Here is a 55211-nt window from a genome sequence, read left to right as displayed (position 1 = left end):
CTGGCCAGCACCGTCGGTGAACGCTGGAGCGGATTGCTGGCAGTCTTCCCGGTGCTCGGCAGTGTCATGGCGGTGTTTTCCCAGCAGACCCGCGGCCCCGAGTTTACTGCGGCGTTGTTGCGCGCGACGGCGACGGGGATGTACTCGTTTTCGGCTTTTTGTCTGGTGTCAGCGCTGACCTTGCCAAGCCTGGGCTTCAGCGGATTTGCTATTGGCGTGGCCGTGTCAGTGGCCATGCTTGGCGTCACGCGCAAACTGCTGGCCAAACCGGCACCGCAGCCGCAAGCCTGACGAGACGTGCTGGAGTGCCGAGGCGCTGCGTGGGATGATCGCCCGCCTGGCATGACCACTTCCCGGAGATTCGAATGACATTGTTGAGCAAGAAAGCCGTCGTCCTGTTGCTGGCGGCGGTTGCCGGCCTCGGCGCCATCAACGCTCAGGCCGCCAAGGCCAAGGAAAAAACCGCCACCGAGAAGGTTTCGATGCTGGGCGGCAAATTCGCCTTCACCCTGCCCAAAGGCTTCGTTGCCGAACCGCTGCCGGCCAGCCCGACCGGTGCCACGGGCACGATGTACACCAATCAGACCAGCAAAACCGTGGTCATCGCCGCAGAAAACCAGATCCCCGAAGGCAACAACGTCAAGGACAACGACAGCGAGTTCCTGGACGGCAGCGTGTCAGATTTCATCGAAGCCCAGCGCAAAGCGCTACCGGACTTCAACAAACTCAGCGAAAAAAGCCTGACCCAGAAAGGCACTGGCCTGGGCTTGCGTCAGGTCGACAGCACCGCCAGCCAGGGCGGCGGCCAAACCCTCAACACGACGTTGATGGCGGGTTCCGGGACACGCATGGCGCTGGTTCAGGTGATCTCCCGGGTCAGCGACAAGAAAGGTCACGATGCGCTGGTGAAGACCATCCTCAAGGATTGAGCTGTTGCAGCCAGGCGTTCAAGTCCCGCAGTTCGGCCACACTGATGCTGTGGCCGACGCCGGGATACGCGTGAAACTGCGGTTTGTAATCCAGCTTCTGGAGTAATGCATTGGCCTCAGCACCGAGGTGATACGGCACTGGATCATCGGCCGTGCCGTGACCGATGAAGATGCTCAGCGGCAGCGGTTGTTGCCCTGTCTTCAGCTCTGCCTTCAACACCGGCAATAAACGCCCGCTCAACGCTGCAATACCGCCCACCGCCACGGGTGGTCGCAGGCCCACCTCGTAGGTCATCATCGCGCCCTGGCTGAAGCCGATCAGGTACACCTTGTCCGGGGCAGCGTGATATTTCTTCGCCGCTTGCGCGACAAAATCCCGAAGTTTCTGGCCGCTGGTTTTCAGATCATCAGTCTCGCCGTTGTAGGCACCTTCGCCTTTCTTGCGAAACCACTGGAAACGCCCTTCGCCCAACGCCAGCGGTGCCTGCACCGAGAGGTAGTTGTACTGCGCCGGCAGCTGAAATTTCATGCCGATCAGATCGGCTTCATTGCTGCCGTAACCGTGCAGGAAAATCACCAACGGACGTGGATCGGCGTCAGGGTGAACCTGTTCGATGTACTTGAGCGGCAGATCGGATTGCAGTGTGATTTGAGCATGAGCGGCGGTGGACGCCAGGAGGGTCAACAGAGCAAACACCTTCAACATAAATCTTCCTTCACCGGGTGCAGGGTTCGGGGGGAGCCTAACATCCTGAAGCGAGGATCCAAATGTTGTGGTGCCGCGGATGCTGCCATCGCTGGCAAGCCAGCTCCCACAGGAATCTATGGTGTTCACATAACCTTGTGGGAGCTGGCTTGCCAGCGATGAGGCCAGCAAATACAGCAAAAATCGGTCAGTCGTTAGTCAATTTACCCGTGCGAAACGGTACCCGCCCCGCCACTTTCGCTTGCCAGATCCCCGGCTCGGTGTAACGCCCGCGATCAATCGCAAACAACACCCCGCTGGTTCCTGCACGCACGGTGGTGACGCGATCTTGCAATGGATCCACCACCTCGAACAACGCATCCCCCTGCTCTACCCAATCGCCCGCCGAGCGCAGAAAACTCACCACACCATGGTGCGGCGCGAAGAGGTATTCGGTGCCTTCGAATGGCATGCCTTCGCAGCATTCGCCTGGCGCCGCCGGCCATTCACCGCTGATGAAACCCTGCTCCGCCAGAAACCCGAGAATCGCTTCGCAATTGGCCTGCGCCTGGTCGACCCGGGTATCGCCCATGCTGCCCAGCTCCAACGTGGTCGCGAGGTTGGCCGCTGGAATTGCCGCGTCCGGGAAGGCTCGTGCCAGACGCAGCCACGGCGTCGAACAGGATTCATCGAACGAGCTGCCACCGGAATCTTCACACAGCAACGCCACGCCAGCCTTCAAGCGCGCCGCCAATGACTGCCACTGCGGCCAGTGCTGGGGCAGCGCATAAAGGTGAATCGCGGCGTCGAAATCGCAGTGCAGATCGAGGGTGATATCGGCATCGCAAGCATGGCGCAGCAACAAACGATGCAGGGCTTGCAGTTGCGAGGCCGGGGCCGGCAGATCATCGAAGACCTGGAGCATGGTCTGGCGGATCAGCGCGATATTGGCGTCGGCATCAGAACCCAGGCGATCACCGATCAACGCTGCCACTGGCGCACTGAGTTCGACGAACGCACGGTTGAAGTTCTTGCCGCTGCCCAATTCGAAGCGGCCCATGTGATTGCCTTGCAGATGCTGATCGAGTCCGATCGGGTTAGCCACCGGCACCAGTTCAATCACACCTTGCAAACGACCCTGCGCTTCAAGTGCATTCAGGCGTTGCTTGAGTTCCCACGCGGTGCGCATGCCCGGCAGTTCATCGGCGTGCAGGCTGGCCTGGATGTATACCTTGCGGGCACCCGCGCCGTAACGAAACACACTGAGGGAACGTTCGCTGCCCAAATGGCTCCAGGGCAGAAGATGGTCGATGCGTTGCATAAGAAAACTCCGCGAACTCTGTAGGAGCTTCCGCAGGCTGCGGCAGCTCCTACATTGGAAAGGTGTTGTGCAGGATAAATCATGGGCATAAAAAAAGTGGCCACCGCGCAAACGGGGCCACTTTTTCTACGGCGTATTAATGGCCGTACACGTCAAAGTCGAAGTACTTGTCCTGCACTTTCTTGTACTCGCCGTTGGCGCGGATTTCAGTGATGGCTTTGTTGAACTGCTCAGCCAGGGCCGCATCGCCCTTGCGCACTGCAATCCCGGCGCCGCCGCCGAAGTATTTGGCGTCTTCGTAGGTCGGGCCGACAAATTCGAAGCCTTTACCCGCGTCGGTTTTCAGGAAACCGTCGCTGAGGTTGACCGAGTCGGCCAGCATCGCGTCCAGACGGCCAGACGTCATGTCGAGGTTGGCTTCCTGCTGCGAGCCGTAACGAACCAGGTCGATCCCGGCCGGGACCAGCACTTCAGTGGCGAAACGGTCGTGGGTACTGGCGCGCAGTACACCGACTTTCTTGCCTTTGAGCTGGGTCAGCGGATCGGTGACATTGGAGCCGGCCTTCATCACAAAGCGGGCCGGTGTGTGGTAGTACTTGATGGTGAAATCGACGTTTTTCTTGCGGTCGTCAGTGATGGTCATCGAGGACAGGATCGCGTCGATTTTCTTCACTTTCAGCGCCGGGATAAGGCCATCGAATTCCTGCTCGACCCAGGTACATTTGACTTTCATCTGCTCACACAGCGCATCGCCGATATCCACGTCGAAACCGGTGAGTTTGCCGTCAGGGGTTTTCATCGAGAACGGCGGGTAACCGGCTTCGATACCGATGCGGATCGGTTTGGCGTCTTCGGCCACAGCGGTCAGGGACAACATCGACAGTGCCAGGGCACCGAACATCACTAGCTTCTTCATTTATTACTCCTGTGTGCGGAGGCTTTTATTGGCAGCTTTCGATTCAGCGTTCGGTCATGGCCATATAGCGGCAAAAAACCGAAGTGGTCGGCAGTCTATGGCGGCGCGCACAGGGCAAATTGTTTTTAAGCGACAATTACTTACAGAACTTCGGCGCACTGATTGACCGGGGTCAACAGGTGCGCCGTCGTGGTGCAAAGACTGTAGGACAAGAGCATTTCCAGCGCAGAAATAAGCTGATTTCCATGTAGGAGCTGCCGCAGGCTGCGATCTTTTGATCTGGTTTTTTTACCGCAAGATCAAGAGATCGCAGCCTGCGGCAGCTCCTACAATGGGATCAGCATTCGCAGCCGATTGCGGTTTTGGCGGCTTGCTCAACGCTCAATTGAAAACCTTCGTCGAGCCAACCTGTCACGCCACCGATCATCTCCTTGACCGGGTAATCCAGCGCCGCCAGTTTCACCGCAGCCTTGTTCGCGCCATTGCAATGCGGGCCGGCGCAATAGACCACAAACAGCGTGGTTTTCGGGTAACCCGCCAAACCTTCAACGGTCAGCCGCCGCGTTGGAATATTGATCGCGCCCGGTATATGACCTCGCTCGAAGGCCACTGGTCCGCGAACATCGACCAGCACAAAGTCGACCGCACCGGCCTCAAGACTGCTGAACACGTCGGAACAATCGGTTTCGAACGTCAGACGACTGCTGAAATGCATGAGGGCGATGGCCGACGGGGCGGCAGGGATTTCGCAAACCAGGCTGGTCATAAGGTGTTGCTCCTTCATCTGAGTGGGTGTGAACAGACTTTATCCAGCCAACGCTTATCGCTAAAGTGGCGCACAAGACACCCACCGGGAATTTTCCGCCAAATGCCTACTTCACCAGGTTTGGTCGCGATTCTGGCCTACGACGGCCTCTGCACATTCGAGTTCGGCATCGCCGTAGAAATCTTCGGCCTGACCCGGCCGGAGTTTGAGTTCCCGTGGTACGAGCACGCGATTGCGGCGGTCGATCAAGGCCCGATGCGCGCCATGGGCGGGATTCAGGTGCTGGCTGACGGGGGGTTAGAGCTGCTGACCGAGGCCCGCACCATCATCATCCCCGGCTGGCGCGACCGAAATGCTGCGGTGCCTCCAGCATTGATTGACGCGCTGCGTCAGGCCCACGCACGGGGTGCGCGGCTGTTGTCGATCTGCTCAGGCGTTTTTGTGCTGGCCGCCAGCGGCCTGCTCGATGGGCGTGGCGCCACCACCCATTGGCGTTACACGGCGGAACTGGCGCAGCGCTTTCCAGCCATTGCAGTCGATCCGGATGTGCTCTACGTCGACTCCGGCCAGTTGATCACTTCGGCAGGCAGCGCGGCCGGCATCGACGCCTGCCTGCATCTGGTCGCGCGCGACTTTGGCACGCAGGTCGCCAACTCGGTGGCGCGGCGGCTGGTGATGTCGCCGCAGCGTACCGGCGGTCAAGCGCAATTCATTCCGACCCCTGTTTGCCAGACACCGCGCAACGATCTGTCACGCGTGATGCAATGGGCCCGCGAGCGCTTGCATGAGCCGCTGGAAGTGCGCGATCTGGCGAGTGAAGCGGCGATGAGCGAGCGAACATTCCTGCGGCGTTTCACTGAAGCCAGCGGGCAATCGCCCAAGGCGTGGTTGCAGCATGAGCGGTTGGCGCGGGCGCGGGAGTTGCTGGAGAGCACAGACCAACACACCGAGCAGATTGCCGAGCGCTGCGGTTATCGGTCGGTGGAGAGTTTCCGGGTGGCGTTTCGCGGGGTGGTTGGAGTGCCGCCGTCGGTGTATCGAGAGCGCTTTGGGGGTGGAGTCAGAATCACTTCTTGAGGGGATTTTCAAGGGCGCAATCGCGACCAGGCTTACTCCTACAGTGGAGCTGTGGTGTGATCGGTCCATGTGAACAATGTTGAAAATCAGCTCACGAAGATATCCCTGTCTGGAACCAAATAACTGGAAATCCAGAGGGGGCTTGATTTATATCGATTTCGATATAATCTTATGATCAGGTGATTGCTGCCATGCCTTGCAACACAACGCCGCACCACGATTTTAGTTGAGCGATTAGGCTTTTCCGGTCAAAACAGGAGAAGTCGATGCCAAGACACAAGGATGTGGTGTTTGTCGGGAGCGCACTCAAGGATCTGAAAGCTTTCCCGATTGATGCTCGCAGAGCTGCGGGATTTCAATTGGATCTATTGCAGCAGGGTGACGAACCCTTTGATTGGCGCCCCGTGAAAACAGTAGGTCGGGGCGTCAACGAAATCAGGATCACTGAGGATTCAGGAGCGTTTCGAGTGTTTTACGTGGTCAACCGACCCGAGGCGATCTATGTGCTGCACGCCATACACAAGACCACCCGCAAAACTGAAACGCGAGATATCGAATTAGCACGCACCAGATACCAGGAAATCATTTAGCCATGAAGGATCATCAAATCGCTTCCCAGCGTTTCTCAAACGTCTGGGACGCTCTGGAAGATACCCCGCAGGAGGCTGCCAATATGCGTTTGCGGGCCAAACTGATGCGCACACTTTGCGAGACCATCCGCGCTTGGGAGCTTCCACAAAAGGATGCAGCGAAAAAACTGGGGATCAGTCAGCCACGCCTGAACGATGTACTCAATGGCAAGATCGACAAGTTCTCTCTGGATGCGTTGGTCAATCTGTCCGCCGCAGCGAAGCTGGAAGTGGACATCTGTTTCCCGCTAAATCCACCACTGCAGTGGGCCTGACAGTCGCCTGCTCTCACAGGCATTGCATCGAACCTGCAGAGCTTGTTCGAGACTACGTCGACACATTCACCGCCGAAAGCCGGAGAGAATAAAGAGTGTATGTGCCCTGAGGCAAACCTCCACAGCATCCAGCGAGTTCAGCAGCTCGCTGGAGGACTCGGTACTGCCCTCACCGTCGTGACGAGTCTTGGCAAGAAGTCCTTTGCCGAGCCGATCGATGATTTGATTTTGATAAAGCACGGGCCACACATCCATTGATCTGTCCTTGATGGGTCAAAACAAACGGCAAAGCCAGCCTCAATCCTCCCGCGTCAAAACCTCCAGCAACTCAATCTCAAACACCAGATTCGAATTCGGCGGAATTTTGCCCATGGTCCGTTCCCCGTACCCCAGATGCGCCGGCACCAACAGTTTGCGTTTACCGCCCACCTGCATGCCCATCAGCCCCTGATCCCAGCCCTTGATCACGCGGCCGGTGCCGATCACACACTGAAATGGTTTGCCACGGCTGTAGGAAGAGTCGAATTCGGTGCCGTCTTCCAGCCAGCCGGTGTATTGGGTGGTGATCAGCGCACCTTTGACGGCAGCTTTGTCCCCGCCCGGTTGCAGGTCGATGATTTGTAGTTCGTTCGTCATGGCTGTTTCACTCAGTCGGGATGGCCCGGTAGGGGCACGGACGGCGTTTTTCGCAGAATTCGTTGCCGATGGCAATGCATGGAACCGAAACACGCAGCGCTGCTCACATGTGTATCGACATCGTATTTAGCCAAGGAAGCTCTGATGACCGACTCACGTTTGCTGCGCAGTTTCATTCCGCCGTACATCCTCAATCGCATCATCGCCCACGGTTCGGAGCCGCAACGGACTGCGGCGATGCGCACCCTCAATCATGTGCGCAGCCTGCTGCCCAATCCCGGCCCGCCTTCGCGTCCGTTGGCCCAGGCAATCCTGCCGCCATCGAACAAACCCGGCATCGCACAGCGCAGCATCCATGATGCTCAAAACAAAATGCTGCTGCCCGGGATTGAGGTACGTGTGGAAGGACAGGCGGCAACAGGCGATCCGGCGGTCGATGAAGCTTATGAGGCGCTGGGTGCCAGCTATGATTTCTTCTGGAAGGTGTTGGGCCGCGACTCGATCGACAACAACGGGTTTGCCCTGATCGGCAGCGTGCATTACGGCCAAGGCTACGAAAACGCCTTCTGGAATGGCGCTCAAATGGTGTTCGGTGACGGTGATGGGGAAATTTTCCAGCGTTTCACCCGCTCGCTCGACGTCATCGCCCACGAACTCGCCCATGGCGTGACGGAAAGCGAAGCCGGTCTGATTTACGCGAACCAATCGGGTGCACTTAACGAATCACTGTCGGATGTGTTCGGCGTGTTGACCAAGCAATATTCGCTCAGCCACACGGCGGAGCAGGCTGACTGGCTGATCGGCGCTGATCTGCTGATGCCACAAATCCACGGAAAGGGGCTGCGCTCGATGTCGCATCCCGGCACGGCTTATGACGATCCGCTGTTGGGCAAGGATCCGCAACCGGATCACATGCGCAAGTTCGTCATTACCACCGAAGACAATGGTGGCGTGCATATCAACTCAGGGATTCCCAACCGGGCGTTCTATCTGGCGGCTCGAACCTTGGGCGGTTTCGCTTGGGAGAAAGCCGGGCGGATCTGGTACGACACGCTGTGCGACAAAAGCTTGAGTCAGGACGCAACGTTTGAGGCATTCGCCGGGTTGACGGTCGAAAACGCTGGCAAGCGCTTCGGTACCAGAGAGGTAACTGCGGTGCGTGAGGCCTGGGCTCAGGTCGGTATCGAATTGGTCGTGGAGGTCGTATGAAAGTTCTACCCGAGTTAGGTGACGATTCCGTAGTGCGGGTATCCCGTCAGGGTGGCGTGGCGGCCATTCATAGCCTGAGCCGCCCCCGTGAAATCGAATTCGCTCAATGCGACATCAGCGAACGCACCCGAATCTGCTCGGTGCTGGAGGGGTGCCTGCCCCTGGACAGCGCCGAAACCGGGCGCGCAGACCAGCGCTTCTATCAGATAGAAGTGCGCTACCCATCCGGGGAAATGGTGCTGAAAGTGCCGGAGGATCAGGCGCCGGGAGATCTGGTGCATCTTTGGGACAAGGGGCAGTTGTTGTAAGCGCGGAACTGCAAAATCAGCCATCCGTGGCTGATCATCTGAAGCGGCTTAACGTTCTACTGGCTGCATCTCGACAATCGTCCCGTTGGTGATCATCACCATCACGTACTGATCTTTGATCTGCACCCACTGCGCTTGCTCAACCGGTGCTTTCAAACCTTTCGCTTTCCAGTTTTTCAAGGCTTTGTCGCTGCGTTGATAAACGTCTGGCGCGCGGTCGTTGATCTTTAGTTCGCGATCGCTGACGGGGGACTGGACGGAGGGATCGTTCGAGGTTTGCGCCGCTTGAACAATCGGGCTGATCCCGGCAATGCCGGCGACCAGGGCCAGGCTGGCGAATAGGGTTTTGCTGTTCATCGGTGAATCTCCAGAGATATGTACTACCTGAACTCCGACTGCGCGGCGGCGAAATCATTCCTTGTTTTTTGTTTGGACTGGCCGGGGGATTTCTTTCGTTAAACAGGTCGTCATCGCTGGCAAGCCAGCTCCCACAGGTTTCGATGGCGGTTACAAAACTTGAGCTCCTTACAGATCTTTGTGGGAGCTGGCTTGCCAGCGATGAGGCCGGCACAGGCAACATCTCCAGCGCCTGAACGCACGCCTTCGCGAGCAGGCTCGCTCCCACTGATGATCGCAATGCCAGCCCATTGATTCACTTTCAGCATCAATCCATGCCAACAATGCAATTAACAGATTGTTACATCTGCGCCACCATCCGCCTCAATAAAAACCGTGCGCCGCCTCCCCGTAGCGCACGTCATAAAAGCGGTGGAGTTCTTTTCTATGACAGCCTCAATCCCACACGGCGGCTCGCGGGCCGGTGCCATTTTCCGAGTGACCTCGGGTAACTTCCTCGAACAGTTCGACTTCTTTCTGTTCGGCTTCTACGCCACCCAGATCGCGGCGGTGTTCTTTCCGGCGAGCAGTGAATTCGCCTCCCTGATGATGACCTTTGCAGTGTTTGGCGCAGGCTTCCTGATGCGTCCGCTGGGGGCGATTGTGCTTGGCGCCTACATCGATGATGTCGGTCGGCGCAAAGGGTTGATTGTCACCCTGTCGATCATGGCCAGCGGCACGATATTGATTGTATTGGTGCCTGGTTACGAAACCATCGGCCTGTTCGCCCCGGCGCTGGTATTGATCGGGCGACTGTTGCAGGGTTTCTCGGCCGGTGCGGAACTGGGTGGCGTGTCGGTGTATCTCTCCGAGATCGCCACGCCGGGCCGCAAAGGTTTTTTCACCGCGTGGCAATCAGCGAGTCAGCAAGTGGCGATCATCGTCGCGGCTGCCTTGGGTTACGCGCTGAACGCATGGATGGCGCCGGAAGTGGTTGCCGATTGGGGCTGGCGGATTCCGTTTTTCATCGGCTGCATGATCGTCCCGTTCATCTTTTTCCTTCGCCGTAATCTGGCGGAAACCGAAGAGTTCGCCGCACGCAAGCACCGCCCGAGCATGGGCGAAGTGTTCCGTACCCTCGGCCAGAACTGGGGCGTGGTGCTCGGCGGGATGCTGATGGTCGCCCTGACCACCACCGCGTTTTACCTGATCACCGTATACGCGCCGACCTTCGGCAAAACCGTGCTGCATCTGAGCACGTCCGATGCGTTGCTGGTGACGCTGTTGGTGGGTGTGTCGAACTTCTTTTGGCTGCCGATCGGCGGCATGTTGTCCGACCGCATCGGTCGTCGTCCGGTGCTGATCGCGATGTCGCTGCTGGCCTTGGCCACGACCTATCCGGCACTGTCGTACCTGGTGCAGGCGCCAAGTTTCAACCACATGCTGCTGTCGCTGTTGTGGCTGTCGTTTATTTACGGTTTGTACAACGGCGCGATGATTCCGGCGCTCACCGAGATCATGCCGGTGGAAGTACGCGTCGCCGGTTTCTCCCTCGCCTACAGCCTGGCCACAGCGATCTTCGGCGGTTTCACGCCGGCGATGTCGACCTTCCTGATTCAGTACACCGGCGACAAAGCCGCGCCGGGCTACTGGATGAGCATCGGTGCGCTGTGCGCATTGCTCGCGACGCTTTACCTCTATCGCCGCGCAGGCGGCCGTCTGCAACCGGCTACTGCATAAGGAACCACGACCATGAAAAAACTGTTGAATCTGGGCGCCCTCGCCCTCCTCGCTTTCAGCGCCCTGGCGCACGCCGAACAAGTAAACGTGATGACCTCGGGCGGCTTCACCGCGGCCTATAAAATCCTCGGCCCGAAATTCGCCGCGACCACGGGCAACACCCTCGACACCCAGTTCGGCCCGTCGATGGGCAAGGCGCCAGAGGCAATTCCCAATCGCCTCGCGCGTGGCGAGCACGCCGACGTGGTGATCATGGTCGGCTACGCCCTCGACGAATTGATCAAACAAGGCAAGGTCGACCCGGCATCGCGGGTAGAACTGGCGGACTCGCGGATCGGCCTGGTGGTACGCGCTGGCGCGCCGAAACCGGACATCAGCAACGTCGAGAGCCTGAAGAAAACCCTGCTTGACGCGCAATCGGTGGCGTACTCCGACAGCGCCAGCGGCGTGTACATCGAGCAGCAGTTGTTCAAGAAACTCGGCATCGAAGATCAGTTGAAACCGAAGGCGAAGATGATCGCGAAAATCCCCGTGGGCTCGGTGGTTGCCACGGGTGATTATCAACTGGGCTTCCAGCAGGTCAGCGAATTGCTGCCGGTGCCAGGCGTGAGTTTCGTGGCGAAGATTCCAGAGTCGGTGCAATCGGTGACGCGCTTCGCTGCGGGGATTCCGGTCAACGCGCAACATCCCGCCGAGGCCAAAGCGTTACTCGCCTACCTCGCTGCGCCGGCCGCACAGGCTGACGTGCAGGCGACCGGGCTGGATTCGGTCAAGCGTTGATAATCGGCGGCTGGACTTTCATTTCCACCACCAGCCGCTCCAGTTCAAGTGCCGCCGGGGTCAGCGTGCGATCCCGGCGCTTGATAATGCCAACGCTGCGCATCACTTGCGGATCCGTCAGCGGTATCCGCGTCAGGATCGGATGATCCGGCCCCGGCATCGCCATCAGCGGCACCGCCGCTACGCCCAACCCCGCCTCCACCAGGCCAATCATCGTCGTCACATGCCGGGTTTCGCAGATGCTCTGACGCTGCGGCACCACGCTGCTCAAGGCCTGATCGAGTAAAAAGCGGTTGCCGGAAGTCTTGTCCAGCGAGATGTAATCCTGCTGGTAGAACTCGTCCCACGTCACGCTGTTGCGCCCGGCCAACGGGTGATCGCGACGACACGCCACGACATAGCACTCCTGCACAAGCGGTTCGAAGTCGACTTTGGCATCCTGCGTGCCCATAAAACTCAAACCGAAATCGGCCTCGCCATTGACCACGGCGCTCAATACGTCGTGGGCGCTGGAGTCGAGGACTTTGACCTTGATGCGCGGGAATTGCTGGTGATAGCGGGCAACCACACGCGGCATGAAGTAGTACGCGGCAGAGGGCACGCAAGCGACGGTGACGTGGCCCAGTCGGGTCGAAGCAACTTCGCTGATGCCCAGCAGTGCAACGTCCAGATCGTCCAGCAAACGTTCGACACTCGGCATAAAACCGCGCCCGGCCTGGGTCAGGCTGACTTTGCGCGTGGTGCGCTCGAACAGTTTCACGCCCAGAGCGTCTTCAAGCTTCTCGATGCGTCGACTCAAGGCCGGTTGCGAGAGTCGCACGGTGTCGGCGGCTTTGCGGAAACTGCCCTGCTCGACCACGGCGCGAAAGGCTTGCAGGTCGTTAAGGTCGAAGTTGATGGCCATGGCGGGACTCGGGGATTGATTCGCTTGGGTTATAAATGTAACCAATTGATGCAATATGTTACAGATCTCAATCACCCCTACGAGGGGATTGTGTTGATCATCCGAATCAGGGGGATTTGGTTTGACGAGGTTTCAGCCTTTATCCTTGTCGCCCCCCCCCGTGCCGTTGTCAGGAGTAAACCCATGCCCCATGAAGGCAATTTGTTGCAAGCCGCCGTTGTTTTTCTGCTCGCGGCGGTGCTCACCGTGCCCTTGGCCAAACGTCTGCAATTGGGCGCGGTGATTGGTTATCTGTTTGCCGGGGTAATCATCGGCCCGTCGGTGCTGGGCCTGATCGGCAACCCGCAGAGCGTGGCGCACATCTCGGAGCTGGGCGTGGTGTTGCTGCTGTTCATCATTGGTCTTGAGCTGTCGCCGCGACGCTTGTGGGTGATGCGCAAATCGGTGTTCGGTGTCGGTCTGGCGCAGGTGCTGCTGACCGCGTCGGTGATTGGCGTGCTGGCGTTGGCCGTGTTCGGTCAGCCGCTGAACAGCGCGATTGTGCTGGGCCTCGGTCTGGCGCTGTCGTCCACCGCGTTCGGCCTGCAAAGCCTTGCCGAGCGCAAGGAGCTGACCAGCCCCCACGGGCGCCTGGCGTTTGCCATTCTGCTGTTTCAGGACATCGCCGCGATCCCGTTGATCGCGCTGGTGCCGATGCTCGCTGGTGTCGATCATCACACCAGCACTGCCGACGATGTACGGCATAGTTTGCAGGTGCTCGGTGGTATTGCCGTGGTGGTGATCGGCGGGCGCTATCTGTTGCGGCCGGTGTTTCGCGTGGTGGCGAAAACCGGTCTGCCGGAAGTGTCGACCGCTACCGCGCTGCTGGTGGTGATCGGCACCGCGTGGCTGATGGATCTGGTCGGTGTGTCGATGGCGCTGGGGGCATTTCTTGCCGGTTTGCTGCTGGCCGATTCTGAATATCGCCATGAACTGGAAGCGCAGATCGAACCGTTCAAAGGCCTGCTGCTCGGGCTGTTTTTCATCAGCGTCGGCATGGGTGCCAATCTGAGTCTGTTGCTCAGCGCGCCGATTACCGTGCTGGGGCTGACGCTGTTGTTGATCGGCTTGAAGCTGCCGTTGCTGTTTGTGGTGGGACGCCTGGCCGGTGGCTTGAACAAGGTCAGTGCGATTCGACTCGGCATCGTGCTCGCGGCGGGGGGCGAGTTCGCGTTTGTGGTGTTCAAGATCGGGCGCGATCAGGGTCTGTTCGAGCCGCGTCTGTATGACCTGCTGGTGCTGACCATCACCCTGTCGATGGCCGTGACGCCGTTGTTGCTGTTGCTTTGCGCAAGGCTGGTCAGCCCAAAAGTGCAACCGGTGGAAGTACCCGAGAAATTCCGCGCGATCGACACGGACACGCCGCGCGTGGTGATCGCCGGCATGGGCCGGATGGGGCAGATCGTTGCGCGGATTCTGCGGGCGCAGAACATCAAGTTTGTCGCCCTCGACACTTCGGTGGAAACCATCGAACTGTCGCGCAGTTTCGGTGGTGTGCCGGTGTTCTATGGCGACCCGATGCGCCCGGAAATTCTGCACGCAGCCAAGGTCGGTGAGGCGGAATATTTTGTGATCGCCACGGATGATCCGGAGACGAATATCAAGACCGCCGAGGTGGTGCGCAAGCTCTACCCGCACATGAAGATCATCGCCCGGGCCCGTAACCGTCAGCACGTTCACCGCTTGGTGGATGTTGGCGCCGAGGCGATTCGTGAAACGTACTACTCAAGTCTGGAAATGAGCCGGCGCACGCTGGTTGGCCTCGGGCTGACCCAGGCCCAGGCCGATGCGCGGATCAAACGCTTCAAGCACCACGATGAACAGGTGCTGGAGGCGCAACACGCGGTGTACGACGACGCAGCCAAAGTCCTGCAAACCGCCCAGGAAGCCCGGGCGGAACTGGCGCGGTTGTTTGAGTCGGATCAGCTTGAAGAAGAATCGCGCCAGCCCTGAGCCTTACACAAATCCCAATGTGGGAGCGAGCCTGCTCGCGAAAGCGTTGTGTCAGTCAACACTTCGACAACTGACAGATTGCATTCGCGAGCAGGCTCGCTCCCACAGGGATGGTGGCGGGCTCAGGTCAGGCAGGTTCTAACTCGAGCGTCTGCTTGACCGGCGCAGTCTCGAAGCGATCCGCCAGAAACGGCGTGATGTCCAATGGCAGCGGCTCGTCGTTGACCATTTTATCCAGCAGCACACCGGTAATGGCCGAGGTCAGAATCCCGGTACGGAAGTGCCCGCACGCATTCAGATATCCCTCCACGCCACGCATTCGCCCAAGAATCGGCAACTCATCCGGCGAACCTGGGCGCAGTCCCGCCCAGGTGCGTTTGAGGTTGACGTGCGCAAGCTCCGGCAAGCAGCGCACCGCCCCCTGCACCAGCCCGGCGATTTCCGGGTAGGTGGTGGTGACGTCGAAGCCTTTGTCTTCGGTGGTGCTGCCGATGAGGATCTCGCCGTTGTCCTTTTGCGCCACGTAGCAGTCGCTGGTGGTCAGGCAGCCGTTGAGGATTTTCGGCATGCGCTCGGTCAGCAGAATCTGCCCTTTCACCGGTTTCACCGGAATGCGGATGCCGGTCGCCCATTCGCTCAGGTCCGCCGCCCAGGCACCGCCGGCATTGATCAGCGTCTTGCAGTGGAACACGCCCTCCTCGGCCGTTTGTACGCCGGTGACCCGCGTGCCGTGGTGCAACACGCCGGTGACGTTGGTGTTGACGAAGATATCGACACCATTCTGCCGCGCGCCTTCCATGTAGGCGTCGGCGAGGCGGAACGGGCTGACCTGATGGTCGCAGAGAAACTCCAGCGCCCCGCGTGCTTCATGACTGACGCTGGGCTCGGCTTCGCGCAGTGCGGCTTGATCGAGCCAGCGCACCTGATCGGCCAAATGCGGAATGCAGCCGACGATATGTTCGGCGTAGAGCCGGTCTTCATCGTCATAAATCACGAATTTGAGCCCGGTCTTTTCGAACTTGAAATCCATGCCGTGATTGTCTTTCAGTTCACGGTGCAGCGCCGGGTACAGCGCGTTGGACTGCAAGGCGAAATCAAAGAACGACTCTGGCAGGATGTGCGGCGTACTGGCGTCCACTGCCACCGCCGCGCCCTGGGTTTCGCGCTTGCGGTTGGCCGACATCATGCGGAAGAAAATCACCCCGCACCCCAGGCCCACCGACTCGCCGATCGCCCACAAACCACCGGCTGACGCGCGGGTCGCATTGCCCGGACGCTTGGCGTCGATCAAGGCCACCTTGAGGTTTTTGCGTTTGGACAATTGATAGGCGCAAGACGCCCCGATCACACCGCCGCCGGCGATGACCACGTCGTAGAACTTACTCATGGGAAGCGGCCTCCGTGCCGACAGACTGGAATGCGGAAAAAGGAATCGGATCGATCGGGAAGCGCGGGCGCAGCCAGCCGACATCCTGGCGTCCGGTGGACTGGCGCAAGCGGTCGCTGCAGTAGCCAACGCACATCCGCCCCTGACAGTCGCCCATGCTCACGCGGGTGCGCATTTTCAGGCTGGCAATGTCTTGCACGCCCTGCTCCAGCGCCAGATCGATGTCGGCGCGGGTCGCGTGTTCGCAGCGGCAAATCACTGTGTCGGCGTTCGGCAATGCGATCTGGCCAACACCACGTTCGGTGTAACGATCCACCGCCGCGCGAAAACGCACGATGGATTTGAGTTTGCCCAGATAGCGGTCGCGGCGAACCTGCGCCAGATCCGCGTCGAGCACACCGCGTTGCAGTAGGATGGATGTCGCCGCGATCTTGCCGGCCAGCATCGCCGCTTCACCACCGCGAATCCCGCCCATGTCGCCGGCCAGATGGATGTGAGGCTGGTTGCTCTGCTGCCAGACATTTGAATGGGCGCGCAGATAACCGTCGTCGCTGAAGCCATGATCCAGGCCCATTTGCTGACTGATTTGGGTGCGCGGAATAAAGCCGTAACCGACCGCCAGGGTCTGCGCCTCGAAGCGCTCGACACGGGACATGTCCGGCGTCCAGCTCTGCGAGTACGGCGCGACACTGACGCTTTTCAGTTCGCCTTCGCCGTGGGCTTCGACCACGCCCCAGCCGTAGTTCATCGCGATGCCGTGCAGTTTCAGGTAGGCGAGCATGCTCAAGCCATCAAGGAACAATTGCGGCTTGTTCAGCAACGCCAGGCTTTCGCGGGCGATCTTGCCGAACGCGCAGGCCTCATAAACACCCGCGACTTTGACGCCCGACGCATGCAGCTGCGTCGCCACCAACGGCAGCAGTGGGCCGGTCCCCGCGATAATCACCGGGCCTCGCGGTTTGACCACGCCACTCTTGATTTGCAGTTGCAGGCCGCCGAGCAGAATCACCCCAGGCAGGGTCCAGCCGGGAAACGGCACGCTGCGCTCATGGCAGCCGGCCGACAGCAACAACTGTGGATACTCGATCTCGTGAAGCTGCTCGTCAGCGTCCAGCACTACCAGCGCGCGGGTGCCTTCGGCGCCGACCACGCGGTGATTCAGGCGCACGTCGATCAACCCCGATTGCTCCAGGAAATCACCGTGCAGTTTGCCCAGCGCTTCGGAGTAACGTGGCCCGAGATAATCCAGCTGCACGCCGTCACGCAGCGGCCCGCGATAGACCACACCACCAAGGCGCGACGCCTCTTCCAGCAAGGTGCAGCGCACGCCATGGCGCGCCAGTTCGATGGCCGCCGCCATCCCCGCCGGACCACCGCCGACGATCACCGGTTGCAGGCTCATACGACCTCCTGCCCGGCGATGCGGTTGACCTGGGTTTCGATCTGCATGCCATCACGCACGACGGTCTGGCAGGCACGGCGTTTATGCCGGCCATTGATTTTCACCAGGCAGCACTGGCACACGCCCATGCCGCAGTACGCGCCGCTGATCTGATCATGATCGTTGCGTGCAATCTGGCGCACGCCGAGGGACTGGATAACGCTGAGGACGGTTTCGCCGATGGCGGCAGTGACCGGTTGACCGTTGATGTGGACGGTCATATCCGCCTGCGCCAAGGGCTGGATATCGAAGGTTCTTTCTAGGCAGTGCATTGCGATGTTCATCCGTGAAAAGGTTCGGTTGAGGTTGTGTCAGCTCCTTGCTGCACTACACCTTGCGTCCCGTTTGATTCTTGGCTCGGGCGGGCTCGCGAGGTACTCCGTCAGCGCAACGAGGTGCGCGCGAGAACAATGTAGTTCATGTTTTAGCAAAGGCCTGGATCATTTACGTTAGGCGATATCGCCAGCTGAAATATTGATCCAGGCCAGTGAAAGCAGTCGGATTGTTCAACGATCAGTTGGAGAAGACGAATTGGCCTTTGATCTTCTTTGCACCAATGAACCCAAGGTCGGGAAACAGTTTTGTCTTCAGCCAGGCAACGTAGAACACCAGTGCCAGAGTGATGCCCACCGCTATCGCCGTCGATACCGGATCCTCAGCGTAACCCTTGAACAGGCGCGACATCTGGCTGAGTGTCAGCAGGACGTAGGCGGTATAAGCCGCTGCGGAGTTTTTGTAGAAACCCCACGCAAACAAAAGCGGGATGCCGCCAGCGATCAGCATGATGCTCAAGACCAAGCCGATGCTGAACGAATAGCCAAGCGTCAACGCCGCCAATGCAGTGAGCGCTGCCTGAACGCACATCAGTCCAACGAGGATTTTGATCTTCAGTGAATGGCGCTCGATGAGGACCGGATCCGGACGGCCGGCGATCCAGGCGGCCAACACCCGATCCTTGACCTTGCCGCCTGAAAGCGCCTTGAAGGTTTCGGTCCTGGAGCGCCCGGCTTCGAGCATTTCCACCAACTGCCGTTTGATTTCCTTCTTGTCCAACGCATTCATCCTTAAACAGAACCTGAAGCGGCCCATCCGCTTGGGGCGCAGATTCTCGCTGTTGAACCCCCAGAAAGCAAAAAGCCGCTTCTACCCGAAGGTAGAAGCGGCCGAGGCATGAGCCTCAATAGAGCAATTAGTGTACGAACAGCGCAATCAGGATGATGATCGGGATCGGAATACCGAGGAAAAACAGCAGTAGTGAGCGCATGGTGATTCTCCCTATTTAACGAACTGGAGGCAGTGTGGAGGTAGTGGTGTAGGTGTCGACTTCAACGTACTCGACCGCATCCCGACGACGACCGCCGAAGATGGCTGCAAAGCTTGCGAAGAACGCACCGGCCAACAGCGCAACGAACATCCACAGCGAGGTCATGGCAGCGACTTTCGCGGCGGTATCAGCGGCTTGCTGAGCTTTCAGCTTGGCGTCGGCAATGGCTTTCTGAGTGCGGGCATACACTTCATCGACACGACGTTCGGCGTCGGCCTGACTCAGGTTGGTCCGCTGTGCAACCAGTTGTGCGAGGTAAGTGCGGTCTTCGGCGCTGAGCTGACCATCGGCCAGGCTCTGGGTGAAGATCCGGGCCACTGCACCGTGTGCAGCGTCATCACTGACGGACGCTGGACGGTCATCGCGGAACAGGTTGTCGATGTAGTAACCGTACTGGTTGCTATCGGTATTGGCTGCAGCCGTGCCGGCCGCCTGGGTCATGGCGCTTGCTGCACCACCGGCAACACTGGCACCGGCCTGCACGCCGCCGCTGATGACACTGCTGACCGAACCGACGACCAGCACGGCCGTCACCAAGGTCGCCACACACCAGGCAAGGAAGCCATGAGCGGTGTCGCGGAAATACACTTCGTCACCGTGCATGTTCGCCCACTTCACTCGCAGGCGGCCGGCGATGTAGCCACCCAGCCCGGAGGCGATGATTTGCGTCGCCGCCAGCCAGACAATCGTTGAAATGCCCAGGCCCTTGGCGCTGATGCCCTCCCCGGCCCAAGGTGAAACGGCAGAGAAACCCAACCCGAAGCCCAGCAGCACCAGAATCATCGACAGTGCAGCGGCCGCCGCAGCACCTGCGAAAATCGCGCCCCAGGACACCCCTGAAACGTTGCTCGACTCTCCTTCGTAGGCAGCATAAAAACCATCAGAGGATCTATTCATTGTTGTAGTGCTCCAGGCATGAAAAATGGTGTTACAACTCGTCGAGTGAGGAATTGCAGCGACCGTGCCAGTTGCGCGAATTTAATAAATCCTTTTATTTCAACACGTTAGAAAATCTGAACTTCTTAGGACGTTGCAAATTGCAACAATTGGCTGAATTCAGCGGGTTTTATGCATTGGCCAAAAGACGATCACTTACGCTTGTAACTCTTGTTGCCACTGGGGGTAAGACAGTACACCCCGCCCCGTGGCCCGGTGCAAAACGAACCCGTGCCACAGGCGCATCCATCGTCGCTTTGCAGCAGCGTTTGCGGTCGGCTCTGGCCCTGGTTGCCGTACATCGCCGCACAGCTTTTCTTCGAGCCACTGATAGAGCCGTCGTTGCACAGAAACAGGTCGCCGTCGCAGCGATCAATTCCACCTTTCTTGCCCGAGCACGGGGTATTGGCGGCGACTGCCCAAGCGCTGAGCAAGGCCAGCAGCACAGCGATAACAGGCATCCAGCCAAAGCGATTGAACATGCGCACGGAACCACTCCCTGTTGAGGTTATGGCCAGATGATATCAATGCTCCGGAAAATTAATCCTCGACCCCGCCCAATGGTGGCTACAACATGAAAGTTAATTTAAAGCGCCACGGAAAATTCTTGGCAAAATGCTGCCATTCCGTTTGAACCGATCAAGGCGAGCCCTATGACACGTATTTTGACCATCGAAGACGATGCCGTGACTGCCCGGGAAATCGTCGCCGAATTGAGCAGCCACGGCCTCGATGTGGATTGGGTCGACAATGGCCGCGAGGGCCTCGACCGTGCCGTGAGCGGCAACTACGACTTGATCACTCTCGATCGTATGCTGCCGGAGCTCGACGGCCTGGCCATCGTCACCACCCTGCGCACGATGGGCGTCGCTACGCCGATTCTGATGATCAGCGCCCTCTCCGATGTCGACGAGCGCGTGCGCGGCTTGCGCGCCGGTGGCGATGACTACCTGACCAAACCTTTCGCCACTGACGAGATGGCGGCGCGAGTCGAAGTCTTGCTGCGCCGGCAGAACAGCGGCGCCACCCAGGCCACCACTTTGCAGGTCGCCGATTTGCAACTGGACCTGATCAGCCACGAGGCACGCCGCGCCGAACAAGTGCTGACACTGCTGCCGACCGAGTACAAGTTGCTGGAGTTCCTGATGCGCAACAGCGGCCAGATCCTCTCGCGGATGATGATTTTCGAAGAGGTCTGGGGCTATCACTTCGACCCCGGCACCAACCTGATCGACGTGCACATCGGCCGTTTGCGCAAGAAGATTGACGCGGCGGGCAATGTGCCGCTGATCCGCACGGTACGAGGCTCCGGTTATGTCATTGCCGAACCCGTCTGACGGCTGGCGTTCTTCCAGCAGCCGCTTGCTGGCGCTGTACAGCTCGCTGTTCGTGGCCTGGAGCGCGATCCTCATGGGGGTCATGTATTACGAGGTTTCCGGCTACCTCGACAACCTCGCCAAACATTCGCTGATGCAACGTCAGCATCTGTTTTCGCACTTTCGCGGTGAGCAACTGGAAGACGCCCTCGCCGCCAGCATGACCTTCGATATTCGTGGCATCGACGCCTATGGCCTGTTCGATGCCCAAGGCGTCTACCTCGGTGGCGCCTTGCAGCAGATCCCCGAAGGCCTGCCGCTCGATGGCAAGATTCACATGCTCGCCGAATGCGCCGACTCCGATGATCCGACCTTGCCCAGCGACAGCTGCGACGCCGTCGCGACCCAGACCCGCGATGGCCGCTGGCTGGTGTTGCTGCGTGACAACGGTTCGCTGTTCGCGGTGACGAAGATCATTTTGCATGCGTTGTTCTGGGGGGTGTCGCTGACGATTCTGCCGGGGGTTGCCGGTTGGCATTTGCTGCGACGGCGGCCGTTGCGGCGCATCCGGGCGATTCAGGCGAGTGCGCAGTCCATCGTGGCCGGGGACTTGACCCACCGTTTGCCGCTGTCCAATCGCCGCGATGAACTGGACATGCTCGCCGCCATCGTCAACGCCATGCTTGAGCGCATCGAGCGGTTGATGAATGAAGTCAAAGGCGTTTGCGACAACATCGCCCATGATTTGCGCACGCCGCTGACCCGCTTGCGCGCGCAGCTGTATCGCATGCAACAGCAGGCGGGCGAAGGCTCGCAAGAAGCGGCGCAACTGGATCTGGTGTTGGCCGAAGCGGACACCCTGATGGCGCGGTTTCGTGGGTTGTTGCGGATTTCCGAACTGGAGGATCGTCAGCGCCGTTCCGGTTTTGTCGAGCTCGACCCGGTGTCGTTGCTTGAAGAACTGCACGAGTTTTATCTGCCACTGGCCGAGGAAGGCGAACTGCGCTTTGAACTGAACATGCCGGAAACCTTGCCACCGCTCAATGGCGATCGGGCATTGCTGTTCGAGGCTTTGGCGAACCTGCTGAGCAATTCGATAAAATTCACGCCCCCCGGTGGCACGGTCATATTGCGCGGGGTGAATGATGCCGGGCACACGCGAATCGAAGTGCACGACTCCGGGCCAGGTATTCCGCAGGCCGAGCGTGAAGCGGTGTTCCAGCGTTTCTATCGCGCCGAGGCCGGGCAACCGCAAGGCGGGTTTGGTCTGGGGCTGTCGATTGTGGCGGCGATTGTCAGTTTGCATGGCTTCAATCTGGCGGTGGGCAGCAGTGATGTGGGTGGGGCGAAACTGGTGCTGGATTGTCGGCAGAGTCTGATTCCACAGACTTGAATGCCCGCTGATCCTTCAGATTGAGGCGATACCTGTGGGAGCTGGCAAGCCTGCTCCCACAGGGTTTTGTGTTGTGGCTATCAGGCCGGGAAGTTGGCGCGCAGCGCCTCTAGGCCGCCTTGATAGATACCGGTGAACAGCGCCACCACTTCCTCATCACTCACGCCTTTGGCGGTGAAACGGCCCGACCAGGTGACTCGCGCGCCCTGCCCTTGGGCCTCGACCTTGATTGTCGCCAGGTAGTCGGTGGCCGGGAACGGTGCCTGTTCAATCGAGTAGCTGTAGGTCTTCGCCGCGTTATCGAACGTTTGCAGACGCTCGACCACCACCGCGCCATCGGCGGTTTTCAAGCTGCGCACACGCCCGCCATCGCTCAGTTCGCTGCTTGGAATAAACGGCAGCCAGTCCGGCAGCGTGTTGAAGCCGCCGATCAATTGCCAGACCTCATCGGCCGAAGCCGGAATATCGATTGTTGCTGATGCAGTTGCCATAAAAACGTCTCTCTTAAGAAATTCAGATAGTCAGGCTGTCGACCACACCGCCATCAACCCGCAGGGCGGCGCCAGTGGTGGCCGAGGACAGCGGCGAGGCGATGTACGTCACCAGATGCGCGACCTCTTCGACATCGGCCACCCGCTGAATGATCGAGGTCGGACGGGCCTTGCGCACAAAGGCGTCGGCCTCATCGCGCAGGCTGCGGCCGGATTCGGCGGCGGCATCCTTGAGCATCTCCTCCAGGCCATCGGTGAAGGTTGGGCCCGGCAGGATCGCATTGACCGTCACGCCGGTGCCAGCCAGACGTTTGGCCAAGCCGTGGGAGACCGCCAGATTGGCGCTTTTGGTCACGCCATAGTTGATCATGTCGGCCGGCGTCGCCACCCCGGATTCCGAAGACAGAAAGATCACTCGCCCCCAGCCCTGTTCGACCATCGCCGGCACATAATGCCGTGCCAGGCGCACGCCGGAGATGACGTTGACTTCATAGAAGCGCGTCCACTCGCTGTCCGGTGCGTCGAAGAAATCGACGTCATTGAAGATGCCGAGGTTGTTCACCAGAATGTCGGCTTTCGGTTCCGCAGCGAAGAGTTTCTCTGCGCCTTGCGCTGTGCCCAGATCCGCAGTCAGACCGCGCAACTGTGCGCCCGGCACTTTCTGGCGAATGCTCGCCAGCGCCTGTTCGACCTTGGCCGTGTCGCGGCCGATCACTACCACCGTGGCGCCGGATTCGGCCAGCGACTGGCTGATGCCCAAGCCAATGCCTGCGGTGCTGCCGCTGACAATTGCCAGTTTCCCGCTTAGATCAATCTTCATGCTTTCACCTCATCGATGGGCAATGGTGCACGTTCGGACACCAGTTTCGCTTCACGCATGGCCTGCCAAAACCCCGCAGGAATTACCGCTGACAGTGCCGCGACATCTTCAGCAATCCGCCCCGGTTTGCTCGCCCCGGGAATCACTGCGGCAACCGCTGGATTGGCCAGAGAAAATTGCAGGGCCGCGGCTTTCACCTCAACGTTATAAGCGGCAGCAATGCGTTTGATCTGCTCGACCTTGGCGATGACTTGAGGGCTGGCCTTCTGGTATTCGAAGTGCGCGCCGCCCGCCAGAATGCCCGAGCTGTAAGGACCGCCGACGACGATTTCGACGTTTTGCGCCAGTGCCGAATCCATCAGGCGTTGCAGCGCACGCTCGTGGTCCAGCAGCGTGTAGCGGCCGGCCAACAGGAAGCCATCCGGCTGCGCTTCGGTCAGGTCCAGCGTCAGTTCACACGGCTCAACCTTGTTCACGCCCAGCCCCCAACCCTTGATCACGCCTTCTTCGCGCAAACGGGTCAGCACCTTGAAGGCGCCGGTGCGGGCCTGATTGAAGTATTCCAGCCATTGATCGCCGTAGAAGTCTTGAGCGATGTCGTGGACCCAGACGATATCGAGGCGATCGGTTTGCAGACGTTTGAGGCTGTCTTCAATCGAGCGCAGGGTCGCGTCGGCGCTGTAGTCGTTGATGATCTTGTTCGGGCGACCGTGTTCGAACACCCCGCTCTTCTCACCCAGATCACGGGCGGCAGCGTCTTCGATTTCATCGAGAATGATCCGGCCGACCTTGGTGCTGAGCACATAGTCATCGCGGTTGTACTGCTTGAGTGCTTCACCCAAACGTATCTCCGACAGACCCGAGCCGTAAAATGGAGCGGTGTCGAAGTAACGCAAGCCGGCATCCCATGCGGCATGCACGGTGGCTTGCGCTTCTTCTTGCGCGATGGCGCGGAACATGTTGCCCAAGGGGGCGGTGCCAAAGCCCAGCTGGCCGGGCAGTTTGTCTTTCAAGCTCATTGGATTGTCCTCATTCGTTCGGGGTCTGCGTGACCGTTGAGCAAATCCTAGATTGCGACGACTAGACCGTCCAAGACATAATTCGCAGCACTTGAGTCCCCAGAGGTCTGACATGATCGACATTCGCCAATTGCGCTACTTCGTCGCCGTCGCCGAGGAAGAGCACGTCGGCCGTGCAGCGGAACGCCTGCATATTTCCCAGTCGCCGCTGAGCCGGCAAATCGCCCAGCTCGAAGAGCGCCTGGGCCTGACGCTGTTCGAGCGCAGCCAGCAGCGCATTCGCCTGACCCGCGATGGCCAGACTTTTCTCGCTGAAACCCGCGCCCTGCTGACTCATGCCAATCGCCTCGAATCTCTCGGCAAGCGTCTGGGTCGTGGCGAAGAAGGCGGCTTGTGCATCGGTTACATCGAGAACGCCATGCACGCCGGCGTCCTTCCCAACGCCTTGCGCGTGTTGCGGGTCGATCGGCCCAATGTGCATGTCGCGCTGTACAACTTGAGCTGCGCCGAACAATTGGAAGGCCTGCGTCAGCGTAGTCTCGATATTGCCTTGGTGAGCGAGCCGCCGACCGATGACGATCCGGATCTGCTCGGCTTTCAGGTACTGGATGATCCGATGCTGCTGGCATTGCCGGAACAGCATCCGCTGACCCAAAAGCCCTCGCTGAAACCGGAGGATCTGGCCGATCAGGAATGGATCGGCGTGCAGCCGCGCCAGGGTGCAAACGACGAGTTTGTCAGCGCGTGCATCCGTGCAGGCTTCACCCCGGATGTGCGCATGCAGGCCACCGAGCCCTTTACCGCGCTGGGGCTGGTGGCGTCGGACCTGGGGATTGCGATGATTCAGAAGGGGCTGAGCCACAACGCGCCACCGGGTGTGGTGCTGCGCGAAGTTCCGTGGCTGGCGTTTACCACACCGTTATGGGCGGCGTGGCACCGGATCAATTTGCGACCGTTGGTGGAGACGTTTCGCGAAGTCCTGACGGACTCCAACAGCCTTGGCAACTGACCATCCGCAGCCCCTCACCCTAGCCTTCTCCCAAGGGAGAGGGGCAGATTCCGACGCGGGCACTAGTCCGGAAGCTTAGGGGTCAGGTTTTTTGCAGTCGAAGTTGGCCGTCGCTGTCGACGCTGGCGCTGATTGCGTCGTAACTGGCCAGGGTCGCGTGCGAAGTTTCAAGCGGGTGCTGATGCGTTGTAGTGATGATCATCAGCGGCGCACCGGCGGCTTCGGCGGCCTGGATGCCGACGGTCGCGTCTTCGAAGATCAGGCAGTCGCCGGGCTCAATTCCCAGGCGGCTAGCCGCCAGCAGGTAACCGGCGGGGTTGGGCTTGCCGGCCTGTACATCCTCGGCGGTGATCAACAATGCAGGCGCGCCAATGCCAGCCGCTGCCATCCGGCGCAAGGCCAGATCCCGCGGGGCCGACGTCACCATCGCCCAGCGCTCGGCGGGCAGGCTATTGAGAAACGCCCTCGCGCCGGGAATCTCGACGACACCTTCAACGTCTTCGATTTCCGCTTGCGCGATGAACGCCGCTTGCACCTCGGCGTCCACACCCGGCAGGTTCAGGCGCCGTATGGTGTCGATGGCACGTGCGCCATGAATGGTCGGCAAAAACGTCGCGACGTCCACGCCATGGCGCTCCGCCCACGCTGCCCAGACACGTTCGGCGGCTGCGATGGAATTGAGGACGGTGCCGTCCATGTCGAACAAAAACGCGCCAAAGGCGCGATCAAAAATACAATCGTGAGCAGACAAAGGTTCGCATCCTCTGGCAATAGAGCGGGCTGGCAATGTAGCACTTGCCCGCCGCTTGCACCCAGCGCATCAATGCAGCAACGGCGCCTTCGACTTCAACGCGCTGTCGACACAATCGAGCAATTGCCCGAACGTCCAGGGCTTTTTGATGAATGCCACCGGATGCTTTACCCCAGAGGACTCAGGGGTTTCATAACCGGACATGACCATGACCGGTTTCTCCGGCCAGCGATCGCCGACCCGGTTGGCCAGATCCGCACCATTCATGGTGCCGGGCATGGTGATATCGGTCAGCAATAACGCTACTTGCTCCGCATGCTCCTTCAGATAGATCGATGCCGCATCGGCACTGGTATACGGCTCGACCTTGAAACCTTCCTCCTGAAGAATTTCGCAAAGAAACTCCAGAATCAACGGATCATCCTCAACCACCAGAATCAATCCGTCAGGAAGGTGCGTGTCCGCCATCGGTGTTGGGCACATGGAACTGCACTCCCTGAATTGCATTAACGATTTAGCGGCTCAAATCCGCTGCTTAACTGGTATGAGCGACGACTTTTGCAGAAATTCATTTTTGATACAGGTCTTTTCCGAAAGTCTTGCCGGTCTGCCCGCGACAGCCGTTCGCGATAGCGTGATTGTGGTTAAAATGCCGACCCTTTTGCTTGCCGACCGTGACCGATGAACCCTGAAGCCCTCGCCACCCTCCACGCCCATTTGCTGCCCGCGCTCGCGGCGGCGCCGAGCGAAACCCGTCGTCTGTTCCACGGGCGCGGGCGTTGCTGGCCAGGACTGGAACAACTGACCGTAGACTGGTTGCAAGGCGTGGTGCTGGTGTCACTGTTCAAAGAGCCTGCGCCCGAACAGCTTGACGACCTCAAGCGCTTGCTGATTGACATCAGCGGTTCCACAGAGTGGCAGCAATCTGGCGCGCACACCCTGTTGATCCAGCATCGCTATCTGCCTCAAAGCACTGCCGAATGGCTGCTGGGCAATGAGATCGACGAAATGACCATCGTCGAGGGCGGCCTGCAATACCGCGTTGATCTTGGCCGCAAGCAAAACGCCGGGCTGTTTCTCGACATGCGTTATGGGCGCGATTGGGTACGCGAGCAGGCCAACGGCAAACGGGTGTTGAACCTGTTCGCCTACACCTGCGGCTTTTCGGTGGCGGCCATCGAAGGCGGCGCCAGCCATGTGGTCAATCTGGACATGTCCCGCGCGGCCTTGAGCCGCGGCCGCGACAACCATCGGTTGAACGGGCACGACCTGAGCAAAGTCACTTTCCTGGGCCACGATCTGTTCAAGTCCTGGGGCAGGGTGATCAACAGCGGCCCGTACGATCTGGTGATCATCGACCCGCCATCGTTCCAGAAAGGCAGTTTCCTGCTAACCAAGGATTACCAGCGCGTGCTGCGCCGCCTGCCGGAACTGCTGACCGCCCAAGGCACTGTGCTGGCATGCATGAATGATCCGGCATTCGGCTCGGACTTTTTGATCGATGGCGTGACGCAGGAGGCGCCGAGTTTGCGCTTCGAGCAGCGCCTGGAGAATCCACCGGAGTTTCCGGACATCGACGCCGAAAGTGGCCTCAAAGCCCTGATCTTCAAACACACATCAGCGGGCGGCTTAGCCTCGCGGTGATGAGTGTCTGAACCCAGCCTGGAATGCCGATGACTGATCAATGCACGGTCAGGCGCTGACGGACAAATTCTTCGGTATGACGCGTGGTCTGGTCCAAATGCCGATCACGCTGCTTCTCGGCATCGAGCATGGCGCGCTTGCTGTTCTTGTTCAGCAGATAAGTATGAATCTGCTGCACCTCCAGCGAACGGTAGATGGGCGTGGTGTCGATATATCCGCGCAGGCCGTTGCTGCGGTAATGCCGTGTACTCATCAGCACTTGCGTCTCGCGTTGACCGATCACTTCAAAGCCCAGCGCCTCGAAATACGGGACCTTGCCGACGGTGCACGCCAGTTCGGCGTGGGGATAGCGCCCCACCATCTCGCCGATCATCGCCCGCGCCACACCCTGACGCCGATGCCCTTCACGCACCGCCATGTAGGCGACGCTGCACGCCTCCCAATCGCCCTGTACCGGCAGGTACAACAGGAAGCCGATCACCTGTTCCGGATCTTCCTCATCGGTTGCCACCAGCAACTCCACCTCGGTGCCCTTCTCGCCATTCAACGCTTCCAGATACAGATGCATTTCGTAGCCAACCGCGTACTGATAGACGTTGTACAGCAGGTTGCTCGGGCCGAGGCCGACCGCGCTGATGTCAGTCAGGTAGTCGACGACCATCTGCAGAATCTGGCTGTTGACGGCCTCGGGGCAAGGGGATTTGTAGTGGGTGATGCGGTGCATGGCGGCTGAACTCCGACGGAAAACCGCGACATCATAACCTGTCAGAGCACTTGCCTCTGCAGGAGCTGCCGAAGGCGACCAGATTGGGCTGCTTCACTGCTGTGGCGCCACCACTTTGAACTTGATGGCGATGTCTTTGGACACCACGGTGTCCGCCCACTCCCCCGCGCCGAGGCCGAAATCGTCGCGTTTGAGCACCAGTTCGCCGTCGAAAATGCCGATGGCGTTGCCTGCTTTCAACTCCACCGGGGCCGCAATTTCTCGGCTGATGCCCTTGAGGGTCAATCGACCCGTGATCAGATAGTGGTTTTCGGAAACCTGCGTGAAATGGCTCGATTCAAACACCGCCACGGGAAATTTCGCGGTGTCGAACCACGCCGGTTTCACCAGTTCGGTATTGGCGTCTTCGCTGCCGGCGTCGATGCTGGTGAGGTCGATGTGCAATGTGGTGTGGGCGTTGGCAAGGTTGGCAGTGTCGAAGTCCAGCGTCGCGTCGAACTTGCCGAAGGTGCCGTACATCCGCGAGCCCATCTGGTTGTAGGTGAAACTGATCTGGCTGGCGGTGGTGTTGACCCGGGTGTATTCGACGGCCTGCGCGGCGGGGATGGCCCACAGGTAAAACGCGGCAGCGAGCAGCAATCGAATTGACATGGGATTCTCCGAACAACGCTTGCCGTCGAGGGCCTCGATTGACTTAAGCAAACATCAGGCAGTTGCGCCAGCTGACCTGCCTACCCTGTAGGAGCTGCCGCAGGCTGCGATCTTTTGACCTTTGCTTTCAAAAAACAAGATCAAAAGATCGCAGCCTGCGGCAGCTCCTACACCGGCTAAACAAGGCGTTCGATTTTCTGATGCTGCCAGACCAGTTTGTAATACAGCGTCTGCAACACCAGCATTCCCAGATAAGCCACCGGGAACGCCATCCAGACACCTTGCAAACCAAACTGCCCGTCCAGCCAATAGGCCGCCGGCAATTGCACGCCCACCACGCAGACAATGGCGATCACCACCGGCACCAGCACCGTGCCACTGGCGCGCATGATGCCGCCGATGATCGCCTGGAAGCCGAACAACAACAGGCTCCAGAGCATGATGTGCAACAGATGCTCGGCCATTGCCCGAGTCGAATCCTCGGTCAGGAACAAGCCGAGCAACCAGTGCGACAGCAGGTAACCCAGCACGATCAAGCCGCCGGTTAAACACACGTTGATCAACAGACCGGTGCGCAAGATCGGCCCCATCCGTTCCAGTTGCCCCGCGCCGATGGCCTGTGCGCCGAGGATCGAAGCGGTGATCGCAATCGACAACGCCGGGAACTGCACATAGTTGACGATCTGCGTCACCGCGCCGTACGCCGCCGTCGCTTGCGAGCCGTGCTGGTTGACCAAGGCCAGGATCACCAACTCCGACAGCGACAACACAATCATCTGCACACCGGTCGGCAAACCGATACGCAGGACTTTGCCAAGAATCACCCTGTCGAGCCGCAACGCCGCAAAAAACTCCCGATCCGGCGCCAGTGGATGGTTCTTGCGAATCAGCCGCCACGCCAGCCACGCCATGGCCGCCAGGTTGCCCGCGAGCCCCGCATACGCTGCACTCTGAATGCCCAGTTGCGGCAAGCCGAACCAGCCACGAATGAATGCCGGTGTCAGCGCCAGCCCGACACAGGTCGACACCACCAATGCCAGCAACGGCGACACCGTGTCGCTGACCCCGCGCAGCAACTGCGTGAACAGCACAAACACCAGCAGCGACGGCAGAATCCACATCATCACGTGGGCGTACGCCACCGCATCGTCCAGGACATCCGCGGGCGTCCCCAACCCCGTCAACGCCTGCCGCGCAAACACACTGCCCAACACCGCAGCGACCAAACCAATCAAAACACCCAGCAACAGCGTCGCCCCGGCAATCGCCTTGACCATGTGCGGCTCACGCGCCCCCCAGGCCTGGCCGATCAACACCCCCGCCCCCGCGCCGAGGCCGATCACCAACGCGATAAAGAAGAACACCACAGGAAACATCCCCGACACCGCCGCCAGCGCCTGAGTGCCAAGCATCTGGCCGATGTAAATGCTGTTGACCGTCCCTGACATGGACTGCAGGAAGTTCGACAACACCATCGGCGCCAGAAACAGCAGGTAGGTTTGCCAGAGGGGTTTGGTGACGCTGGGGGTCTGCATTGAATAGAGGTCCATCTCGACGGCGGGAAAGCTGATGGAGGATAGCTTCGGTGAGTTGTGAGCGGGGTGCAATTAACATTTAAGACAGGTGTTTATATTTGCCCATCAACCATCCCGGCCATTTGTTTAGCGGTCAGCGTGCATTGCAAATGGGCTGCCCGATGACAGTGGGCCGGGCGGCAAGCAGGAGGATTGCCTAAAGGTTGAGAACGGGTGAAGGTCAAAAAATCGCAACCTGCGGCAGCGGTCAGTGCTCAGCCCTGAGGATGTCGAAGAGTGCCTGCGCCGCCGCCGACAGTTCATTGCCCGGTTCAGTCAGCACGCCAATCGCTCGCTCAACCGAGTCATTCAACGTCAGGCACCGCGCACCCAATTCCTGCATCTGCTCGGCACACAGCGCCGGCACAGCGCTCACGCCCAGCCCACTGGCAACCATCCGCCCCACGGTAGCCAATTGATGGCTTTCAAACTCCACCGGCAACTTCATGCCCCGCGCCTGCAAGTGCTCTTCGAGCATCACCCGCACCGTGGACGGCCGCTGTAGCGTAATGAAAGGTTCCTGTAACAACGTTTTCCAGTCGATCTCGGTGCGCGCGGCCAGCGGTGAATCCTGTGGCACCACCGCGACGAACCGGTCCATATAAAGCGGTGTGAATGTCATCGAGGTGTTCTGCATCGGTTCGAACGCCACGCCCAGTTCCACCTGGCGGTCGCGCACCATCTCGAGCACTTGCTCGTTGATCACATCGTTGACCGTCACATTGACGTTGGGATAGCGCGCGCGAAAGGTCTTGAGGATCGGCGGCAGCAGGTTGCCGGCAAACGACGGCATCGCCGCCAGCGTCACCCGCCCGCGTTGCAGGCTGAAGCGCTGACGCATTTCGTCTTCGGCGTTGTCCCAGTCGGCGATCAGGCGCCGGGCCAGCGGCAGCAGGGACTCACCTTCTGCGGTCAGTGCCACATTGCGCGTGTTGCGACTGAACAGCCGCCCACCCAAGCCCTCTTCCAGCGCTTTGATGGTCAGGCTCAGCGCTGATTGCGACAGGTGCAACCGCTCGCAGGCCACGGCGAAACTCAGGCTCTGGGCGACAGCAAGAAAGGCACGGATTTGTTTGATGGTCATGGGCGCTGTACGTCCTTAATGTAGGAGCTGGCGAAGGCTGCGATCTTTTGATCTTGAAAAACAAAATCAAAAGATCGCAGCCTTCGGCAGCTCCTACAGGATTTCGTCGATTCGGCTATTTCGGTCATTAGGCAAATCGCTGATTCAGTGAGTTTGGCGATTGTTGAGTTTTATCTATCAATCAACCTTAAAAATCAACTTAACAAATATATCCTTCAGCGAGACACTCCAACCATTCGGCTAGCCAGCCGCCCGCAAATAATAAAAGAGGTGCATATGGCAGGTTTCGACAAGCGCGTGAGTTCCTACGAGGAAGCCCTCGCCGGGCTTGAAGACGGCATGACCGTTATCGCTGGCGGCTTCGGTCTGTGTGGGATTCCGGAAAACCTGATCGCCGAGATCAAGCGCAAGGGCACCCGCGATCTCACCGTCGTCTCCAACAACTGTGGCGTCGACGGCTTTGGCCTCGGCGTGCTGCTCACCGACCGCCAGATCAGCAAAGTCGTCGCCTCGTACGTCGGCGAAAACAAGCTGTTCGAAGAGCAGCTGCTCAAAGGCGAAATCGAAGTCATCCTGACCCCGCAAGGCACCCTCGCCGAGAAAATGCGTGCAGGCGGGGCTGGCATTCCAGCCTTCTTCACGGCTACTGGCGTTGGCACTCCGGTGGCCGATGGCAAGGAAGTCCGCGAATTCAACGGTCGCAAGTACCTGATGGAAGAGTCCATCACTGGCGACTTCGCCATCGTCAAAGGCTGGAAAGCCGACCACTTCGGCAACGTCATCTACCGCCACACCGCGCAGAACTTCAACCCGCTGGCCGCCACTGCCGGCAAGATCACCGTGGTTGAAGTCGAAGAAATCGTCGAGCCCGGCGAACTGGACCCGGCGCACATCCACACTCCCGGCATCTACGTCGACCGGGTCATTTGCGGCACGTTCGAAAAACGCATCGAACAGCGCACCATCCGCAAATAATTCAGGCCTACGGAGAACAACAACATGGCACTTACCCGCGAACAAATGGCTCAGCGCGTCGCCCGCGAAATGCAGGACGGCTACTACGTCAACCTTGGCATCGGCATTCCGACCCTGGTCGCCAACTACATCCCCGAAGGCATGGAAGTCATGCTGCAATCGGAAAACGGCCTGCTCGGCATGGGTCCGTTTCCTACTGAAGAAACCATCGATGCCGACATGATCAACGCCGGCAAGCAAACCGTGACGGCACGTATCGGCGCTTCGATTTTTTCCTCGGCCGAGTCCTTCGCGATGATCCGCGGCGGCCATGTCGACCTCACCGTGCTGGGCGCATTTGAGGTGGACGTCGAAGGCAATATCGCGTCGTGGATGATCCCCGGGAAACTGGTCAAGGGCATGGGCGGCGCCATGGACCTGGTAGCTGGCGCAGACAACATCATCGTGATCATGACCCACGCATCCAAGGACGGTGAGTCCAAACTGTTATCCCGTTGCAGCCTGCCGCTGACCGGCGCCGGGTGCATCAAGCGTGTGCTGACCGACCTTGCCTATCTGGAAATCGAGAACGGGGCGTTCATTCTCAAAGAGCGTGCGCCGGGTGTCAGTGTTGAAGAGATCGTGGCCAAAACCGCCGGTAAACTGATCGTGCCTGATCACGTACCGGAAATGCAGTTCGCTGCCCAGTGAGGAATTTGAAAATGCAAGACGTCGTCATTGTTGCCGCTACGCGTACCGCGATCGGCAGTTTCCAGGGTTCCCTGGCCAGCGTATCCGCGGTTGATCTGGGCGCAGCGGTGATTCGCCAGTTGCTCCAACAGACCGGTCTGGACGGTGCGCAGGTCGATGAAGTGATCATGGGCCAGGTACTGACCGCCGGCGCCGGCCAGAACCCGGCGCGTCAGGCCGCTATCAAGGCTGGCCTGCCCCACGCGGTGCCGGCCATGACCCTGAACAAGGTCTGCGGCTCGGGCCTCAAGGCTTTGCACCTCGGCGCGCAAGCCATCCGTTGTGGTGACGCTGACGTGATTATCGCCGGCGGCCAGGAAAACATGAGCCTGTCCAACTACGTAATGCCGGGCGCACGCACTGGTCTGCGCATGGGTCACGCGCAAATCGTCGACACCATGATCAGCGATGGCCTGTGGGATGCCTTCAACGACTACCACATGGGCATCACCGCGGAAAACCTCGTCGACAAATATGAGATCAGCCGCGAACAGCAGGACGCCTTCGCTGCCGCCTCCCAGCACAAAGCCGCTGCCGCCATCGAGGCCGGGCGTTTTGTCGATGAAATCACCCCGATCCTGATTCCGCAGCGCAAAGGCGATCCGGTCGCCTTCAAGGTCGACGAACAACCGCGTGGCGAGACCACCGCTGAATCGCTGGCCAAACTGCGCCCGGCGTTCAAAAAGGACGGCAGCGTGACTGCTGGCAACGCATCGTCGCTCAACGACGGCGCCGCGGCGGTGATCCTGATGAGCGCCGAGAAAGCCAAAGCCTTGGGCCTGCCAGTACTGGCGACCATTGCTGCTTACGCCAATGCGGGCGTTGACCCGGCGATCATGGGCATCGGCCCGGTATCGGCCACCCGCCGCTGCCTGGACAAGGCAGGCTGGTCAATCGAACAACTCGACCTGATCGAAGCCAACGAAGCCTTCGCCGCACAATCGCTGGCCGTGGCCAAGGATCTGCAATGGGATCTGGACAAGGTCAACGTCAACGGCGGTGCCATCGCGCTGGGTCACCCGATCGGTGCGTCGGGTTGCCGGGTGCTGGTGACCCTGCTGCATGAAATGATCAAGCGTGATGCGAAAAAAGGTCTCGCGACCCTGTGCATCGGCGGCGGACAGGGCGTGGCCCTGGCGCTGGAACGCGCATAAAGAGCACTACTGACAGCGGGCGGATCCACGACATCCGCTCGCTGTCTCCCCTACACACAGATCCTTAGGGGATCAATGTTCGCCGCAAGATTTGTGTACGACACTGATCAACTGTAGGAGCTGCCGAAGGCTGCGATCTTTTGATCTTGCTCTTGAAAAACAAGATCAAAAGATCGCAGCCTCGTTTCACTCGACAGCTCCTACAGAGGTCGATGTGGGAGCGAGCCTGCTCGCGAAGGGGCCCATTCAAGCACCAAAGATCTAGGGCTTGCGCAGCAAATAAGTATCCATGATCCATCCATGCTCCAACCGCGCAGCCTTGCGCACGCGCTCGATTTCATCCGCCACATCGCCCAGTTTGCCGCTGATCAAGATCTCATCCGGCGTACCCAGGTAAGCCCCCCAAAAAATCTCTGTCTGCGGATCAGCCACGTGGTGGTAGGAATCTTCGGCATCGAGCATCACGACCAAACTGTCGGCATCACTCACCTGCCCTGCTGCCAGGCGACGGCCCGTGGTGATTTCAATGGAGCGGCCTATCGTGTTCAACGGTACTTTGTGCTGCGCGGCCAACGCCTGAACGCTGGTAATCCCGGGAATCACTTCAAATTCGAAGGCACAGCGACCCGACGCCAGAATCGCCTGCAGGATGCGAACGGTGCTGTCGTACAACGCCGGATCGCCCCACACCAGAAAACCTCCGCACTCGCCGTCAGACAATTCGTCGTTGATCAGCCGTTCGAAGGTTTGCTGCTTGGCGCGGTTCAGATCATCGACGCTGGCGGTATAGTCCACGTCGCCGCGCTCGCGCTCCGGGCTGTCGGCTTCGGCGAAGCGATACCCAAGCTCGGTGATATAGCGCTCACAAATCTCGCGACGCAGATCGATCAATTTGTCCTTGCTCTGGCCCTTATCCAGCAAAAAGAACACATCCACCCGATTCAGCGCTTTCACCGCTTGCATCGTGATGTAGTCCGGATTACCGGCGCCGATGCCGATCACCAACAGCTGCTTCATCAGCGTGCTCCTTCAATGTCCAGACCAGGCAAGCGTAGCCGCCAGCGCCCGGCGAAGCGCAGCTCGACCACTGACAACGGCTCGACATCAATGTCATGAAAAGCCGTGGCGCGCAGGGTCTGGATCAACGCAGCACGGATGATGAACGGATGCGTGACCGCCACCACATGGCCCGGCGTGGTTTGCAGACTCATCAGCCACCTCGACACTCGCTCGCACACCTGCGCGATCGATTCACCGCCATGGGGCGTGGCGTCTGGATCATCCAGCCATGCCTGTAGCGCTGCGGTTTGCGAATGTTGCAGATCCTTGATCGCCTGCCCGCGCCACTGCCCCCAATCGCAATCGCGCAGCGCTTGATCAATATGTGCGTCGGCACCCAGCCACGCGGCGGTCTGACGTGTACGCAGTTCAGGCGCACAGATCAGGCGCCGTGGGGCGTCGAAGCACGCAGCCAACGCGTCAGAAGCCAGGTCGATATTTTCAACAGGCTCATTCGTAGGAAAACGCGCCAGTTTTTGTGCGACGGTTCGCGCATGGCAAATCAGGGTTAAACGGGTGGTCTGCACGATCAATCACTCTGTCGAGAGTCATGAAAAACAACGGCGCAAGGCCGATTAGTGGGCAATTGTGCCGTATATCAAGGGCTTCAGGGCTGTCCGGTGCATCGCCCTATCACTTGGGTATGCCAAAAAATCGGCAATGTCTCACATCTTCATGGGACATGGACTACAAAGCTTGTCGCCTTCCGTGTAGCCCTTGTTACACGGGCATCTTGCCCCATTTTGGAGCCTTTTCAACACACCGAAAAATTCACTAGACATGTAGCGTCAGTTACATAAATACTGTTTTAACGGATTGTGAAGCGAATTCGACACACCCATCCAGCAGGAGCCAGGATGCCCCCTCTCAGAGACCTGATCACCGATCCCGGCCTCGATCTGACACCGTCAGAACGCAAAGTCGTTCGCGCCCTGCTTGATCAATACCCACGCAACGGTCTGGGACCGATGGCACGACTGGCCGAACACGCCGGCGTCAGCGACCCGACCATCGTGCGACTGGTGAAAAAACTTGGTTTCGGCGGTTACGCCGAGTTCCAGGATGCGCTCCTGAGCGACATGGATCATCGCCTGCGCTCACCACGCACCCTGCTGCAACCTCGTGCCCAGCAAAACAAGGACGACGCCTGGAGTCATTATCTGGCCGACAGCCATCGCCTGCTGGTTGAAACGCAATCACTGACTCAACCTGAAGACGTACGCATCCTCACGGACTGGCTGCTCGATACCCGGCATCAGGTGTACTGCTTCGGCGGACGCTTCAGCAGCCTGATGGCGAGCTACTTGCTCAATCACTTGCGCCTTCTGCGCACCGGCTGCTTTGCACTGGAAGACAACGCGCAATTGCCTGATCGCCTGTTCGATCTGCAACGCCAGGATGTGGTGTTGCTGTTTGACTATCGCCGTTACCAGTCCCAGGCCCTGCGCGTGGCCAGCGCGGCGAAAAACAACAATGCACGCGTGGTGCTCTTCACCGACATCTACGCCTCGCCACTGCGCGAACTGGCCGACCTGATTATCAGCGCCCCCGTAGAGTCAGCCTCGCCATTCGACACTATGGTGCCGGCGCTGGCGCAAGTCGAAGCACTGATCGCCAGCCTGACCCTGCGCACCACGAATCTGGCCGATCGCCTGGAAGGCATCGACGCCCTGCGCAACGACTTCAATACGCACCTTCTGGAGGATAAATAAGGATGTTCACCCTTCCACACCGCTCGCCGCGAGACCTGCCATTTGTCACTGACCACACGGCATTGTTGCTGGTGGACATGCAGCGTGCCTGGCTCGATCCGCAGTTCGACCCGCACCTCACTGAGCCGGGTGGTGAGTATTTTCGCAGCCGTGTGCGTACGCAGGTCGTGCCCAATCAACAACGTCTGCTGAATGGCTTTCGCGCAGCGCAACAGAACGTGCTGCACACCGTCATAGAGAGCCTTACCGCCGATGGCCGCGACCGCTCGCTGGACCACAAACTGTCCAATCTGAACGTCCCCAAAGGCAGCCCGCAGGCACAGATCATCGCCGAACTGGCGCCTGCAGAAAACGAAATCTATTTGCCGAAAACCTCGTCCGGGGTCTTCAACTCGACCAACATCGATTATGTGCTGCGCAACCTCGCGACCCGCCATTTGATCATCGCCGGCATCGTTACCGACCAGTGCGTGGACATGGCCGTGCGCGATGCTGCCGACCGTGGCTATCTGGTGACTCTGGTCGAGGACGCCTGCGCCACCCACACTGCCGAACGCCATCACGCGTGCCTGAACGCGATCAAGGGTTACTGCTGGATCACCGACACCGACACCGTGCTCGGCCGGTTGCAGGAGATGCAGCCATGAGCGCCCGTCTGACGCCGCTGCCGATGACCACTATCGTCACCACTGACCTGATCGGCATTACCCGTGGCCGCTCGTTCCCCACCGACGAACTTGAGCATTATCAGGCCCCCGGTTGTGGCTGGGTGCCGGCCAACAGCGCCCTGACCCCGCAGGACTCCATTGCTTCGACCAGCCCGTGGGGCGCTTATGGCGACTTGCGTTTGATCCCGGATCTGGGCAGCCGCGTTACCGTGAGCAACGGGCCGGATGTGAACGCCCCGCCGCTGGACTTCATCCACGGCGATCTGCGCGAAACCGACGGTCGGCCATTCGGCGCCTGTCCACGCCCGCTGCTGCGCGATGAGGTCGAGCGCTACCGCGACGATTTGGGCTTGCAGGTCAACGCCGCGTTCGAACACGAATTCAACCTGCATGCAGACGTGGCTGAACCCCCGGCGTTTTCGCTTGAAGCCCAGCGTCAGGGCGCCGAGTTCGGCGGCTGGCTGCTCAGCGCTCTGCGTGCCGGCGGCGTCGAGCCGGAAATGTTTCTGCCCGAATACGGCAAGCATCAATTCGAAATCACTTGCCGACCAGCGCTGGGGGTCGCAGCCGCAGACCGCGCGGTGAATGTGCGCGAAATTGCCCGGGAGATCGCCCGGCAAATGGGCCTGGACCTGAGCTTCGCACCGAAGACCGCCGCTGATGCGATGTGCAACGGCGTGCACCTGCACGTCAGCCTGCTTGATCTGGACGGCCAGCCGATGCTTTACGACGCAGGCACCAGCAATGGTCTGTCGAGCCTCGGCCAGCATTGGGCAGCGGGTATCCTGCATTACTTGCCGGCGCTGTGTGCAATCACCGCACCGACACCGCTCTCGTACGAGCGCTTGCAGCCAAATCACTGGAGCGCCTCTTACGCCTGCCTGGGGCAGCAGAACCGCGAAGCAGCGTTGCGCATCTGCCCGACCTCGACGCTGGGCGGCAAAGCCGTGGCGAAGCAGTTCAACCTGGAATTTCGCGCCATGGACGCCACCGCCTCGCCGCATCTGGCGATGGCCGCGCTCCTGATCGCCGGACGGCTGGGCATCGAACAGCGTCTGGCGCTGAACGCAATCACCAATGAAATCCCCGACTCACTCAATGACGAGCAACGTCAGGCGCGGGGCATCGTCGCCCTGCCCGCCTCGCTGGCTCAGGCACTGGATTGCCTGCGCGACAGTGCAGCCCTGAATGAATGGCTGCCCAAACCGTTGCTCGACAGTTATTACGCCCTTAAAACCGAGGAACTGGCGCTGACGGAACAGCTCTCGATCGCTGAACTTTGTGAGCACTATGCACGCGTGTACTGAATCCGCCGAGCTGGGATTGTTTACCAGACCGGTCTACAACCTGAGCCGCGCCGACTCGACGCATCCATTGATTCTGGTGTGCGAGCACGCCAGTCGCTACATCCCCGAGGCCCTGAATAATCTGGGCCTGGACGATACAGCCGCCCGCGAGCACATCGCCTGGGACATTGGTGCGCTGGAACTGGCCGAGCAATTGTCGGCAACACTCGGCGCCACGCTGTTGAGCGCCAACTATTCGCGGCTACTGATCGACCTCAATCGGCCACGGCATGCCCCCGACAGCATTCCGCTGCAGAGCGAGATCTATCAGGTGCCGGGCAATCGTGAGCTGGACGAAGCCACGCGCGAGTACCGCCGGCAGACGCTGTTCAAGCCGTTTCACACGCGCTTGCAAACACTGATCGACGCGCGCATTGCCAAGGGTCAACCGGTGCGCATAGTCGGGATTCACAGCTTTACGCCGGTGTATTACGGCCAGCCGCGCGCCATGGAAGTCGGTGTGCTGTTTGGCCAGGCCAGGGCGTATGCCCAGCGCCTGCTCGACGATCTGGAAAAACATCCGCTGATAGTTGCAGGCAATCAGCCGTACAGGATTGACCCGCTGGGCGACATGACAGTACCGGTACACGGCGATGCCCGCGGCCTGGATTCGGTGTTGATCGAGGTGCGCAACGACTTGCTGCGCAGCCCCGAAGCGGTGTCGCGCTGGGCCGGATACCTCGCGCCGTTGCTGTAACGAAAGCATTGCTGAAGCTGTAAACGATGGACCGATATAACAACTAAAAAACGACTGATTGGCTTACAAGGAGTTGCGCTTCATGGAAATTGAAGAATTCGGCTACAAGCAAGAGTTGAAACGTAGCCTGACGCTCACCGACCTGGTGGTGTACGGGATGATCTTCATGATCCCCATCGCCCCGTTCGGCGTGTATGGCTACGTCAACGCCGAGGCACCGGGGATGGTGCCGCTGGCGTACATCATCGGCATGGTGGCCATGGTGTTTACCGCGTTGAGCTACGGCAGCATGGCCCGCGCTTTCCCGGTTGCAGGCTCGGTGTATTCCTACGCGCAACGCGGCCTCAATCAACACGTCGGCTTCATCGCCGGGTGGCTGATGCTGCTTGACTACCTGCTGATCCCACCGCTGCTGTACGTGTACGCGGCAATGGCGCTCAACCACTTGTACCCGGACATTCCGAAAGTCGGCTTCATTCTGGCATTCCTTGTCAGCGCTACCTTCGTCAACTTGCGCGGTATCACGTTTACCGCACGGATGAACATTGTCTTCCTGCTGGCGCAACTGGTCGTGCTGGGCATCTTCCTGTTCTATGCCTGGACCGCCCTGCACAACGGTGGCGGCAACGGCGAGCTGACGTTGGCGCCGCTGTACAACCCGCAAACCTTTAACTTCGCCCTGCTGATGCAAGCCGTGTCGATTGCCGTGCTGTCGTTCCTGGGCTTCGATGCGATTTCCACCCTCGCTGAAGAAATCAAGGGCGATCCGGGTCGCAGTGTTGGCAAAGCTGCGTTGATCACGCTGGTGGTGATGGGCACGATTTTCGTCGTGCAAACCTGGATCGCTACCGATCTGGCCGCCGGTCTGGGCTTCAAGTCCGCCGACACCGCGTTCTATGAAATCGCCGAACTCGCCGCCGGTAGCTGGCTGGCGACCCTCACGGCCGTCGCCACGGCGCTGTCCTGGGGTATCGCTGTGGCGGTCACTTCGCAATCTGCGGTGTCGCGCCTGCTGTTCGGCATGGCCCGTGACGGCAAGCTGCCAAAAATACTGGCCAGGGTTCATCCGAAACACAACACGCCGTACATGAGCATTTATCTGGTGGCGGTGCTGTCGCTGCTGATCTGCTACCTGTTCATCAACTCGGTCGACACCCTGACCTCGCTGGTCAACTTCGGCGCGCTCAGCGGTTTCATGCTGCTGCACCTGACAGTGATCAACTACTACTGGCGTCGGCAAAAGTCCGGTCAGGTTGTGCGCCACCTGATCTGCCCGGTGATCGGCTTCATCATCGTTGCGGCCATCATGGTCAACATGGGTGTCGATGCGCAGAAACTCGGCCTGATCTGGATCGCCCTGGGCCTGGTGTACCTGTTCTTCCTCAACAAGTTCAGCGCCACGACCGCGTTGCCTGACCCAAGCAACGGCTGACAAGAAAAAGAGCGGCGTCTGACAACAAATCAGGCGACCGCCGATTTAACGCGTGGAAACCGACAGTGATAGTCAGGTTCGGCAAATTTGCCGAACCTTTTGATACAGGAGTACATCCATGCTGGTCTTACGCCCAGTCGAGCAGACTGACCTGACCCAGCTCCAACAATTGGCCCGTGACAGTCTGGTGGGGGTAACCTCCCTGCCGGACGACAGCGAGCGACTGCGCGAGAAAATCGCCGGCTCCTGTGCCTCGTTTGCCAGTGACGCCACGGCCCAAGGCCCAGAGAACTACTTCTTCGTGCTGGAAGACCTCGACAGTCAACGTCTGGTCGGCTGCTCGGAGATTCTCGCCACCGCCGGCTTCGACGAACCCTTCTACAGCCTGCGCAACCGTCACTTCACCAGTGCCTCGCGGGAATTGAACATCGAGCACGGCGTGCCGGCGCTGTCGTTGTGTCACGACCTGAACGACCACACGCTGCTGCGCGGTTTCCATATCGACGTCGCGCTGGTGCGAACGCCATTTTCCGAATTGCTCTCGCGGGCACGATTGCTGTTCATCGCGGCTCACGCGCCACGCTTCGCCGAAGCAGTGATCACCGAAATCGTCGGCTACAGCGACGAAAACGGGCAGTCGCCGTTCTGGGACGCCCTGGGCAAGCATTTCTTTGACCTGCCTTACGTCGAAGCCGAGCGACTGTGCGGAATGCAGAGCCGCGCGTTTCTCGCCGAATTGTTTCCGCAATACCCGATCTATGTACCGATGCTGCCGCAAGCGGCTCGGGACTGTATTGGCCGTATTCATCCGGACGGCCAGGAAGCCTTCGACATTCTTGAGCGTGAAGGCTTTGAAACCAACAGCTACATCGACCTGTTCGACGCCGGCCCGACGCTGTATGCGCGCACGACGAACATCCACTCGATCGTCCGCAGCCAGATCGCGCCTGTGCAGCAACAGCCACACATTGATGCCCGTGGCCGTTACCTGTTGAGCAATGACGCGCTGCACGGTTTCCGCGCCATCGTCGCCGAACTGGATTACCAACCCGATCAACCCCTGTCCCTCACCCCTGCGATGTGTGCGGCGCTGAACGTGACCAATGGCAGCCCGATTCGGCTGATTGCCCTGTGAACCACGCCCGGTTCTGCACCCAACGACAGTGCCCGAACAGGCGCGCAGAAGGAGTTACAGCATGATTGTCCGCCCGGTTAAAGTCAGCGACCTGCGAGCCTTGATGGCGCTGGTAGAACAGGCCGGCCCGGGGTTCACCACCCTGCCGGTCAATGAAGATCGCCTGTCACACCGGGTGCGCTGGGCACAACGCGCGTTCGCCGAGCAGGTCGAGCGTGCCGACGCCGATTATCTGTTCGTGCTCGAAGACGATGACATGCGTGTGGTCGGTGTCAGTGCATTGGCCGGGGCGGTCGGCCTGCGTGAACCCTGGTACAACTATCGGGTCGGGTTGACCGTGAGTTCGGCGCCGAATCTGGGCATTCAACGGCAGATCCCGACATTGTTCCTCAACAACGAACTGACCGGGCAATCGGAACTGTGCTCGTTGTTCCTGAGCCACGACCATCGTCACGGCAGCAACGGTCGCTTGCTGTCGCTGGGGCGCCTGTTGTTCGTTGCCGAGTTTCCGCATCTGTTTGGCGAGAAGATGATCGCCGAACTGCGGGGCAGCGCAGATGAAACGGGCTGTTCGCCGTTCTGGGACAGCCTTGGCCGGCACTTCTTCCAGATGGATTTCTGCCATGCCGATCACCTGTCGGGGCTGGGCAACAAGTCGTTCATCGCCGAACTGATGCCGCGCCAACCGCTGTACACCTGTCTGCTCACCGAACAGGCGCAAGCGGCCATCGGCCAGGCGCATCCGAACACTGAGCCGGCGCTGAAAATCCTTCAGGCCGAGGGTTTCGCCCACAAGGGCTACATCGATATTTTCGACGGTGGGCCGGTGATTGAAGCGCCGATCCGCAACATCCGCACGGTACGTGACAGCCTGGAGCTGTCCTTGAGCCTTGGCAGCCCGGACGAACAGGCACCGCTGTGGCTGATCCACAACCGGCGCCTGGAAAACTGTCGTATCACCGTTGCTCGGGCGCGCCGGGTCGGCAGCAGCCTGGTCATCGACCGTCTCACGGCCAAACGCCTGCAACTGCAGCCGGGGAATTCGGTGCGGGCGGTGATGCTGCCCAACCAACAGCAGCAGGCCGCTGCGGCTTGAAGGCTTGCCAATGCCCGCGAAGCCACCGACAAACCGCTTCACTGAAGTGAATCCTTTCAGCACTGGAACCACTGTGAGCAGCAACCTCGAAAATTCGTCATGATCCTTGACCCATTCGCGTGATAGCCTTTTCATTCTTCGGCGTTGACACCTTTGCTCAAGCCGTTCCATTCCTTTGGTATTGGTGGAACTCGTATGACCAGGCTTTCTCATCAAGATTTGCGTCGTAATTTCCGTCAGCTGCTGGCCTCCGACACCTGCTACCACACGGCTTCGGTGTTCGACCCGATGTCCGCCCGGATTGCCGCTGACCTGGGTTTTGAAGTGGGGATTCTCGGTGGCTCGGTGGCCTCGTTGCAGGTGCTGGGCGCACCGGACTTTGCCCTGATCACCCTCAGCGAGTTCGCCGAACAAGCCACCCGCATCGGCCGCGTCGCCCAATTACCGGTGATTGCCGACGCCGACCACGGCTATGGCAACGCCCTCAACGTGATGCGCACCATCGTCGAACTGGAACGCGCCGGCGTCGCCGCCCTGACCATCGAAGACACCTTGCTGCCCGCGCAATTCGGGCGCAAATCCACCGACCTGATCACCGTGGCCGAAGGCGTTGGCAAAATTCGCGCGGCGCTGGAAGCCCGTGTTGATACAGAAATGGCGATCATCGCCCGCACCAATGCCGGGATCCTGCCGATTCAGGAAATCATCAGCCGCACCCGCCAGTACCAGGGCGCGGGCGCCGATGGCATCTGTATGGTCGGGGTGCAGGATTTTGATCAGCTTGAACAGATCGCCGAACATCTGACCGTGCCACTGATGCTGGTCACCTACGGCAACCCGGCGCTGCGCGACGACAAACGTCTGGCCGAACTGGGTGTGCGCGTGACCATCGACGGCCACGGCGCGTACTTTGCGGCGATCAAGGCGACCTACGACAGCTTGCGTGAACAGCGACAGATCTTTACCCAGGCTTCGGACTTGAGCGCCACCGAGCTGACGCACACCTATACCCAGCCGGAGGAATACATTCTCTGGGCCAAGGAGTATATGAGCGTCAAGGAGTGATGTGCTGGCCGAACTGGCCTCTTCGCGAGCAGGCTCGCTCCCACATTTGATCTGTGTCGAACACAAATTCTGTGCTCACTACAAATCCACTGTGGGAGCGAGCCTGCTCGCGAAGGCATCTGCCGCTACACCGCTAAACCGGGGTTTTGTAAGCCTCCTCCCGCTGAGCCGCCCGCGCCTGAATCACATCCAGAATGGCACACCCTTCGCGCATCAGCAGATGCACCGCGCTGGTGACCCGCGTCAGGTCAAAGTCTGAAATACCTTTGAGGTTGAGGCTGGACAAGGTGTCCGCCAAATCGCGCACGACCACAAACCGATGCATCGCGCAGGCCGCCATGTCGCTGAGTTCTTTGTGGGTATTGATGAAGAGCACCGGAGATTCGGCGTCGTAGGTGTCGATGGGGAGGTAGCGTGGCATTACTTGGTCGGTCATAAAGTTCACTCCAGATGGGTCAGGTGCTGTATTCGACCGGCCAAGATCGTCGCGGAGGTTTTCGCGAACAGGGACTATAAGTGTGTCGATAGAGTGTCGCAACGAGAGCCTCTGTCAGACTTTTCGCTAATTTTCGTGCGTAGTTGAACCACTGTGGCGAGTGGACTAATTGGGAAATGCCCGGGACCAGCGCCGACGTGATACACCGCGCTGAATAGGATCTTGAATTCAAGTAGATCTTGCACCTTGGCGCATTAGCCACAAACAACGCGACCAGTCCCCTCTCCCCCGGGAGAGGGCTAGGGTGAGGGGCGGCCACACCGCAAATCCGCTGTGGTGCCAGCGGGGGGATTTATCTCACGCCGAGTCCCAGCAATGGCTGCTTGGGCAAACTGTCGCAATTGCAGATCACCCGGTTCCTTCCACTCGCCTTGGCCTCATACAGCGCCTGATCCGCATCACTGAGCCAACGGGTCGCATCGGGGTGCGCCGGATCGTACGCCGCCAGGCCAATACTCAAACTGACCTTCAACGCCGGATTCTGCTCATAACCCAGTGTCGCGAAACGCTCGCGCAACGCTTCCATGGCCTGGGCGGCATTGAACAGCGGCAACTCCGGGAGAATCACGCAGAACTCATCGCCGCCGTAACGCCCGGCAACGTCAGTCGCGCGCAGGTTCTGCTTGAGCATCTTGCTCAATTGTCGCAACACGATATCGCCGGCCACATGCCCGTAGGTGTCGTTGATTGCCTTGAAATGGTCGATGTCGATCAATGCAATGGCCGCGCCCTGCTTCTGCCGTATGCAACGCTGAAAGGCGATTTCCAGTTGATCCTTCCACGCACCGTGATTGAGCAGACCAGTGAGGCTGTCGGTGCGACTCAGCGCCAGCAATTCACGTTTATGCACACCCAGCGTGTAGGCCTGCCGAAAGCAGATCCAGCCCAACGCCAGCGGGTACAACAGCAGTAGCGGGAAACAGGCGTACATCTGCGCCGGCGTGGTTTGCGGGATGAACGCCGGGGCAAACACCACCAACCCTACGCCAACCCCAAGCAACTGCGCCGCAGAGCCGGCCAGCAGAAAACGCAACCCACCGATGGCGACGTTGTTCATTGCCATCATCGAGATGGTCGTGGCAGCGGGTAATGGATTGAAATGCATGGCAGCAACCCAGAAGCCGCCGAAAAAGGCGTCAATCAACAGGTTGCGATGTTCGGCATGAAAAGGCACCCGAGCGCGGCGCGCCAGCTGATAGGCCAGGTGGGGCCAGACCAGACCATTGAACAACATCAGCGCCCAGACCCATAACGGCGGATCGAGCGAGTACATCGACACAGACACACACAAAAGCCCAAGCACCAGCCCGAGGACTCTTGAGGTGTACAGCCTCCTTGCCAATGAAAGTCCCTTTCGTCCCGTATTTCCCATAAGGGCCTCGACCACGACGGAACCTGCAAAGTGCAGGACAGATGTGCTCAAAGTCTAACAGGGCAACGTTAAATAGCCATCACCGGTCAGCGGCCTGAAAGACGCATGCTTTCCATGGATTTGGGCTCCCACAGTGCAAATCTTTGGCTATACATGAAGGGAGCAAAACGGAAAAACGACTATAAGAAGGAGGCCCATGCAGACTTATCAAGTGTTGATCATCGGCAGCGGATTTGGCGGTCAGTGCGCGGCGATCAACCTGCTCAAGGCCGGGATCGACGATTTTCGCCTGCTGGAACGGCGCGATTTCTTTGGTGGCACCTGGTGCCAGAACACCTACCCCGGCGCGGCGGTGGATGTGCCCTCACCGCTTTATTCGCTGTCATTCGCGCCGTACCGCTGGTCACAGATGTTCGCCGAACAAGCGGAATTGCATCGCTATACCGAGCACGTGATCGATACGTTCGGCCTGCGTGAACGCGTGGAGCTGCAAGCCAACGTCGAACACGTCGAATGGGACGACACGGAAAAACGCTGGGCCGTCCACACCACCAAGGGCACGTACCATGCGCAGTTCCTGATCAATGCGAGCGGGCCATTGAGCCAACCGGTCATCCCGCGCTTTCCTGGACAGGATCGCTTTCAGGGCAAGACATTTCATACAAACAATTGGGATCACAGCTACGACTATCGCGGTAAACGCGTGGCCATTGTCGGCAGCGGTGCCAGCGCCGCGCAGATAATTCCCGTTATTGCCCCGCAGGTCGAGCAACTGCATGTATTCCAGCGCACGCCGCATTGGGTGCTGCCGCGCGCCGATCGAGTGTTCGGGCCGTTTCAGCGCTGGTTACTCGGTTTGAAACCGGCCTACAAACTGCTGCGCTGGCTGATTTACTGGCAGTTCGAAACCCGCGTGATCGCCTTCAAGTACTCGAAACCGGCGATTAACCTGGTGCAAAAGCAAGCGCTGCGTTTTCTCAAGCGCCAGGTGCACGATCCGCTGCTCCAGCAAAAACTCACGCCGGATTTCACCATCGGCTGTAAACGAGTGCTGGTTTCCAGCACCTATTACCCGGCACTGACCCGGCCCAATGTCACCCTGCACAGCCGCGAGCAGGGCATCGCCTCAATCGATGAAAACGGAATCAACACCCAGGACGGCGAGCACATCGATGTTGATCTGATCGTCTGGTCGACGGGCTATGACGCTACCGATGGCGTTATTTCCTACCCCGTCAGCGGAAAGAACGCCGTGCAGCTCAGAGATGTCTGGGCCGAATATCCTCGCGCCTACCTCGGCACCAGCCTGCCGGACTTTCCCAACCTGTTTATCGTCACGGGGCCCAATACCGGCATTGGCCACACTTCGGCGCTGTTCATCATCGAATCGCAGATGAACTACATCATCGACTGCATCCGCACCGTACAAACCAAAGGTCTGCGCAGCATCGAAGTGCGCCCCGAGGCAGAACGTACCTACACTGCAATGATTCACCGGGAGATGGAGCGTACGGTCTGGAAGTCCGGCGGCTGCCACAGTTGGTATCAAAGCAAGAGCGGTCATGTGATCGCGATGTTTCCCGGCTTCAGTTTCAGCTATCACCGTTTGACCCGGGCGCTGAAACCGGCCGATCACATTTTGTCCTGACTACGTATAAGGAAGACGTCGATGCTTTTGCTGTTTGTCGCCCTCGCGGTGTTCGTGGCCTGGAGCTGGTTGAGTTATCCGGCGGTCGGCCATTGGCTGTATGACCTGAACATGGCCATCGAGGCCAAGTTGTACAAACTGCACAAGATCGAAGTGCCGATCGCCGAGATGACCGTCTCGACCTGGCAGGGTGGGCCGTATGAAGCGGCCAGTGCGATCCTGATGCTGCACGGCTATAGCGGCGACAAAAACCTGTGGCTGCGCTTCTCCCGGCATTTCGTACGCGAGTATCGGGTGATCATTCCGGATCTGGCCGGCCATGGTGAAACCGGCTTCAAGGCGGGTGGCGGCTATGACATTGCGGTTCAGGCCAAGCGCATGATCCAGTTGCTCGACGTCTGCGGCGTGGAGAAAGTCCACGTGATCGGCAACTCCATGGGCGGTTACATCGCGGCCTGGCTGGCGGCAACGTATCCGGAGCGGGTCGCTTCGCTGGCGTTGATCGACCCGGCCGGCGTCACCGCCCCCGAGGTCAGCGACATGGAGCGCCACCTGGCCCGTGGGCACAACCCGTTTCTGATCAACTCCCGGGAAGAATTCCAGCAGTTTTATGCGATGACCATGGCCTCACCGCCGTGGGTGCCTAAGCCCGTGCTGGATGCGATCGCCCAGCGTTATGAAAACCAGCGCGATGAACTGGAAGAGATCTTCCGCGATTTCCGCGCCAGCCCGCCGATGGAGCCGAAACTGCCGGACATCAAATGCCCGGCGCTGCTGCTGTGGGGCCGCAAGGACCGCCTGATCGATGTCAGCAGCGTGCCGATCTGGAGCAAAGGCATCGCCAATTTGCAGGTGGATGTCTGGGACCACGTCGGGCATATGCCGATGGTCGAACAGCCGGGGGACACCGCGCGGTTGTATCGGGAGTTTTTGGGCAAGCAAAAATGAACATTCTTTACGACGAACGCCTCGACGGTCGGCTGCCTGACGTCAACAAGGCCGATCTGCTCAAGGCCTTGCAACACGCCATCCCTGACCTCGACATTCTCTGGCGCGAGGAGGAACTCAAACCCTACGAATGCGATGGACTCTCCGCCTACCGCACCACCCCGATGCTGGTCGCCCTGCCCCGGCGTCTCGAGCAGGTGCAAACCCTGCTTGAACTCTGCCATAAACAAAACGTTCCGGTGGTCGCCCGCGGCGCCGGCACTGGTCTTTCCGGCGGCGCGTTGCCCCTGGAAAAAGGCCTGTTGCTGGTGATGGCGCGCTTCAACACCATCCTCCACATCGACCCGGCCGCCCGCACTGCACGGGTCCAGCCAGGCGTGCGCAATCTGGCGATTTCCCAGGCCGCCGCGCCGTTCGGGCTGTATTACGCGCCGGATCCCTCGTCGCAGATCGCCTGTTCGATTGGCGGCAACGTCGCTGAAAACGCTGGTGGTGTGCATTGCCTCAAGTACGGCCTGACCGTGCACAACCTGCTGAAAATCGAAGTGCTGACGATTGAAGGCGAACGCCTGACCCTGGGCTCCGAAGCCTACGATTCACCCGGTTTCGACTTGCTTGCGCTGTTCACCGGTTCTGAAGGTTTGCTGGGGATCATCACCGAAGTCACGGTCAAACTGCTGCCCAAACCGCAGGTCGCCAAAGTGCTGCTGGCCAGTTTCGATTCCGTGGAAAAGGCCGGACGCGCCGTGGCCGAAATCATCGCCGCGGGGATAATTCCCGGCGGTTTGGAGATGATGGACAACCTCGCCATTCGCGCCGCCGAAGACTTTATCCACGCCGGTTATCCGGTCGACGCCGAAGCCATTCTGTTGTGCGAACTCGATGGCGTCGAAGCGGATGTCCACGATGACTGCCAGCGGGTTCGCGACGTGATGACCGAGGCCGGCGCCACTGAGGTGCGTCAGGCGCGTGACGAAGCCGAACGCGTGCGTTTCTGGGCCGGGCGCAAAAACGCCTTTCCGGCCATCGGCCGCTTGTCGCCGGACTATTACTGCATGGACGGCACCATTCCGCGGCGCGAATTGCCCGGCGTCCTGCAAGGCATCGCCCGCCTCGGCGAGGAATACGGTTTGCGCGTGGCGAATGTGTTCCATGCCGGCGACGGCAACATGCATCCACTTATTCTGTTCGACGCCAACCAACCCGGTGAACTGCACCGCGCCGAAGCCCTGGGCGGCAAAATTCTGGAACTGTGCGTGCAGGTCGGCGGCAGCATCACCGGCGAACACGGGGTCGGCCGCGAAAAAATCAACCAGATGTGCGCGCAATTCAACAGCGAAGAATTGACCCTGTTCCACGCCGTCAAAGCCGCGTTCGACCCGCTAGGCCTGCTCAACCCCGGCAAGAACATCCCGACGCTGCACCGCTGCGCCGAGTTTGGCGCGATGCACATTCATGCCGGGCAATTGCCATTTCCCGAACTGGAGCGCTTCTGATGGCTGACGTCGACGGCGCCAACGCCCTGCTCGATCAGGTCAATGAAGCGCGGGCCAATGCAACGCCGCTGAAAATTCAGGGCGGCAACAGCAAGGCGTTTCTCGGCCGCGAAGTGGCCGGTGAGGTACTCGACACTCGCGTGCATCGCGGCATCGTGCGCTATGAGCCGACCGAACTGGTGGTCAGCGTGCGCGCCGGAACGCCACTGTCCGAGTTGCTTGCGGCACTGGATGCCGCCGGGCAAATGTTACCGTGCGAGCCGCCAGCATTCGGTGAAAGCGCCACGGTCGGCGGCATGATTGCGACGGGTTTGTCCGGGCCTCGGCGGCCATGGTCTGGCTCGGTGCGCGATTTCGTTCTTGGTACACGAGTGATTACCGGTCTGGGCCAACACCTGCGTTTCGGCGGCGAAGTGATGAAAAACGTTGCCGGTTATGACCTCTCGCGGCTGATGGCCGGCAGTTACGGTTGCCTCAGCGTGCTCACCGAAGTCTCGCTGAAAGTCCTGCCCAAACCCCGGCAATGCCTGAGTATTCGCCTGGATATCGACTGCGCCAGGGCACTGGCCAATCTCGCCGAATGGGGCCAGCAACCGCTGCCGATCAGCGCTGCGTGCCACGATGGCGACAGTTTGTATCTGCGCCTTGAGGGTGGCGAGGGCTCGGTGACGGCGGCGCATCAACGCCTGGGTGGTGAACCGCTGGACTCGCTGTTCTGGCGTGATTTGAACGAGCAACGTTCGCCATTCTTTGACGAAGGCCTGCCGTTATGGCGCCTATCGCTGCCGAACAATCTCGGCGTGCTGGATCTGCCCGGCGCGCAACTGATCGACTGGGCCGGCGCGCAACGCTGGTTGAAATCCGACAGCCAACACATTCATAGCCTTGCCCAGGAACTCGGCGGCCACGCCACCTGCTTCACCCATGGCGCCACCTCGTCACCGTTCCAGCCGTTGCCGACGACACTGCTGCGCTATCACCGGCAACTCAAGGCGCAACTCGACCCGCAAGGGCTGTTCAACACCGGCCGGATGTACGCGGAGTTTTAGCCATGCAAACAACCCTCAGCGAGCAATCCCGACAATTGCCCCGCGCCGCCGAGGCGGAAAAGATTCTCCGTAGCTGCGTGCATTGCGGCTTTTGCAACGCGACGTGTCCGACGTATCAGTTGCTCGGCGATGAGCTTGATGGCCCGCGCGGGCGCATCTATCTGATCAAGCAAGTGCTCGAAGGCGCGCCGGCGACCGCACAGACGCAACTGCATCTGGACCGCTGCCTGTCGTGCCGCAATTGCGAAACCACCTGTCCGTCCGGCGTCGACTATCACAACTTGCTCGATATCGGGCGGGCGGTGGTTGATCAGGCAGTGCCGCGTCCGGCGGCGCAACGCTTGTTGCGTGAAGGCCTGCGCGCACTGGCGCCGAATCCGCGATTGTTCAAAGGTTTGCTGCGGGTGGGCGCCACGTTTCGGCCGCTGTTGCCGCGAATGTTTGAAAGCAAACTGCCGCAGCCCATGCTGACGTCGGGGTTGCGTCCCGTCCCTCGGCATGCGCGCCGCGTCATGTTGCTGGAAGGCTGCGTGCAGCCGGGTTTGTCGCCGAACACCAATGACGCCACGGCGCGGGTGCTCGACCGACTCGGCATCAGCGTCATCCCGGTAGCCGAGGCCGGTTGCTGTGGGGCGCTGGATTATCACCTCGACGCCCAGGCCAAAGGGCTCGACCGCGCCCGGCAGAACATCGACGCCTGGTGGCCACACCTGCAAAACGGCGCCGAAGCCATCGTGCAGACCGCCAGCGGCTGCGGCGCGTTCATCAAGGATTACGGGCATCTGCTCGAGGCCGATCCGGTCTATGCCGACAAGGCACGGCGGATCAGCGAAATGACGATCGATCTGGTGCAGGTTCTCGCGCAAGAACCGCTGGAGCAGATCTGCGCCGCCAGCGAACAGCGGATCGCTGTGCATTGCCCGTGCACCTTGCAGCACGCGCTGAAACTCGGCGGTGCGGTGGAAGCGGTGCTGACCCGCCTCGGTTTCAACCTGACGGCGGTGCCGGACGGCCACTTGTGCTGCGGCTCGGCGGGCACCTATTCCCTGACCCAACCGACACTGGCGCGGCAACTGCGCGACAACCGCCTCAATGCCTTGGAAAGCGGCCGCCCGCAGTTGATCGTCACCTCCAACATCGGTTGCCAGAGCCACCTGGCCAGCGCCGGACGCACGCCGGTTATGCACTGGATCGAACGGGTGGATCAGTCGTTGGCAGAATGAAGTTCGTAGGATTCTTCGTTTGCCCGCGCAGGAGAAGGCTGCGATCTTTTCTCCTATCCAATACGTGACCGTGGCAGGAATTTATTTCATGACCGTGCAGCCTTTCGTCAGCCCCGACCTGATCCGCCAACGCTTCTCCAAAGCGATGTCCGATATGTACCGCGAAGAAGTGCCGCTGTACGGCGCACTGATGGAACTGGTGGAACAGACCAACCGTGACGTGCTTTCCCGTGAGCCAGGCATCGCCGGGCAGCTAGACAGCACCGGCGAAATCGAACGCCTGCACATGGAACGCCATGGCGCCATCCGCGTCGGCACCGCAACGGAACTGGCCACCCTCGCCCGCTTGTTTGCGGTCATGGGCATGCAACCGGTGGGGTATTACGACCTGACGCCGGCGGGCGTGCCAGTGCATTCGACGGCGTTTCGCGCGGTGCATGAAGATGCGCTGCAAATCAGTCCGTTTCGAGTATTCACGTCGTTGTTGCGGCTGGAGTTGATTGAAGACCCTGAGCTGCGCGCTTTCGCCGAGTCAATCCTGGCCAAACGTTCGATCTTTACCGACGCGGCGCTGCGTTTGATCGCCCAGGCTGAAACGGCTGGCGGACTCAACGAAACCGAATCGCAGGAATTCGTCCTACAGGCATTGGAAACCTTTCGTTGGCATCACAGCGCAACCGTTACCGCTGCGCAGTATCAGACGTTGAGCGCCCAACACCGGTTGATCGCCGATGTCGTGGCGTTCAAAGGCCCACACATCAATCACCTGACCCCGCGCACGCTGGACATCGATATCGTCCAGGAACAGATGGCGGCCCATGGCATCACGCCCAAAGCGGTGATCGAAGGCCCACCTCGCCGGCAATGCCCGATCCTGCTGCGCCAGACCAGTTTCAAAGCGCTGGATGAGCCAGTCGCATTCATCGATCAGAGCGAAACCCGTGGCAGCCACAGTGCGCGGTTTGGCGAAATCGAACAACGCGGCGCCGCGCTGACACCCAAGGGCCGGGCGCTGTATGACCGATTACTGAATGCGGCTCGCGATGAGCTCGGTGATTTCCCCAACGAAGGCAATGCCTCACGCTACAACACGCTGATGACTCAACACTTTGGCGAATTTCCCGACAGCGTCGACGGCATGCGCGAACATGAGCTGGCGTACTTTCGCTACTTCGCTACGGAAAAAGGCATGGCGTCGGGTAGCCTCGGTGACGCCTCGCTAGAGGATTTGTTGCGCAATGGTTATGTGAAAGCTGAGCCGCTGGTGTACGAAGATTTCCTGCCGGTCAGTGCAGCGGGAATTTTTCAGTCGAACCTTGGGGATGCGGCGCAGGCGCACTATGGCGAGCACTCCAATAGACAGGCGTTCGAACAAGCGCTGGGGCGCTCGACCATTGATGAGTTGGGGTTGTATGCCGAGACGCAGAGGCGTTCGATTGAAGAGTGCGCGAAAGTGCTGGGGCTGAAAATAATCTAACGGCAGGTCGTCGATCGTTTGCTTTTGACTCATCGCACGGCCAATGATGGCCTTCGGCCGTACTGCGCAAGAAGTTGCGCAGTACCCCATAATAAAACACCCCTCTGAAACGCTACAGCCCATACGCCACATGGCCTGCAGCCAAGTGCGCAAGAAGTTGCGCAGTACTGCGCAACTTCTTGCGCACTTTTGCCCTCGCTCCCCAGTGAAAAACCCTCACAATCGCAGGCCAGAGCACTCTGCCCCCCGCCCTCCGGGGACTTCGCAAAACCTGGCACGCTCCTTGATAACAGTCAGGCACCCACCGGGCGATTTCGCCTCCCGGGCACCTTAAATTTATCCGCAAGGAGAGCACCCCATGGCAACA

At 59.8% G+C, this 55211-nt stretch carries 59 protein-coding genes (1 of these 59 running past the window's edge); 32 read left to right on the top strand and 27 right to left on the bottom strand.

Annotation, left to right across the window (positions count from 1 at the left end):
* Together JJD74_RS23375 and JJD74_RS23370 are read left to right on the top strand one after the other, a co-directional pair.
* Positions 1–291 carry the 3' portion of a hypothetical protein gene (locus JJD74_RS23375; protein ID WP_042559696.1) on the top strand. The gene continues 480 nt to the left of window position 1, outside the view, so only the last 291 of its 771 coding nucleotides appear in the window; its start codon lies off the left edge, out of view; it ends in the stop codon at positions 289–291.
* Between the two features lie 74 nt (positions 292–365).
* On the top strand, positions 366–929 hold the full coding sequence (locus JJD74_RS23370; protein WP_042559697.1) for a hypothetical protein: 564 nt from the start codon (positions 366–368) through the stop codon (positions 927–929).
* Here the strand turns inward: JJD74_RS23370 and JJD74_RS23365 are convergent.
* The 4 genes from JJD74_RS23365 to JJD74_RS23350 all read right to left on the bottom strand — a co-directional run bounded on the left by JJD74_RS23365 (position 919) and on the right by JJD74_RS23350 (position 4617).
* Positions 919–1635 (bottom strand): alpha/beta hydrolase, encoded by a 717-nt coding sequence (locus JJD74_RS23365; RefSeq protein ID WP_200616922.1) that lies wholly within the window; start codon positions 1633–1635, stop codon positions 919–921. The two genes, JJD74_RS23370 and JJD74_RS23365, sit on opposite strands and share 11 nt — an antisense overlap.
* 187 nt (positions 1636–1822) lie before the next feature.
* Complete coding sequence (locus JJD74_RS23360) at positions 1823–2935, bottom strand: succinylglutamate desuccinylase/aspartoacylase family protein (RefSeq protein ID WP_200616921.1); 1113 nt, start codon at positions 2933–2935, stop codon at positions 1823–1825.
* Positions 2936–3071: 136 nt separating this feature from the next.
* Positions 3072–3851 carry an ABC transporter substrate-binding protein gene (locus tag JJD74_RS23355; protein WP_115146805.1) on the bottom strand — a complete coding sequence of 260 codons (780 nt, stop codon included), beginning with the start codon at positions 3849–3851 and terminating at the stop codon, positions 3072–3074.
* Between the two features lie 337 nt (positions 3852–4188).
* Positions 4189–4617 (bottom strand): rhodanese-like domain-containing protein, encoded by a 429-nt coding sequence (locus JJD74_RS23350; protein WP_115146804.1) that lies wholly within the window; start codon positions 4615–4617, stop codon positions 4189–4191.
* Between the two features lie 102 nt (positions 4618–4719).
* On the opposite strand from JJD74_RS23350, the gene ftrA reads away from it, so the two are divergent.
* The 3 genes from ftrA (at position 4720) to JJD74_RS23335 (ending at position 6598) form a co-directional block, all read left to right on the top strand.
* Positions 4720–5694: a transcriptional regulator FtrA gene (gene ftrA / locus JJD74_RS23345; RefSeq protein WP_200616920.1), complete on the top strand. Its 975-nt coding sequence runs from the start codon at positions 4720–4722 to the stop codon at positions 5692–5694.
* A 266-nt stretch (positions 5695–5960) separates the two neighbouring features.
* Complete coding sequence (locus JJD74_RS23340; protein ID WP_115146802.1) at positions 5961–6284, top strand: type II toxin-antitoxin system RelE/ParE family toxin; 324 nt, start codon at positions 5961–5963, stop codon at positions 6282–6284.
* A gap of 2 nt (positions 6285–6286) precedes the next feature.
* On the top strand, positions 6287–6598 hold the full coding sequence (locus JJD74_RS23335) for a helix-turn-helix domain-containing protein (RefSeq protein WP_047300601.1): 312 nt from the start codon (positions 6287–6289) through the stop codon (positions 6596–6598).
* A gap of 66 nt (positions 6599–6664) precedes the next feature.
* Here the strand turns inward: JJD74_RS23335 and JJD74_RS23330 are convergent, their stop codons facing one another.
* Together JJD74_RS23330 and JJD74_RS23325 are read right to left on the bottom strand one after the other, a co-directional pair.
* On the bottom strand, positions 6665–6853 hold the full coding sequence (locus JJD74_RS23330; RefSeq protein WP_115146801.1) for a hypothetical protein: 189 nt from the start codon (positions 6851–6853) through the stop codon (positions 6665–6667).
* Positions 6854–6895: 42 nt separating this feature from the next.
* A complete protein-coding gene (locus tag JJD74_RS23325) occupies positions 6896–7234 on the bottom strand; it encodes an FKBP-type peptidyl-prolyl cis-trans isomerase (RefSeq protein ID WP_200616919.1) in 339 nt (112 codons plus the stop codon).
* 144 nt (positions 7235–7378) lie between these two features.
* Here JJD74_RS23325 and JJD74_RS23320 point away from each other — a divergent pair, with 144 nt between their 5' ends.
* Positions 7379–8443 carry a M4 family metallopeptidase gene (locus JJD74_RS23320; RefSeq protein ID WP_200616918.1) on the top strand — a complete coding sequence of 355 codons (1065 nt, stop codon included), beginning with the start codon at positions 7379–7381 and terminating at the stop codon, positions 8441–8443.
* Positions 8440–8751, top strand: coding sequence for a protealysin inhibitor emfourin (locus JJD74_RS23315; protein ID WP_115146799.1), 312 nt, complete (start codon positions 8440–8442; stop codon positions 8749–8751). The genes JJD74_RS23320 and JJD74_RS23315 overlap by 4 nt, the downstream gene beginning before the upstream one ends.
* A gap of 48 nt (positions 8752–8799) precedes the next feature.
* Here the strand turns inward: JJD74_RS23315 and JJD74_RS23310 are convergent, their stop codons facing one another.
* Entirely contained in the window at positions 8800–9108 is a 309-nt protein-coding gene (locus JJD74_RS23310; RefSeq protein ID WP_042559713.1) for an RcnB family protein, read from the bottom strand.
* A 426-nt stretch (positions 9109–9534) separates the two neighbouring features.
* On the opposite strand from JJD74_RS23310, the gene JJD74_RS23305 reads away from it, so the two are divergent.
* Both JJD74_RS23305 and JJD74_RS23300 read left to right on the top strand, forming a co-directional pair.
* Entirely contained in the window at positions 9535–10827 is a 1293-nt protein-coding gene (locus tag JJD74_RS23305) for an MFS transporter (protein WP_115146797.1), read from the top strand.
* Between the two features lie 12 nt (positions 10828–10839).
* Positions 10840–11607: a substrate-binding domain-containing protein gene (locus tag JJD74_RS23300; RefSeq protein ID WP_042559716.1), complete on the top strand. Its 768-nt coding sequence runs from the start codon at positions 10840–10842 to the stop codon at positions 11605–11607.
* On the opposite strand, the gene JJD74_RS23295 is transcribed toward JJD74_RS23300, so the two are convergent.
* Positions 11597–12511, bottom strand: coding sequence for a LysR family transcriptional regulator (locus JJD74_RS23295; protein ID WP_042559717.1), 915 nt, complete (start codon positions 12509–12511; stop codon positions 11597–11599). The two genes, JJD74_RS23300 and JJD74_RS23295, sit on opposite strands and share 11 nt — an antisense overlap.
* 183 nt (positions 12512–12694) lie before the next feature.
* Between JJD74_RS23295 and JJD74_RS23290 the strand changes: the two genes are divergently transcribed.
* Entirely contained in the window at positions 12695–14503 is a 1809-nt protein-coding gene (locus JJD74_RS23290; protein ID WP_042559718.1) for a monovalent cation:proton antiporter-2 (CPA2) family protein, read from the top strand.
* A gap of 127 nt (positions 14504–14630) precedes the next feature.
* Here the strand turns inward: JJD74_RS23290 and hcnC are convergent, their stop codons facing one another.
* The 6 genes from hcnC to JJD74_RS23260 form a co-directional block, all read right to left on the bottom strand.
* Complete coding sequence (gene hcnC, locus JJD74_RS23285; RefSeq protein WP_047300592.1) at positions 14631–15890, bottom strand: cyanide-forming glycine dehydrogenase subunit HcnC; 1260 nt, start codon at positions 15888–15890, stop codon at positions 14631–14633.
* Complete coding sequence (gene hcnB / locus JJD74_RS23280) at positions 15883–17292, bottom strand: cyanide-forming glycine dehydrogenase subunit HcnB (protein WP_200616917.1); 1410 nt, start codon at positions 17290–17292, stop codon at positions 15883–15885. Before hcnB ends, hcnC begins: the two co-directional genes overlap by 8 nt.
* Positions 17289–17603 (bottom strand): (2Fe-2S)-binding protein, encoded by a 315-nt coding sequence (locus JJD74_RS23275; RefSeq protein ID WP_042562120.1) that lies wholly within the window; start codon positions 17601–17603, stop codon positions 17289–17291. Before JJD74_RS23275 ends, hcnB begins: the two co-directional genes overlap by 4 nt.
* A 241-nt stretch (positions 17604–17844) precedes the next feature.
* On the bottom strand, positions 17845–18384 hold the full coding sequence (locus JJD74_RS23270; protein ID WP_200616934.1) for a hypothetical protein: 540 nt from the start codon (positions 18382–18384) through the stop codon (positions 17845–17847).
* Positions 18385–18610: 226 nt separating this feature from the next.
* Positions 18611–19552 (bottom strand): hypothetical protein, encoded by a 942-nt coding sequence (locus JJD74_RS23265; protein WP_042559721.1) that lies wholly within the window; start codon positions 19550–19552, stop codon positions 18611–18613.
* A 191-nt stretch (positions 19553–19743) separates the two neighbouring features.
* Positions 19744–20052, bottom strand: a complete 309-nt coding sequence (locus tag JJD74_RS23260; RefSeq protein WP_390896400.1) for a hypothetical protein — start codon at positions 20050–20052, stop codon at positions 19744–19746.
* 192 nt (positions 20053–20244) lie between these two features.
* Between JJD74_RS23260 and JJD74_RS23255 the strand changes: the two genes are divergently transcribed.
* Positions 20245–20928 (top strand): response regulator transcription factor, encoded by a 684-nt coding sequence (locus JJD74_RS23255; protein ID WP_042559723.1) that lies wholly within the window; start codon positions 20245–20247, stop codon positions 20926–20928.
* Positions 20906–22300, top strand: a complete 1395-nt coding sequence (locus JJD74_RS23250; RefSeq protein WP_200616916.1) for a sensor histidine kinase — start codon at positions 20906–20908, stop codon at positions 22298–22300. The genes JJD74_RS23255 and JJD74_RS23250 overlap by 23 nt, the downstream gene beginning before the upstream one ends.
* An 80-nt stretch (positions 22301–22380) precedes the next feature.
* Here the strand turns inward: JJD74_RS23250 and JJD74_RS23245 are convergent, their stop codons facing one another.
* Genes JJD74_RS23245 through JJD74_RS23235 form a run of 3 tightly spaced genes read right to left on the bottom strand, consistent with a single transcriptional unit; the run spans position 22381 to position 24630 of the window.
* Positions 22381–22791 (bottom strand): SRPBCC family protein, encoded by a 411-nt coding sequence (locus tag JJD74_RS23245; RefSeq protein ID WP_200616915.1) that lies wholly within the window; start codon positions 22789–22791, stop codon positions 22381–22383.
* 22 nt (positions 22792–22813) lie between these two features.
* Complete coding sequence (locus JJD74_RS23240; protein WP_042559726.1) at positions 22814–23611, bottom strand: SDR family NAD(P)-dependent oxidoreductase; 798 nt, start codon at positions 23609–23611, stop codon at positions 22814–22816.
* On the bottom strand, positions 23608–24630 hold the full coding sequence (locus JJD74_RS23235; RefSeq protein ID WP_200616914.1) for an aldo/keto reductase: 1023 nt from the start codon (positions 24628–24630) through the stop codon (positions 23608–23610). The genes JJD74_RS23240 and JJD74_RS23235 overlap by 4 nt, the downstream gene beginning before the upstream one ends.
* Before the next feature lie 112 nt (positions 24631–24742).
* Between JJD74_RS23235 and JJD74_RS23230 the strand changes: the two genes are divergently transcribed.
* Positions 24743–25639: a LysR substrate-binding domain-containing protein gene (locus tag JJD74_RS23230; RefSeq protein ID WP_200616913.1), complete on the top strand. Its 897-nt coding sequence runs from the start codon at positions 24743–24745 to the stop codon at positions 25637–25639.
* An 82-nt stretch (positions 25640–25721) separates the two neighbouring features.
* Here JJD74_RS23230 and JJD74_RS23225 read toward each other — a convergent pair whose 3' ends face one another.
* Positions 25722–26390, bottom strand: coding sequence for an HAD-IA family hydrolase (locus JJD74_RS23225; RefSeq protein ID WP_115146791.1), 669 nt, complete (start codon positions 26388–26390; stop codon positions 25722–25724).
* A gap of 69 nt (positions 26391–26459) precedes the next feature.
* Positions 26460–26873, bottom strand: coding sequence for a response regulator (locus tag JJD74_RS23220; RefSeq protein ID WP_200616912.1), 414 nt, complete (start codon positions 26871–26873; stop codon positions 26460–26462).
* Here JJD74_RS23220 and JJD74_RS23215 point away from each other — a divergent pair.
* Both JJD74_RS23215 and JJD74_RS23210 read left to right on the top strand, forming a co-directional pair.
* A complete protein-coding gene (locus JJD74_RS23215) occupies positions 26872–27075 on the top strand; it encodes a hypothetical protein (protein ID WP_047300581.1) in 204 nt (67 codons plus the stop codon). The genes JJD74_RS23220 and JJD74_RS23215 overlap by 2 nt on opposite strands.
* Positions 27072–28034 (top strand): class I SAM-dependent methyltransferase, encoded by a 963-nt coding sequence (locus JJD74_RS23210; RefSeq protein WP_200616911.1) that lies wholly within the window; start codon positions 27072–27074, stop codon positions 28032–28034. The genes JJD74_RS23215 and JJD74_RS23210 overlap by 4 nt, the downstream gene beginning before the upstream one ends.
* A 37-nt stretch (positions 28035–28071) precedes the next feature.
* Here JJD74_RS23210 and JJD74_RS23205 read toward each other — a convergent pair whose 3' ends face one another.
* The 4 genes from JJD74_RS23205 to JJD74_RS23190 form a co-directional block, all read right to left on the bottom strand.
* Entirely contained in the window at positions 28072–28758 is a 687-nt protein-coding gene (locus tag JJD74_RS23205) for a GNAT family N-acetyltransferase (RefSeq protein WP_042559732.1), read from the bottom strand.
* A 93-nt stretch (positions 28759–28851) separates the two neighbouring features.
* On the bottom strand, positions 28852–29409 hold the full coding sequence (locus JJD74_RS23200) for a YceI family protein (protein WP_200616910.1): 558 nt from the start codon (positions 29407–29409) through the stop codon (positions 28852–28854).
* Positions 29410–29585: 176 nt separating this feature from the next.
* Positions 29586–30944 (bottom strand): MATE family efflux transporter, encoded by a 1359-nt coding sequence (locus JJD74_RS23195; protein WP_042559734.1) that lies wholly within the window; start codon positions 30942–30944, stop codon positions 29586–29588.
* Between the two features lie 247 nt (positions 30945–31191).
* Complete coding sequence (locus JJD74_RS23190; protein ID WP_042559735.1) at positions 31192–32067, bottom strand: LysR family transcriptional regulator; 876 nt, start codon at positions 32065–32067, stop codon at positions 31192–31194.
* Between the two features lie 276 nt (positions 32068–32343).
* On the opposite strand from JJD74_RS23190, the gene JJD74_RS23185 reads away from it, so the two are divergent.
* From JJD74_RS23185 to JJD74_RS23175, 3 genes are read left to right on the top strand one after another with little or no spacing between them, the layout of a single operon-like run.
* Positions 32344–33042, top strand: a complete 699-nt coding sequence (locus JJD74_RS23185; protein ID WP_047300578.1) for a CoA transferase subunit A — start codon at positions 32344–32346, stop codon at positions 33040–33042.
* Positions 33043–33066: 24 nt separating this feature from the next.
* The gene (locus JJD74_RS23180) at positions 33067–33732 is read left to right on the top strand and encodes a CoA transferase subunit B (RefSeq protein WP_042559737.1); all 666 of its coding nucleotides are present in this window, start codon (positions 33067–33069) and stop codon (positions 33730–33732) included.
* 11 nt (positions 33733–33743) lie between these two features.
* Positions 33744–34925, top strand: a complete 1182-nt coding sequence (locus tag JJD74_RS23175) for an acetyl-CoA C-acetyltransferase (RefSeq protein ID WP_115146786.1) — start codon at positions 33744–33746, stop codon at positions 34923–34925.
* A gap of 261 nt (positions 34926–35186) precedes the next feature.
* On the opposite strand, the gene cobF is transcribed toward JJD74_RS23175, so the two are convergent.
* Positions 35187–35942: a precorrin-6A synthase (deacetylating) gene (gene cobF, locus JJD74_RS23170; RefSeq protein ID WP_200616909.1), complete on the bottom strand. Its 756-nt coding sequence runs from the start codon at positions 35940–35942 to the stop codon at positions 35187–35189.
* Entirely contained in the window at positions 35942–36511 is a 570-nt protein-coding gene (locus JJD74_RS23165) for a histidine phosphatase family protein (RefSeq protein ID WP_200616908.1), read from the bottom strand. The genes cobF and JJD74_RS23165 overlap by 1 nt, the downstream gene beginning before the upstream one ends.
* A 330-nt stretch (positions 36512–36841) precedes the next feature.
* Between JJD74_RS23165 and JJD74_RS23160 the strand changes: the two genes are divergently transcribed.
* The 8 genes from JJD74_RS23160 to JJD74_RS23125 all read left to right on the top strand — a co-directional run bounded on the left by JJD74_RS23160 (position 36842) and on the right by JJD74_RS23125 (position 45135).
* Positions 36842–37696 (top strand): MurR/RpiR family transcriptional regulator, encoded by an 855-nt coding sequence (locus JJD74_RS23160; protein ID WP_047300574.1) that lies wholly within the window; start codon positions 36842–36844, stop codon positions 37694–37696.
* Positions 37697–37698: 2 nt separating this feature from the next.
* Positions 37699–38343, top strand: a complete 645-nt coding sequence (locus JJD74_RS23155; RefSeq protein ID WP_200616907.1) for an isochorismatase family cysteine hydrolase — start codon at positions 37699–37701, stop codon at positions 38341–38343.
* Positions 38340–39671, top strand: coding sequence for a glutamine synthetase (locus JJD74_RS23150; RefSeq protein WP_200616906.1), 1332 nt, complete (start codon positions 38340–38342; stop codon positions 39669–39671). Before JJD74_RS23155 ends, JJD74_RS23150 begins: the two co-directional genes overlap by 4 nt.
* Positions 39655–40407 (top strand): N-formylglutamate amidohydrolase, encoded by a 753-nt coding sequence (locus JJD74_RS23145; protein ID WP_115146783.1) that lies wholly within the window; start codon positions 39655–39657, stop codon positions 40405–40407. The genes JJD74_RS23150 and JJD74_RS23145 overlap by 17 nt, the downstream gene beginning before the upstream one ends.
* Positions 40408–40489: 82 nt before the next feature.
* Entirely contained in the window at positions 40490–41839 is a 1350-nt protein-coding gene (locus JJD74_RS23140) for an APC family permease (protein WP_042559744.1), read from the top strand.
* A 118-nt stretch (positions 41840–41957) separates the two neighbouring features.
* Positions 41958–42974, top strand: a complete 1017-nt coding sequence (locus JJD74_RS23135) for an arginine N-succinyltransferase (RefSeq protein ID WP_200616905.1) — start codon at positions 41958–41960, stop codon at positions 42972–42974.
* Positions 42975–43035: 61 nt separating this feature from the next.
* Positions 43036–44070, top strand: coding sequence for an arginine N-succinyltransferase (gene astA, locus JJD74_RS23130; RefSeq protein ID WP_042559746.1), 1035 nt, complete (start codon positions 43036–43038; stop codon positions 44068–44070).
* A gap of 195 nt (positions 44071–44265) precedes the next feature.
* A complete protein-coding gene (locus JJD74_RS23125) occupies positions 44266–45135 on the top strand; it encodes an isocitrate lyase/PEP mutase family protein (RefSeq protein WP_042559747.1) in 870 nt (289 codons plus the stop codon).
* A gap of 133 nt (positions 45136–45268) precedes the next feature.
* Here JJD74_RS23125 and JJD74_RS23120 read toward each other — a convergent pair whose 3' ends face one another.
* Together JJD74_RS23120 and JJD74_RS23115 are read right to left on the bottom strand one after the other, a co-directional pair.
* Positions 45269–45571, bottom strand: coding sequence for a hypothetical protein (locus tag JJD74_RS23120; protein WP_047300569.1), 303 nt, complete (start codon positions 45569–45571; stop codon positions 45269–45271).
* Positions 45572–45923: 352 nt separating this feature from the next.
* Positions 45924–47003, bottom strand: coding sequence for a diguanylate cyclase (locus JJD74_RS23115; RefSeq protein WP_042559749.1), 1080 nt, complete (start codon positions 47001–47003; stop codon positions 45924–45926).
* A 196-nt stretch (positions 47004–47199) separates the two neighbouring features.
* Here JJD74_RS23115 and JJD74_RS23110 point away from each other — a divergent pair, with 196 nt between their 5' ends.
* The 6 genes from JJD74_RS23110 to hglS all read left to right on the top strand — a co-directional run bounded on the left by JJD74_RS23110 (position 47200) and on the right by hglS (position 54844).
* Entirely contained in the window at positions 47200–48651 is a 1452-nt protein-coding gene (locus tag JJD74_RS23110; protein ID WP_200616904.1) for a flavin-containing monooxygenase, read from the top strand.
* A 21-nt stretch (positions 48652–48672) separates the two neighbouring features.
* Positions 48673–49599 (top strand): alpha/beta fold hydrolase, encoded by a 927-nt coding sequence (locus JJD74_RS23105; RefSeq protein WP_200616903.1) that lies wholly within the window; start codon positions 48673–48675, stop codon positions 49597–49599.
* The gene (gene glcD, locus JJD74_RS23100; protein WP_200616902.1) at positions 49596–51095 is read left to right on the top strand and encodes a glycolate oxidase subunit GlcD; all 1500 of its coding nucleotides are present in this window, start codon (positions 49596–49598) and stop codon (positions 51093–51095) included. Before JJD74_RS23105 ends, glcD begins: the two co-directional genes overlap by 4 nt.
* On the top strand, positions 51095–52144 hold the full coding sequence (gene glcE, locus JJD74_RS23095) for a glycolate oxidase subunit GlcE (protein WP_200616901.1): 1050 nt from the start codon (positions 51095–51097) through the stop codon (positions 52142–52144). The genes glcD and glcE overlap by 1 nt, the downstream gene beginning before the upstream one ends.
* A 2-nt stretch (positions 52145–52146) precedes the next feature.
* Complete coding sequence (gene glcF / locus JJD74_RS23090) at positions 52147–53367, top strand: glycolate oxidase subunit GlcF (RefSeq protein WP_200616900.1); 1221 nt, start codon at positions 52147–52149, stop codon at positions 53365–53367.
* Positions 53368–53455: 88 nt separating this feature from the next.
* A complete protein-coding gene (gene hglS / locus JJD74_RS23085) occupies positions 53456–54844 on the top strand; it encodes a 2-oxoadipate dioxygenase/decarboxylase HglS (protein ID WP_200616899.1) in 1389 nt (462 codons plus the stop codon).
* Positions 54845–55211: the final 367 nt, after the last annotated feature.

This window comes from Pseudomonas sp. MF6776 (assembly GCF_016613125.1).
GTDB lineage: Bacteria > Pseudomonadota > Gammaproteobacteria > Pseudomonadales > Pseudomonadaceae > Aquipseudomonas > Aquipseudomonas iridis.
Note: the sequence above shows the minus strand (reverse complement) of the source record. Positions and strands in the feature narration are given on the sequence as shown.

Bases quoted from the DNA above. Each gene is read 5' to 3' on its own strand.
- JJD74_RS23370 (WP_042559697.1), top strand. From the start codon at position 366: ATGACATTGTTGAGCAAGAAAGCCGTCGTCCTGTTGCTGGCGGCGGTT.
- JJD74_RS23365 (WP_200616922.1), bottom strand. From the start codon at position 1,635: ATGTTGAAGGTGTTTGCTCTGTTGACCCTCCTGGCGTCCACCGCCGCT.
- JJD74_RS23360 (WP_200616921.1), bottom strand. From the start codon at position 2,935: ATGCAACGCATCGACCATCTTCTGCCCTGGAGCCATTTGGGCAGCGAA.
- JJD74_RS23355 (WP_115146805.1), bottom strand. From the start codon at position 3,851: ATGAAGAAGCTAGTGATGTTCGGTGCCCTGGCACTGTCGATGTTGTCC.
- JJD74_RS23350 (WP_115146804.1), bottom strand. From the start codon at position 4,617: ATGACCAGCCTGGTTTGCGAAATCCCTGCCGCCCCGTCGGCCATCGCC.
- ftrA (WP_200616920.1), top strand. From the start codon at position 4,720: ATGCCTACTTCACCAGGTTTGGTCGCGATTCTGGCCTACGACGGCCTC.
- JJD74_RS23340 (WP_115146802.1), top strand. From the start codon at position 5,961: ATGCCAAGACACAAGGATGTGGTGTTTGTCGGGAGCGCACTCAAGGAT.
- JJD74_RS23335 (WP_047300601.1), top strand. From the start codon at position 6,287: ATGAAGGATCATCAAATCGCTTCCCAGCGTTTCTCAAACGTCTGGGAC.
- JJD74_RS23330 (WP_115146801.1), bottom strand. From the start codon at position 6,853: ATGGATGTGTGGCCCGTGCTTTATCAAAATCAAATCATCGATCGGCTC.
- JJD74_RS23325 (WP_200616919.1), bottom strand. From the start codon at position 7,234: ATGACGAACGAACTACAAATCATCGACCTGCAACCGGGCGGGGACAAA.
- JJD74_RS23320 (WP_200616918.1), top strand. From the start codon at position 7,379: ATGACCGACTCACGTTTGCTGCGCAGTTTCATTCCGCCGTACATCCTC.
- JJD74_RS23315 (WP_115146799.1), top strand. From the start codon at position 8,440: ATGAAAGTTCTACCCGAGTTAGGTGACGATTCCGTAGTGCGGGTATCC.
- JJD74_RS23310 (WP_042559713.1), bottom strand. From the start codon at position 9,108: ATGAACAGCAAAACCCTATTCGCCAGCCTGGCCCTGGTCGCCGGCATT.
- JJD74_RS23305 (WP_115146797.1), top strand. From the start codon at position 9,535: ATGACAGCCTCAATCCCACACGGCGGCTCGCGGGCCGGTGCCATTTTC.
- JJD74_RS23300 (WP_042559716.1), top strand. From the start codon at position 10,840: ATGAAAAAACTGTTGAATCTGGGCGCCCTCGCCCTCCTCGCTTTCAGC.
- JJD74_RS23295 (WP_042559717.1), bottom strand. From the start codon at position 12,511: ATGGCCATCAACTTCGACCTTAACGACCTGCAAGCCTTTCGCGCCGTG.
- JJD74_RS23290 (WP_042559718.1), top strand. From the start codon at position 12,695: ATGCCCCATGAAGGCAATTTGTTGCAAGCCGCCGTTGTTTTTCTGCTC.
- hcnC (WP_047300592.1), bottom strand. From the start codon at position 15,890: ATGAGTAAGTTCTACGACGTGGTCATCGCCGGCGGCGGTGTGATCGGG.
- hcnB (WP_200616917.1), bottom strand. From the start codon at position 17,292: ATGAGCCTGCAACCGGTGATCGTCGGCGGTGGTCCGGCGGGGATGGCG.
- JJD74_RS23275 (WP_042562120.1), bottom strand. From the start codon at position 17,603: ATGCACTGCCTAGAAAGAACCTTCGATATCCAGCCCTTGGCGCAGGCG.
- JJD74_RS23265 (WP_042559721.1), bottom strand. From the start codon at position 19,552: ATGAATAGATCCTCTGATGGTTTTTATGCTGCCTACGAAGGAGAGTCG.
- JJD74_RS23260 (WP_390896400.1), bottom strand. From the start codon at position 20,052: ATGCCTGTTATCGCTGTGCTGCTGGCCTTGCTCAGCGCTTGGGCAGTC.
- JJD74_RS23255 (WP_042559723.1), top strand. From the start codon at position 20,245: ATGACACGTATTTTGACCATCGAAGACGATGCCGTGACTGCCCGGGAA.
- JJD74_RS23250 (WP_200616916.1), top strand. From the start codon at position 20,906: ATGTCATTGCCGAACCCGTCTGACGGCTGGCGTTCTTCCAGCAGCCGC.
- JJD74_RS23245 (WP_200616915.1), bottom strand. From the start codon at position 22,791: ATGGCAACTGCATCAGCAACAATCGATATTCCGGCTTCGGCCGATGAG.
- JJD74_RS23240 (WP_042559726.1), bottom strand. From the start codon at position 23,611: ATGAAGATTGATCTAAGCGGGAAACTGGCAATTGTCAGCGGCAGCACC.
- JJD74_RS23235 (WP_200616914.1), bottom strand. From the start codon at position 24,630: ATGAGCTTGAAAGACAAACTGCCCGGCCAGCTGGGCTTTGGCACCGCC.
- JJD74_RS23230 (WP_200616913.1), top strand. From the start codon at position 24,743: ATGATCGACATTCGCCAATTGCGCTACTTCGTCGCCGTCGCCGAGGAA.
- JJD74_RS23215 (WP_047300581.1), top strand. From the start codon at position 26,872: ATGGAACTGCACTCCCTGAATTGCATTAACGATTTAGCGGCTCAAATC.
- JJD74_RS23220 (WP_200616912.1), bottom strand. From the start codon at position 26,873: ATGTGCCCAACACCGATGGCGGACACGCACCTTCCTGACGGATTGATT.
- JJD74_RS23210 (WP_200616911.1), top strand. From the start codon at position 27,072: ATGAACCCTGAAGCCCTCGCCACCCTCCACGCCCATTTGCTGCCCGCG.
- JJD74_RS23205 (WP_042559732.1), bottom strand. From the start codon at position 28,758: ATGCACCGCATCACCCACTACAAATCCCCTTGCCCCGAGGCCGTCAAC.
- JJD74_RS23200 (WP_200616910.1), bottom strand. From the start codon at position 29,409: ATGTCAATTCGATTGCTGCTCGCTGCCGCGTTTTACCTGTGGGCCATC.
- JJD74_RS23195 (WP_042559734.1), bottom strand. From the start codon at position 30,944: ATGCAGACCCCCAGCGTCACCAAACCCCTCTGGCAAACCTACCTGCTG.
- JJD74_RS23190 (WP_042559735.1), bottom strand. From the start codon at position 32,067: ATGACCATCAAACAAATCCGTGCCTTTCTTGCTGTCGCCCAGAGCCTG.
- JJD74_RS23185 (WP_047300578.1), top strand. From the start codon at position 32,344: ATGGCAGGTTTCGACAAGCGCGTGAGTTCCTACGAGGAAGCCCTCGCC.
- JJD74_RS23180 (WP_042559737.1), top strand. From the start codon at position 33,067: ATGGCACTTACCCGCGAACAAATGGCTCAGCGCGTCGCCCGCGAAATG.
- JJD74_RS23175 (WP_115146786.1), top strand. From the start codon at position 33,744: ATGCAAGACGTCGTCATTGTTGCCGCTACGCGTACCGCGATCGGCAGT.
- cobF (WP_200616909.1), bottom strand. From the start codon at position 35,942: ATGAAGCAGCTGTTGGTGATCGGCATCGGCGCCGGTAATCCGGACTAC.
- JJD74_RS23160 (WP_047300574.1), top strand. From the start codon at position 36,842: ATGCCCCCTCTCAGAGACCTGATCACCGATCCCGGCCTCGATCTGACA.
- JJD74_RS23155 (WP_200616907.1), top strand. From the start codon at position 37,699: ATGTTCACCCTTCCACACCGCTCGCCGCGAGACCTGCCATTTGTCACT.
- JJD74_RS23150 (WP_200616906.1), top strand. From the start codon at position 38,340: ATGAGCGCCCGTCTGACGCCGCTGCCGATGACCACTATCGTCACCACT.
- JJD74_RS23145 (WP_115146783.1), top strand. From the start codon at position 39,655: ATGCACGCGTGTACTGAATCCGCCGAGCTGGGATTGTTTACCAGACCG.
- JJD74_RS23140 (WP_042559744.1), top strand. From the start codon at position 40,490: ATGGAAATTGAAGAATTCGGCTACAAGCAAGAGTTGAAACGTAGCCTG.
- JJD74_RS23135 (WP_200616905.1), top strand. From the start codon at position 41,958: ATGCTGGTCTTACGCCCAGTCGAGCAGACTGACCTGACCCAGCTCCAA.
- astA (WP_042559746.1), top strand. From the start codon at position 43,036: ATGATTGTCCGCCCGGTTAAAGTCAGCGACCTGCGAGCCTTGATGGCG.
- JJD74_RS23125 (WP_042559747.1), top strand. From the start codon at position 44,266: ATGACCAGGCTTTCTCATCAAGATTTGCGTCGTAATTTCCGTCAGCTG.
- JJD74_RS23120 (WP_047300569.1), bottom strand. From the start codon at position 45,571: ATGACCGACCAAGTAATGCCACGCTACCTCCCCATCGACACCTACGAC.
- JJD74_RS23115 (WP_042559749.1), bottom strand. From the start codon at position 47,003: ATGGGAAATACGGGACGAAAGGGACTTTCATTGGCAAGGAGGCTGTAC.
- JJD74_RS23110 (WP_200616904.1), top strand. From the start codon at position 47,200: ATGCAGACTTATCAAGTGTTGATCATCGGCAGCGGATTTGGCGGTCAG.
- JJD74_RS23105 (WP_200616903.1), top strand. From the start codon at position 48,673: ATGCTTTTGCTGTTTGTCGCCCTCGCGGTGTTCGTGGCCTGGAGCTGG.
- glcD (WP_200616902.1), top strand. From the start codon at position 49,596: ATGAACATTCTTTACGACGAACGCCTCGACGGTCGGCTGCCTGACGTC.
- glcE (WP_200616901.1), top strand. From the start codon at position 51,095: ATGGCTGACGTCGACGGCGCCAACGCCCTGCTCGATCAGGTCAATGAA.
- glcF (WP_200616900.1), top strand. From the start codon at position 52,147: ATGCAAACAACCCTCAGCGAGCAATCCCGACAATTGCCCCGCGCCGCC.
- hglS (WP_200616899.1), top strand. From the start codon at position 53,456: ATGACCGTGCAGCCTTTCGTCAGCCCCGACCTGATCCGCCAACGCTTC.